Source organism: Leclercia sp. 29361, from assembly GCF_011290365.1.
GTDB classification, from domain to species: domain Bacteria; phylum Pseudomonadota; class Gammaproteobacteria; order Enterobacterales; family Enterobacteriaceae; genus Enterobacter; species Enterobacter tamurae.
The window spans coordinates 3,380,128-3,433,705 of sequence record NZ_CP049786.1 but is presented as its reverse complement, the minus strand read 5'-3'; the positions used below and the strand labels follow the sequence as shown (position 1 = coordinate 3,433,705).

General features: G+C 55.2%; 67 protein-coding genes and 1 tRNA gene (2 of these 68 running past the window's edge). 58 read left to right on the top strand and 10 right to left on the bottom strand.

Annotation, left to right across the window (positions count from 1 at the left end; genetic code table 11):
* The 20 genes from G7090_RS16470 to G7090_RS16375 all read left to right on the top strand — a co-directional run.
* A protein-coding gene (locus G7090_RS16470) for a DnaB-like helicase C-terminal domain-containing protein (protein WP_166183164.1) crosses the window boundary here: on the top strand, positions 1-800 show its 3' portion. 634 nt of this gene lie to the left of the window's left edge; the window shows 800 of its 1,434 coding nt (coding positions 635-1,434); its start codon lies beyond the left edge, outside the window; its stop codon occupies positions 798-800.
* Positions 800-1,132, top strand: a complete 333-nt coding sequence (locus G7090_RS16465) for a hypothetical protein (RefSeq protein WP_166183162.1) — start codon at positions 800-802, stop codon at positions 1,130-1,132. The genes G7090_RS16470 and G7090_RS16465 overlap by 1 nt, the downstream gene beginning before the upstream one ends.
* 313 nt (positions 1,133-1,445) lie before the next feature.
* A complete protein-coding gene (locus G7090_RS16460) occupies positions 1,446-1,952 on the top strand; it encodes a hypothetical protein (RefSeq protein ID WP_166180985.1) in 507 nt (168 codons plus the stop codon).
* Positions 1,949-2,119 (top strand): hypothetical protein, encoded by a 171-nt coding sequence (locus tag G7090_RS16455; RefSeq protein WP_166183160.1) that lies wholly within the window; start codon positions 1,949-1,951, stop codon positions 2,117-2,119. Before G7090_RS16460 ends, G7090_RS16455 begins: the two co-directional genes overlap by 4 nt.
* Positions 2,116-2,592, top strand: coding sequence for a hypothetical protein (locus tag G7090_RS16450; protein WP_166183158.1), 477 nt, complete (start codon positions 2,116-2,118; stop codon positions 2,590-2,592). Before G7090_RS16455 ends, G7090_RS16450 begins: the two co-directional genes overlap by 4 nt.
* A 4-nt stretch (positions 2,593-2,596) precedes the next feature.
* Positions 2,597-3,307, top strand: a complete 711-nt coding sequence (locus G7090_RS16445) for a hypothetical protein (protein WP_166180982.1) — start codon at positions 2,597-2,599, stop codon at positions 3,305-3,307.
* 187 nt (positions 3,308-3,494) lie between these two features.
* A complete protein-coding gene (locus tag G7090_RS16440; protein ID WP_166183156.1) occupies positions 3,495-3,950 on the top strand; it encodes a YbcN family protein in 456 nt (151 codons plus the stop codon).
* Positions 3,950-4,120, top strand: coding sequence for a NinE family protein (locus tag G7090_RS16435; RefSeq protein ID WP_032612199.1), 171 nt, complete (start codon positions 3,950-3,952; stop codon positions 4,118-4,120). Before G7090_RS16440 ends, G7090_RS16435 begins: the two co-directional genes overlap by 1 nt.
* Positions 4,113-4,721, top strand: coding sequence for a recombination protein NinG (locus G7090_RS16430; protein ID WP_166183154.1), 609 nt, complete (start codon positions 4,113-4,115; stop codon positions 4,719-4,721). Before G7090_RS16435 ends, G7090_RS16430 begins: the two co-directional genes overlap by 8 nt.
* Complete coding sequence (locus G7090_RS16425; protein ID WP_166183152.1) at positions 4,718-4,945, top strand: hypothetical protein; 228 nt, start codon at positions 4,718-4,720, stop codon at positions 4,943-4,945. The genes G7090_RS16430 and G7090_RS16425 overlap by 4 nt, the downstream gene beginning before the upstream one ends.
* Positions 4,942-5,121: a hypothetical protein gene (locus tag G7090_RS16420; RefSeq protein WP_166183150.1), complete on the top strand. Its 180-nt coding sequence runs from the start codon at positions 4,942-4,944 to the stop codon at positions 5,119-5,121. The genes G7090_RS16425 and G7090_RS16420 overlap by 4 nt, the downstream gene beginning before the upstream one ends.
* Positions 5,118-5,228, top strand: a complete 111-nt coding sequence (locus G7090_RS16415) for a hypothetical protein (RefSeq protein ID WP_166183149.1) — start codon at positions 5,118-5,120, stop codon at positions 5,226-5,228. The genes G7090_RS16420 and G7090_RS16415 overlap by 4 nt, the downstream gene beginning before the upstream one ends.
* The gene (locus G7090_RS16410) at positions 5,228-5,917 is read left to right on the top strand and encodes a bacteriophage antitermination protein Q (RefSeq protein ID WP_166183147.1); all 690 of its coding nucleotides are present in this window, start codon (positions 5,228-5,230) and stop codon (positions 5,915-5,917) included. Before G7090_RS16415 ends, G7090_RS16410 begins: the two co-directional genes overlap by 1 nt.
* A 277-nt stretch (positions 5,918-6,194) precedes the next feature.
* Positions 6,195-6,566 carry a phage holin family protein gene (locus G7090_RS16405; RefSeq protein ID WP_114387227.1) on the top strand — a complete coding sequence of 124 codons (372 nt, stop codon included), beginning with the start codon at positions 6,195-6,197 and terminating at the stop codon, positions 6,564-6,566.
* Positions 6,550-7,194: a glycoside hydrolase family 19 protein gene (locus G7090_RS16400; RefSeq protein WP_166183144.1), complete on the top strand. Its 645-nt coding sequence runs from the start codon at positions 6,550-6,552 to the stop codon at positions 7,192-7,194. The genes G7090_RS16405 and G7090_RS16400 overlap by 17 nt, the downstream gene beginning before the upstream one ends.
* Positions 7,182-7,658: an Rz lytic protein gene (locus G7090_RS16395; protein ID WP_166183142.1), complete on the top strand. Its 477-nt coding sequence runs from the start codon at positions 7,182-7,184 to the stop codon at positions 7,656-7,658. The genes G7090_RS16400 and G7090_RS16395 overlap by 13 nt, the downstream gene beginning before the upstream one ends.
* A gap of 352 nt (positions 7,659-8,010) precedes the next feature.
* Positions 8,011-8,556: a KilA-N domain-containing protein gene (locus G7090_RS16390; protein ID WP_166183139.1), complete on the top strand. Its 546-nt coding sequence runs from the start codon at positions 8,011-8,013 to the stop codon at positions 8,554-8,556.
* A gap of 112 nt (positions 8,557-8,668) precedes the next feature.
* Positions 8,669-8,911, top strand: a complete 243-nt coding sequence (locus tag G7090_RS16385; RefSeq protein ID WP_166183137.1) for a DUF2560 family protein — start codon at positions 8,669-8,671, stop codon at positions 8,909-8,911.
* A gap of 99 nt (positions 8,912-9,010) precedes the next feature.
* Positions 9,011-9,211, top strand: a complete 201-nt coding sequence (locus G7090_RS16380) for a hypothetical protein (protein ID WP_166183135.1) — start codon at positions 9,011-9,013, stop codon at positions 9,209-9,211.
* A 5-nt stretch (positions 9,212-9,216) separates the two neighbouring features.
* Positions 9,217-9,414 (top strand): hypothetical protein, encoded by a 198-nt coding sequence (locus G7090_RS16375; protein ID WP_166183133.1) that lies wholly within the window; start codon positions 9,217-9,219, stop codon positions 9,412-9,414.
* Positions 9,415-9,416: 2 nt separating this feature from the next.
* On the opposite strand, the gene G7090_RS16370 is transcribed toward G7090_RS16375, so the two are convergent.
* A complete protein-coding gene (locus G7090_RS16370; RefSeq protein ID WP_166183131.1) occupies positions 9,417-9,752 on the bottom strand; it encodes a hypothetical protein in 336 nt (111 codons plus the stop codon).
* A gap of 25 nt (positions 9,753-9,777) precedes the next feature.
* Here G7090_RS16370 and G7090_RS16365 point away from each other — a divergent pair, with 25 nt between their 5' ends.
* From G7090_RS16365 to G7090_RS16350, 4 genes are read left to right on the top strand one after another with little or no spacing between them, the layout of a single operon-like run.
* Positions 9,778-10,350, top strand: a complete 573-nt coding sequence (locus G7090_RS16365) for a terminase small subunit (RefSeq protein WP_156238572.1) — start codon at positions 9,778-9,780, stop codon at positions 10,348-10,350.
* Positions 10,337-11,809 (top strand): DNA-packaging protein, encoded by a 1,473-nt coding sequence (locus G7090_RS16360; protein ID WP_166183128.1) that lies wholly within the window; start codon positions 10,337-10,339, stop codon positions 11,807-11,809. The genes G7090_RS16365 and G7090_RS16360 overlap by 14 nt, the downstream gene beginning before the upstream one ends.
* An 11-nt stretch (positions 11,810-11,820) precedes the next feature.
* Entirely contained in the window at positions 11,821-13,269 is a 1,449-nt protein-coding gene (locus G7090_RS16355) for a DUF1073 domain-containing protein (protein WP_166183126.1), read from the top strand.
* 31 nt (positions 13,270-13,300) lie between these two features.
* Positions 13,301-14,197: a phage minor head protein gene (locus G7090_RS16350; RefSeq protein ID WP_166185401.1), complete on the top strand. Its 897-nt coding sequence runs from the start codon at positions 13,301-13,303 to the stop codon at positions 14,195-14,197.
* On the opposite strand, the gene G7090_RS16345 is transcribed toward G7090_RS16350, so the two are convergent.
* Positions 14,190-14,390 (bottom strand): hypothetical protein, encoded by a 201-nt coding sequence (locus G7090_RS16345; protein WP_166183123.1) that lies wholly within the window; start codon positions 14,388-14,390, stop codon positions 14,190-14,192. The two genes, G7090_RS16350 and G7090_RS16345, sit on opposite strands and share 8 nt — an antisense overlap.
* 77 nt (positions 14,391-14,467) lie before the next feature.
* Here G7090_RS16345 and G7090_RS16340 point away from each other — a divergent pair, with 77 nt between their 5' ends.
* The 18 genes from G7090_RS16340 (at position 14,468) to G7090_RS23670 (ending at position 29,823) form a co-directional block, all read left to right on the top strand.
* A complete protein-coding gene (locus G7090_RS16340) occupies positions 14,468-15,829 on the top strand; it encodes a DUF2213 domain-containing protein (RefSeq protein WP_166183121.1) in 1,362 nt (453 codons plus the stop codon).
* A complete protein-coding gene (locus G7090_RS16335; protein WP_085451680.1) occupies positions 15,829-16,290 on the top strand; it encodes a hypothetical protein in 462 nt (153 codons plus the stop codon). The genes G7090_RS16340 and G7090_RS16335 overlap by 1 nt, the downstream gene beginning before the upstream one ends.
* On the top strand, positions 16,287-17,342 hold the full coding sequence (locus G7090_RS16330; protein WP_166183120.1) for a major capsid protein: 1,056 nt from the start codon (positions 16,287-16,289) through the stop codon (positions 17,340-17,342). Before G7090_RS16335 ends, G7090_RS16330 begins: the two co-directional genes overlap by 4 nt.
* A 32-nt stretch (positions 17,343-17,374) precedes the next feature.
* Positions 17,375-17,638 carry a hypothetical protein gene (locus tag G7090_RS16325; RefSeq protein WP_166183119.1) on the top strand — a complete coding sequence of 88 codons (264 nt, stop codon included), beginning with the start codon at positions 17,375-17,377 and terminating at the stop codon, positions 17,636-17,638.
* 2 nt (positions 17,639-17,640) lie between these two features.
* Positions 17,641-18,021, top strand: a complete 381-nt coding sequence (locus tag G7090_RS16320; protein WP_166183118.1) for a hypothetical protein — start codon at positions 17,641-17,643, stop codon at positions 18,019-18,021.
* Positions 18,021-18,194 carry a 50S ribosomal protein L13 gene (locus G7090_RS16315; protein ID WP_166183117.1) on the top strand — a complete coding sequence of 58 codons (174 nt, stop codon included), beginning with the start codon at positions 18,021-18,023 and terminating at the stop codon, positions 18,192-18,194. Before G7090_RS16320 ends, G7090_RS16315 begins: the two co-directional genes overlap by 1 nt.
* Positions 18,194-18,550 carry a hypothetical protein gene (locus tag G7090_RS16310; protein ID WP_166183116.1) on the top strand — a complete coding sequence of 119 codons (357 nt, stop codon included), beginning with the start codon at positions 18,194-18,196 and terminating at the stop codon, positions 18,548-18,550. Before G7090_RS16315 ends, G7090_RS16310 begins: the two co-directional genes overlap by 1 nt.
* 2 nt (positions 18,551-18,552) lie before the next feature.
* Positions 18,553-18,921, top strand: a complete 369-nt coding sequence (locus G7090_RS16305) for an HK97 gp10 family phage protein (RefSeq protein WP_166183115.1) — start codon at positions 18,553-18,555, stop codon at positions 18,919-18,921.
* Positions 18,918-19,301 (top strand): hypothetical protein, encoded by a 384-nt coding sequence (locus G7090_RS16300; RefSeq protein ID WP_166183113.1) that lies wholly within the window; start codon positions 18,918-18,920, stop codon positions 19,299-19,301. The genes G7090_RS16305 and G7090_RS16300 overlap by 4 nt, the downstream gene beginning before the upstream one ends.
* Before the next feature lie 60 nt (positions 19,302-19,361).
* A complete protein-coding gene (locus G7090_RS16295; RefSeq protein ID WP_166183111.1) occupies positions 19,362-20,117 on the top strand; it encodes an Ig-like domain-containing protein in 756 nt (251 codons plus the stop codon).
* Between the two features lie 50 nt (positions 20,118-20,167).
* A complete protein-coding gene (locus G7090_RS16290; RefSeq protein ID WP_166183109.1) occupies positions 20,168-20,911 on the top strand; it encodes a DUF6246 family protein in 744 nt (247 codons plus the stop codon).
* Positions 20,912-20,983: 72 nt separating this feature from the next.
* Entirely contained in the window at positions 20,984-21,358 is a 375-nt protein-coding gene (locus tag G7090_RS16285) for a hypothetical protein (RefSeq protein WP_166183107.1), read from the top strand.
* A gap of 57 nt (positions 21,359-21,415) precedes the next feature.
* Complete coding sequence (locus G7090_RS16280; protein WP_166183105.1) at positions 21,416-23,743, top strand: tape measure protein; 2,328 nt, start codon at positions 21,416-21,418, stop codon at positions 23,741-23,743.
* A complete protein-coding gene (locus tag G7090_RS16275) occupies positions 23,743-24,240 on the top strand; it encodes a hypothetical protein (RefSeq protein ID WP_016245414.1) in 498 nt (165 codons plus the stop codon). Before G7090_RS16280 ends, G7090_RS16275 begins: the two co-directional genes overlap by 1 nt.
* On the top strand, positions 24,240-24,710 hold the full coding sequence (locus tag G7090_RS16270; RefSeq protein WP_063151416.1) for a hypothetical protein: 471 nt from the start codon (positions 24,240-24,242) through the stop codon (positions 24,708-24,710). The genes G7090_RS16275 and G7090_RS16270 overlap by 1 nt, the downstream gene beginning before the upstream one ends.
* Positions 24,673-25,089, top strand: a complete 417-nt coding sequence (locus tag G7090_RS16265; RefSeq protein ID WP_166183102.1) for an NlpC/P60 family protein — start codon at positions 24,673-24,675, stop codon at positions 25,087-25,089. The genes G7090_RS16270 and G7090_RS16265 overlap by 38 nt, the downstream gene beginning before the upstream one ends.
* On the top strand, positions 25,076-27,553 hold the full coding sequence (locus tag G7090_RS16260; protein ID WP_166183100.1) for a host specificity factor TipJ family phage tail protein: 2,478 nt from the start codon (positions 25,076-25,078) through the stop codon (positions 27,551-27,553). Before G7090_RS16265 ends, G7090_RS16260 begins: the two co-directional genes overlap by 14 nt.
* Positions 27,554-27,609: 56 nt before the next feature.
* Positions 27,610-29,823 carry a hypothetical protein gene (locus G7090_RS23670; RefSeq protein ID WP_207630078.1) on the top strand — a complete coding sequence of 738 codons (2,214 nt, stop codon included), beginning with the start codon at positions 27,610-27,612 and terminating at the stop codon, positions 29,821-29,823.
* A 62-nt stretch (positions 29,824-29,885) separates the two neighbouring features.
* On the opposite strand, the gene G7090_RS16250 is transcribed toward G7090_RS23670, so the two are convergent.
* On the bottom strand, positions 29,886-31,304 hold the full coding sequence (locus tag G7090_RS16250; protein ID WP_166183098.1) for a hypothetical protein: 1,419 nt from the start codon (positions 31,302-31,304) through the stop codon (positions 29,886-29,888).
* A 329-nt stretch (positions 31,305-31,633) separates the two neighbouring features.
* Between G7090_RS16250 and G7090_RS16245 the strand changes: the two genes are divergently transcribed.
* Positions 31,634-31,873, top strand: coding sequence for a hypothetical protein (locus tag G7090_RS16245; protein ID WP_166183095.1), 240 nt, complete (start codon positions 31,634-31,636; stop codon positions 31,871-31,873).
* Positions 31,873-32,190, top strand: a complete 318-nt coding sequence (locus tag G7090_RS16240) for a hypothetical protein (protein WP_166183092.1) — start codon at positions 31,873-31,875, stop codon at positions 32,188-32,190. Before G7090_RS16245 ends, G7090_RS16240 begins: the two co-directional genes overlap by 1 nt.
* 9 nt (positions 32,191-32,199) lie before the next feature.
* Here G7090_RS16240 and G7090_RS16235 read toward each other — a convergent pair whose 3' ends face one another.
* The 3 genes from G7090_RS16235 to G7090_RS16225 all read right to left on the bottom strand — a co-directional run bounded on the left by G7090_RS16235 (position 32,200) and on the right by G7090_RS16225 (position 34,625).
* Entirely contained in the window at positions 32,200-33,369 is a 1,170-nt protein-coding gene (locus tag G7090_RS16235) for a tyrosine-type recombinase/integrase (RefSeq protein ID WP_166183090.1), read from the bottom strand.
* A gap of 164 nt (positions 33,370-33,533) precedes the next feature.
* Positions 33,534-33,608: transfer RNA gene (locus G7090_RS16230), tRNA-Arg, on the bottom strand.
* Positions 33,609-33,683: 75 nt separating this feature from the next.
* Entirely contained in the window at positions 33,684-34,625 is a 942-nt protein-coding gene (locus G7090_RS16225) for a formate/nitrite transporter family protein (RefSeq protein WP_166183088.1), read from the bottom strand.
* A gap of 315 nt (positions 34,626-34,940) precedes the next feature.
* Between G7090_RS16225 and mlaA the strand changes: the two genes are divergently transcribed.
* Entirely contained in the window at positions 34,941-35,693 is a 753-nt protein-coding gene (gene mlaA / locus G7090_RS16220; protein ID WP_106994704.1) for a phospholipid-binding lipoprotein MlaA, read from the top strand.
* Positions 35,694-35,740: 47 nt separating this feature from the next.
* Here mlaA and fadL read toward each other — a convergent pair whose 3' ends face one another.
* On the bottom strand, positions 35,741-37,078 hold the full coding sequence (fadL, locus tag G7090_RS16215; protein ID WP_166183086.1) for a long-chain fatty acid transporter FadL: 1,338 nt from the start codon (positions 37,076-37,078) through the stop codon (positions 35,741-35,743).
* A gap of 371 nt (positions 37,079-37,449) precedes the next feature.
* Here fadL and G7090_RS16210 point away from each other — a divergent pair, with 371 nt between their 5' ends.
* From G7090_RS16210 to sixA, 4 genes are all read left to right on the top strand, one after another.
* Complete coding sequence (locus G7090_RS16210) at positions 37,450-37,734, top strand: YfcZ/YiiS family protein (protein ID WP_106994706.1); 285 nt, start codon at positions 37,450-37,452, stop codon at positions 37,732-37,734.
* 156 nt (positions 37,735-37,890) lie between these two features.
* The gene (gene fadI, locus G7090_RS16205) at positions 37,891-39,201 is read left to right on the top strand and encodes an acetyl-CoA C-acyltransferase FadI (protein WP_106994707.1); all 1,311 of its coding nucleotides are present in this window, start codon (positions 37,891-37,893) and stop codon (positions 39,199-39,201) included.
* Entirely contained in the window at positions 39,201-41,348 is a 2,148-nt protein-coding gene (fadJ, locus tag G7090_RS16200; protein WP_166183084.1) for a fatty acid oxidation complex subunit alpha FadJ, read from the top strand. Before fadI ends, fadJ begins: the two co-directional genes overlap by 1 nt.
* A gap of 210 nt (positions 41,349-41,558) precedes the next feature.
* Positions 41,559-42,044, top strand: a complete 486-nt coding sequence (gene sixA / locus G7090_RS16195) for a phosphohistidine phosphatase SixA (RefSeq protein ID WP_106994737.1) — start codon at positions 41,559-41,561, stop codon at positions 42,042-42,044.
* A 45-nt stretch (positions 42,045-42,089) separates the two neighbouring features.
* On the opposite strand, the gene smrB is transcribed toward sixA, so the two are convergent.
* Positions 42,090-42,641, bottom strand: a complete 552-nt coding sequence (gene smrB, locus G7090_RS16190; RefSeq protein WP_106994709.1) for an endonuclease SmrB — start codon at positions 42,639-42,641, stop codon at positions 42,090-42,092.
* 157 nt (positions 42,642-42,798) lie between these two features.
* Between smrB and prmB the strand changes: the two genes are divergently transcribed.
* From prmB to G7090_RS16160, 6 genes are all read left to right on the top strand, one after another.
* Positions 42,799-43,731 carry a 50S ribosomal protein L3 N(5)-glutamine methyltransferase gene (gene prmB, locus G7090_RS16185; protein ID WP_106994710.1) on the top strand — a complete coding sequence of 311 codons (933 nt, stop codon included), beginning with the start codon at positions 42,799-42,801 and terminating at the stop codon, positions 43,729-43,731.
* 76 nt (positions 43,732-43,807) lie between these two features.
* Positions 43,808-44,893: a chorismate synthase gene (aroC, locus tag G7090_RS16180; protein ID WP_106994711.1), complete on the top strand. Its 1,086-nt coding sequence runs from the start codon at positions 43,808-43,810 to the stop codon at positions 44,891-44,893.
* Between the two features lie 2 nt (positions 44,894-44,895).
* A complete protein-coding gene (mepA, locus tag G7090_RS16175) occupies positions 44,896-45,720 on the top strand; it encodes a penicillin-insensitive murein endopeptidase (RefSeq protein ID WP_106994712.1) in 825 nt (274 codons plus the stop codon).
* Positions 45,720-46,529 carry a sulfite exporter TauE/SafE family protein gene (locus G7090_RS16170; protein ID WP_166185399.1) on the top strand — a complete coding sequence of 270 codons (810 nt, stop codon included), beginning with the start codon at positions 45,720-45,722 and terminating at the stop codon, positions 46,527-46,529. The genes mepA and G7090_RS16170 overlap by 1 nt, the downstream gene beginning before the upstream one ends.
* On the top strand, positions 46,529-47,074 hold the full coding sequence (locus G7090_RS16165; protein WP_106994714.1) for an elongation factor P hydroxylase: 546 nt from the start codon (positions 46,529-46,531) through the stop codon (positions 47,072-47,074). The genes G7090_RS16170 and G7090_RS16165 overlap by 1 nt, the downstream gene beginning before the upstream one ends.
* A 13-nt stretch (positions 47,075-47,087) precedes the next feature.
* Positions 47,088-47,366: a YfcL family protein gene (locus tag G7090_RS16160; RefSeq protein WP_106994715.1), complete on the top strand. Its 279-nt coding sequence runs from the start codon at positions 47,088-47,090 to the stop codon at positions 47,364-47,366.
* Between the two features lie 35 nt (positions 47,367-47,401).
* Here G7090_RS16160 and mnmC read toward each other — a convergent pair whose 3' ends face one another.
* Positions 47,402-49,405, bottom strand: a complete 2,004-nt coding sequence (gene mnmC / locus G7090_RS16155) for a bifunctional tRNA (5-methylaminomethyl-2-thiouridine)(34)-methyltransferase MnmD/FAD-dependent 5-carboxymethylaminomethyl-2-thiouridine(34) oxidoreductase MnmC (protein ID WP_207630077.1) — start codon at positions 49,403-49,405, stop codon at positions 47,402-47,404.
* Positions 49,406-49,563: 158 nt separating this feature from the next.
* On the opposite strand from mnmC, the gene fabB reads away from it, so the two are divergent.
* Together fabB and G7090_RS16145 are read left to right on the top strand one after the other, a co-directional pair.
* Positions 49,564-50,781: a beta-ketoacyl-ACP synthase I gene (fabB, locus tag G7090_RS16150; RefSeq protein ID WP_166183080.1), complete on the top strand. Its 1,218-nt coding sequence runs from the start codon at positions 49,564-49,566 to the stop codon at positions 50,779-50,781.
* Between the two features lie 67 nt (positions 50,782-50,848).
* Positions 50,849-52,027: an MFS transporter gene (locus G7090_RS16145; RefSeq protein ID WP_166183078.1), complete on the top strand. Its 1,179-nt coding sequence runs from the start codon at positions 50,849-50,851 to the stop codon at positions 52,025-52,027.
* An 81-nt stretch (positions 52,028-52,108) separates the two neighbouring features.
* Here the strand turns inward: G7090_RS16145 and flk are convergent, their stop codons facing one another.
* On the bottom strand, positions 52,109-53,113 hold the full coding sequence (flk, locus tag G7090_RS16140; RefSeq protein WP_166183076.1) for a flagella biosynthesis regulator Flk: 1,005 nt from the start codon (positions 53,111-53,113) through the stop codon (positions 52,109-52,111).
* 113 nt (positions 53,114-53,226) lie between these two features.
* On the opposite strand from flk, the gene pdxB reads away from it, so the two are divergent.
* Positions 53,227-53,578 carry the start of a 4-phosphoerythronate dehydrogenase PdxB gene (pdxB, locus tag G7090_RS16135; protein ID WP_106994720.1) on the top strand. The gene runs 785 nt beyond the window's last position, so 352 of the gene's 1,137 nt are visible here — the first part of the coding sequence; the start codon lies at positions 53,227-53,229; its stop codon lies beyond the right edge, outside the window.

The following is a 53,578-nucleotide window of genomic DNA, read 5'->3' as shown; positions in this document are numbered from 1 at the left end:
TGTTTGTGATTGGCGCTCGCCCAAAGATGGGTAAGACGACCCTGTACAGCCAGATGGCAATTAACTGCGCTATCCGTGAGAAGAAACCTGCGCTGATGTTCAGCCTCGAGATGCCTGATGATCAGATCCTCGAGAAGCTGGTAGGGCAGAAGTCCGGCGTTAACCCGAGCATTTTCTACATGCCGGCCACCGAGGACGCTGACGATCAGTATAAGGGTGACTACGACGGAGACTTCAAAAAGGCCATGGGTACAGCTGCGCGACTGAGTGAGCTTGACCTGCTCTACATCGACGACACGCCGGGAATGACGCTGGCGCACGTTGTCGCTGAGTGCCGGAAGGTGAAGCGGCAGAAGGGTGTTGTCGGGATGGTGCTGGTTGACTATCTGACCCTGATGACCGCAGAGAAAGCCGACCGTAACGACCTGGCCTACGGGATGATCACCAAGGGGCTAAAAAACCTCGCCAAAGAGCTTGGTTGTGTCGTGGTGCTGCTGACCCAGCTTAACCGTGAGCTGGAGAAACGAACCAACAAACGCCCGTTACCAAGCGATTCACGCGACACAGGCCAGATTGAGCAGGACTGTGACTACTGGGTAGGCATCCACCGGGAGGGCGCTTTTGATGACAGCGTTCCGCCAGGCGAAACCGAGTTAATTCTGCGCCTCAACCGCCACGGCAGCACCGGCACGGTTTACTGCAATCAGGTGAATGGAGCTATCTACGACTGCGACCAGACGGCTGAACAAGCGCGCCGCCGTGAACAGGAAGCGAAACCAGCTAAGAAGGGTGGATTCTAATGAACACAGCAATGCAAATCATCATGAACTCAGATTGTCGGGAGTTCCCTGACACCCTCCTGACGCTGGAGTTATGCCGCGCCACTGCCCGGGCTGACGGTCGCAAAATTGGCGAATCCCTCCGGGCCTGCGCAAAGGTGAAAGCTCGTCAGGCGAAGAACCGCAATCTCTACAACACGCTGATCGAGATGTCCCGAAGCCAGTTCCCGGAAGTGCAGATGACCCGCATCCGTAGCTGCGTAGATCGGATGGAGAAGGCGCTGAGCCGTGAGGTCGGCAACATGACACTGACCGAGGATAACTTGCGCGAACTGCGCGGGGAGGCGGCATGAAACACTGCAGCCAATACGCGGAAATCATCCAGTACGTAACCAAACACCCAGGCTGCTACATGTCAGATATCCGTCGCGACACATCCATCCAGAAAGGGGCGATAGCTTCGGTGCTAACCAACCTGACCAGAGTTAACACTCTGCGCCGTGAGGGGTTCGAGAAACGCTACCGCTACTTCGTTGTGCGCCCGGAAGACCGGCCAGTTATCGCTCCTAAGCGGCAGCCAAAGCAAATTAAGCAGAACACAGCCAACCCACTTAACAACCTATTCAATCAGTGCCTGGCTTCGGTCAGGGGCGGGAGAGCATCAGTATGAATGAGCGCGAGCAATTAGCGAAAGATAACGGGATGACCATCGAGTTCGTGAACTGGTTTTTCGACAACAAGAAGGATGGCTGCGGAAACGTCTGGTTCATGATGATGGCAGCCATGTGGGAAGGCTGGAAGGTTCAGGAAGCCAAGTGCGCGGCGCTGGCTGCTGAAGTGCAAGCTGTGCGATGGGCTTGCGGACAGGTGTACATGAAAGGCTACAACCACGGGCACCTAAACACCGTTGATGGGCTTGATTATGCCAGTGAGACAGAGCTTGTAGAGCGGGGTGGGGAGGCGCTAGCTGATTTCACTGACCCGGATCATTGCGGAGTGGCTGCTGATGCTATCCTGGCTGAAGTGCGGGCTCAGGGTGTGGATATGTTTGCTTCAAAGTGCAAAGAAGAGTCGAAGTGTGCTCACTCTTCAGATTGCAGGGATTCGTGGTGGGTGTCCGGTGAAAATGCTGACGAGTTCGCCGCCCAACTTCGCCAAGGAGGTGCGGCATGATCTGGATCCTCTTATCGCTGAGCACTGGTTACTACAACTCAGGCAATATTTCAGGCATTGAGTTTAACACTCAAGAAAATTGCATTGAGGCTATGGAGCAGGTGAAAAAGCAGGACAAGGTGAACGCCGCGCTTATGTGCGTGAAGAAAGGGAAGGCAGCCAAATGAGCAATATCGATGTACTGTCGGCGAAGCTGAAAGCGGCGGCGCAGGACGAAATCATGTGTCGTGAAGCCTGCGACACATCAGATTTATGGCAGGACGTGGCCAGCCCTGAGAACGTGCTGGCGCTAACAGAGGCGCTGGAAGACTACAAAGCAGCATACGAAGAAGAAGCCAGAGACAAAGAGGTTCAGCGCGCAGTTATTGATGATGCGCTGTGCAAGTTGCTCCCCGGCATCCAGTACATGGACCCACCTGACGGCGGCAGCGTTACGCCACTGGAGCAGGTGCGCCGGATGGTTGCTGACTATCGTGAGCGTTTGAAGATAGCGGAAAGTCGATGCGATCACCGTAGCAAATTCTGGGACGTGTCAGGCGTACAGAGGTGCACACTTTGCGATAAAGCCATCTCCAGTGATGGAGATCAGCAGGTCGCAGAACTGGTCGCCGCTGGCATCATCACTAAGGTGGGGGAGTAGGGATATGGCTACTTTGCAGGAATTAATCGAATCTGAAATTTGTGACTTCTTTGCCGGATTCGGCAGCCCTGGAGAACCTGAAACTCCGGAAGATATGCAGTCTCAGTTGCTCGCACGAATTGCTCCACTGCTCGCCAGCATGGAGCAGGACCCGGTGTATCAAGCCTGCAAAGAGGCCGGCGTGTGGGTGGATATTGATCCTGCCAGTGTGATTTCGCTTCGAGCAAATGGGGAGCAGGTAAGGGCTCTTTACGCAGTACCGCAGTTACCGCAGCCAGAGGTGGTATCTGTGCCTGAGGGCGTGCTTAAAAGCCTCTTACCCGATGTTGAGAAGTCCGAGTTCTGGTTTGAGCATGATGGGAAAATCTTTTTTGAAGGCGTGAAGTTTAACAATGCGGTATTTGAAGCCTGCCGCGCCGCCATGCTTCAGGGTACTCACCGCGACTTATCACATCCAGTAGACCCACAGGTTGCTGAGTACGAGAAAATCATGCATCAGGCCATGCCGGATGGGTGGGTGGCTGTACCGGTTGATCCGACAGAAGAAATGCTGGATGAGTTCGACTCAATTACTGATTACGGCGCAGAAGACTCAAAGGACGCATGGAGCAGACTGATTGCAGCAGCACCGCAGCAGGAGGCGAAGCTGGCACTTGCCGAAGGCATGGCTCGGTACGGTGATGCAATGCAAAAGCTCGCAGATAATGGCGACTGAAAGTTGATAATCATTTCTCAAAACTAGTGGTATAATCACTGTGCCGCCGGAGTGAACGACCGGTGGTGCAGGCGCGTCATATTGGGGACGATATGACGACACACATCGAGTACACCAATACCCTGTCACCGATGCAGAAATGCACCGGCGATTTTCTGCATTCTGCGGTTTCCTGTGAGGGGGCCGTATGAACATCCCTCAATGCGGCATCAAGCTGCACTCCGGCAACTTCGCAGAAATCGGCAAGATGCTGCAGGAGCAACTCGCTTCCGGCCAACCTCTGCGCCTGCAGGTCAAAGAGTGGCGCGAGAAGCGTAGCCTCTCTCAAAATAGCCTCAGCCACATGTGGTACCAGGAAATCAGTGAATACCTGATTAAATCCGGCCGCACCGACACTACCCCCGAGTGGGTTAAGCGCAACCTCAAAAAGACCTACCTCGGCTGCGAAGAGGTCACCTACACCGACTTCATCACCGGCACCAAAGAAACCACCTGGGAGCCTCGCCACACGGCTCAACTCGATACGGGAGAGATGCATATCTTCCTGTGCAAAGTAGAAGCGTGGTGCGCTCAGTTTGGCCTGGTGCTGACTATCCCGAACGGCTGCGAATATCAGCAGCTGCGCGATAAGCAGGAGGCGTAATGGCTAGCCCTCTCGCTCGCATCATCACCAACGAAATCTACCGGGTCCGGACTCGCCGCAAGCGCAAGCCGGAACTCAAGCCATCCGAAATCCCAACCCTCAAGGGCTACACCGCCCGTCTTGTCGATCAGAAATGGCTGCGCCTGGCAGCAAGGAGAAATCATGCGTAAACCAGCCCGGCGTAAGTGTAAGGTCTGTAACGAATGGTTCCACCCGGCGTACAGCAATGTCGTCTGGTGCTGCCCGGCTCACGGCGCTATCTACGCATTGGAACTGAGAGCAAAGCAGAAGGTGAAAGAGGCGGCCAAGCGAATCAAGGAGCAGCGCCAGAAGGAGCAGGAAGCGCGAAGGAGCCAAGCCGAACGACGCCAGGCAGTTAAGCCACTCAGCCATTGGTTGCAGATGACTCAACGCGCCGTCAACGACTGGCGGCGCACTACGCTGCTGGCTGCCGGGTATGGCTGCATCTCATGCGGAACAAAGACCGCCTTTGCATGGCATGCCGGGCACTACCGCACTACGGCCGCCGCACCACAACTCCGCTTCAACCCGGACAATATCTGGCTGCAGTGCTCAGCTTGCAACGTTCACAAATCAGGCAATATCGAGGCCTATCGAGCAGCACTGGTTAAGCTGATCGGCGAAGAGGAAGTGCAGGCTCTGGAATCCAACAACGAAACCCACCGTTACACCCGCGAAGAACTGGACGGCATCCGCGCCGATGCCAGGGCGAAGCTTCGCGCCCTCAAACAGCAGGAGATCGCAGCATGAATAAAATCCATTACCCATGTGAAACGGCAGCGATCTTCCAGGACGTGCTGTTCGTCATGCGAGTTAACCATTACTCAGAGCTTCTGTGCGCAGCTGACAGAGCCGCAGAGTTCTATCTCAACTACTTCCCTTACGCGACGCTCGGAAACATCCGTGACGGCATCCTGTATAGCTTCGGTGGCCTGTATCTGAATGACTACGAGCTGATCCGGGAGGCAGCATGAGCACCCACAATACCCTCGCATTACTCAACTGGTACCGCTCAAAGCATGTTGCTGCGGTAAAGACACCTGCAGGCATTGTCTTTATGGGGATGCGTAACATCACGGCCGATCAGCGGAGGACGCTCCTGGCAATCCCGCAATCTGACCTCGAAGCAGCGCTGAGGATTCAGCAATGACCCGTGACCAGATAGCCCGATACCAGGCCGAAAGCGTCATGCGCGCCAAGATGCCGCCAGTAGCAAAGCACAGCCAGACCAAACAACCTCAGAAGGAAGCCGCTTAATGAACGTTCAATATTTGCAGTATGTGCGTGAGCAGTTGATCGTTGCGACTGCAGATCTGAGTGGGGCCACTAAGGGCCAGTTGGTCGCCTTTGCTGAAAACGCTATGTTCACTGCCACTCCGCGCAGCCGTTCCCGCGTGAAGGTGATTAACCCGGCTAACGGGAAACTGGTTAACCCGAGCAATCCGCCGATCCCCGGTAAGCAGTCTCGCGCCAAGGGGTCACACATCCCGCTGGTTCAGCCGGTCGAATACTCCACCGCATCGTGGCGTCGCGCGGTCCTGTCGCTGGATGAGCACCAGAAGGCGTGGCTGCTCTGGAACTACAGTGAGAACACACGCTGGGAGAACCAGTTGGCGATTACCCAATGGGCTTGGGGTGAGTTCAGGGCGCAACTGGGCGTGAAGAAGGTGGCTGGGAAAACGATGGACAGGCTGAAGGCGTTAATCTGGCTTGCGGCGCAGGACGTCAAAGAGGAGCTGGCTGGGCGTGACGTTTATGAATATCAGGCACTGGCCGAGTTGATAGGCGTGGCGAAATCCACCTTTACGGAAACATATCTGCCGCACTGGCTGGCAATGCGCAGCAGCTTTACACGGCTTGATAGCCACTCTCTTATCTCAGTAACGCGATCACGTTCACAACAAAAGGCGACAAACTTTAACTCAAGTCTTGCAAAACCGAACTGAAACGCATATATTTCATGTAAATCTGATATCGTCGCCATAGCTTTGGTTGCCGACTTAATTACACAAAAGAGCCCGAGGTTAACGCCTTGGGCTTTTTCGTATCTGGAATACCCCTGCCTGGGACCATAAGAGCTACGGCTCAAGCAACACCCTCATCTTGGCAGACCAGAACCTGCCTTTTTTATTTTCGGGCTCCGGGGATCACCCTCGACATCTCCCGTTGCTAAATAGCCCTGAGAGCCCGACCCAAATCAACGAGCACCACACCGGTGCCATCATGAAGAAATCGATTATGCAAGACAGACCGGATACCTGGGCCGTTATGCTTGCGTGGCTTGTAAACCACAAAAACGAAGCTGGCTATTCGGTTCTGGCTTTTGTCATGTCGATACTCGCTACCTCACGCGGCGCTAAATCAAAGTGGAAAGACCGGATCGCCGGCGCAACGATGTGCGGCATCCTCTGCTTCTTCGCTCAGCCCACGCTCACGGCCATATGGGCAATCTTCAACTGGAACTTTCCGCCTGAACTCTGCTGGCCTATCTCGGCTGGCGTGGGTTATGTGGGAGTGGATTCACTGTTCGCCTATGCGCGGCGTCGTCTTGGCCTGAATGAACCGGGAGAAAAAGCTAATGCTGACCCTCAGTAAATTCCAGCAAACCACTGGCGTCAGCTCTGCTCTGGCGCAGAAGTGGTTCCCGGTGGTCAACGCCGCCATGCAGAAATACGGCATCAACACCCCTCTGCGGCAGGCACACTTCCTCGCACAGGTGGGGCATGAGTCATCAGGGTTTGTGCATACCGAAGAGAGCCTGAATTATCGCTACGGTGCGTTGCTGGCTATGTTCGGCAACCGCATCAGCCAGGAAGAAGCGCTCAGGTATGGCCGGGTTGATTCGGGCCAGAATGCTCACCCTGCAGACCAGAAGATGATCGGCAGCATCATCTACGCCAACCGGAACGGGAATGGCGATAGGAATACTGGTGATGGCTATCGTTACCGCGGGCGCGGCCTGATACAGGTGACAGGGAAGGCGAACTACGCCGCACTGGTGAAGCAGCTTGGCGTTGATATCGTTCAGAACCCGGAGCTACTCACACAGCCTCAGTACGCCGCTGAATCAGCAGCTGCATGGTGGAGCAATCACGGACTTAATTCTGTCGCCGACTCTGATGATGTTACCCGCATCACCCGAATCATTAACGGCGGCACAAATGGACTGGAGGACAGGAAAGCCCGCTTGACTAAAGCTAAGGGGGTTTTATGTTCGGTTTAATCAGTTTATTCCGCTTTTTCAAAAACAACGCGCACATCCTCATCCCATGCGCATTCATCATCCTTGTTGCCATCTGCCTGTGGGGGCTAAATGCGCGCAACTACCAGCTTACTGCCACGAACGAAAGGCTTACCCAGCTTAACGACAGCAAGGATGTGCAGATTAACGATCTGAGGGCGAAGAATGACGATCTGGCGGGAAGCGTTAAAGAACTTGCAGGAGCGGTCAACAGGCAAAACGTTGTCATGTCGGAAGTGGCAGAGCAACGGGCAGAAGCCGCCCAGCAGAACAGAAAGCTACAGGGTGAGATTAAGCGTTACCTGGCAGCAGATAAGTGCGCTGTCGCTCCTGTTCCTGATGCAGCTGTTGAGCGGTTGCGCGCCGCAGCAGAAGCCGCCCGTGGAATACCGGGTGGTAAAGACGCCGGTCCTCAACCTGCCGGCAGAGCTAACGTCCCGCATTGATGTGCCGGATCTGCCCGATAACCCATCGTATGGCGACAGCGTTGCAATGAACGCGGAGCTATATGGGATCGTCGGGCAGTGCAATATCGACAGGACAGCAATACGCAAGATCCAGTCGCAGGACAAAGAACCTCATCCCTGAGGCTCTGGCACAGTCTCTCCTCTGGACTTTAAGCATAGAGAAATAACTGAGCCTCGCATTAGCGGGGCTTTTTTATGCCCGCGCATCTCACGCGCATTCCATCACGAGAGCCTTTCAGTAAGCGAGCCTGAGAACAGCCGTTATAGGTGGCGACCTCTCTCGGGCGGCTTTTCTGTGAGACAGGCTCACTTTCTAAAAGGTAAAGACGCTATGAATCACCCAAGCATTGTTATCGAAAATGTTCACGTCAGAAGTAATGAGCACGGCACCTATAACCTGAACGATATGCACCGAGCCGCAATGGCCGGTGGACTTGCGAAGAAGTGGCAGGTGCCTAGTCAGTTTATCGGTGCTGACGGAGTGCAGGCTTTTGTCGATGAAGTTTCCAAAGTGCTAAAAGACACTTTGGAGAAAAATCAGATACTTGATGTTATCCATGGTGGAGCTAATCGCGGGACGTGGGCGCATGAGTTGATCGCCCTAAAGTATGCTGCATGGCTTTCGGCATCTTTCGAGGTGAAGGTTTATCAGACTTTCCGCGATGTCGTGATGGGCAAGCTTTCCCTCTTTGCTGAGGCCAACAAGCTTGAGTTGGAGTATCAGCATAAGACCAAGCGCGTCAGTACGGCGGCTCGAATTATGAATAGTTGGGGTGTTGGTGGTGAAAAGCGCCGTATTGAATCTGAACGGATTCACATGCAGGAGCAGATTCAGTTAGTCATTCCCGGCCTGCCAAAAAAAGACGAAGCGGCGTAACCGGCTCAAAATTGAGCCCGTCTCTAAGAGAGCCACTTTCACAACGGCTTTCCATTCCAAAGCTCATCTGCGGGTGGGCTTGATAATGGGTTTCATCACAACAGGAGCACATATGGCAAGCGCCGAACTAACCCCATCACAGCAGATCCGTTTCGGTCTGTTATCGGCAGTGAACTTTGATACCGCTGCAGCAGCAGAAGCTATCAAGTTCGTGGAAGACGACCAGTTGAAGTATCAGCTGTTCATCCAGCACCTCAACCGCGTAACCAGCGAAAACGGTTTGGTTGCCCGTACCACTAAAGCCATTCAGGAAGCGAAGGAGACCCTGATCCTGTTCCCTTCGGAAGAATCGTAAAGGCATTACAGAAGCTCTTCACTGAGGGGCTTCGATAATGGATATCCCCTACAGCGGATAAATCACCTGCTATCCCCTTGAGAGGATAAAGAGGCGTTCATGACTGACACCTACAGAATCACCATCACCACCACTTCGAAAGAAACCTTCACCGGTCTGATGACTCGCAGCCAGCCTGAAATCATCAATGGCTTCGTGGCTCTTGCTACTGAAGAGGGTGAGTGGCGTTACTTCCGCCCGGACAGCGTGGAACAGTTCCTCTTTGTGCCGGTGGCGGAAGAGAAAGAGCCAGAGGAATGACCACCATGAAAACGACAGTTGGTGAATTCACTTTAACTCTTGATATGAGCGGTCATGTAGCGCGGTCCCTCGAAGTTCTTGATGAGCTGCAGCGCAGATTGAATGAGCTTAGCCCTCGCATATCAGAAGAAGAAGCGCTACGCATTCTCCTTCTCGACATGACCTTTGATTATCTGAAGGCTAAGAAATCAGAGGTGTGTTGAACCTACTCGCTTTGTATGTCTTCCCAACGGCGTCGGTAATCTTCCTTTTCATCTACACAGGAAGGACAAAGTAAACCGCCGTAATACATGTCATTCTGAATGGCGCTCTCAAGTTCATCACCTTCAAGAATATGTTGACAGTTATTATGATGCTCACCTGGATCCGTGACGCCATCACAAGCATGCGTTAAATACGGTTCAAGCACGAGCTTTTGCTTCCCGCTGAGATTTTCATAACCTTTATCAACGGCGAGTTGGGCTATTCCCGGCACCATCTGATTGGTGGCATGAAAACGGTCGTATTTGATCAATGTGCTTAACAGTGACTCAGTAGACATAAAGATTCCTCATATAAGGCAAGCCATGGCACTCACCGACAAGCAAGAAATGTTCTGTCGCGAGTACCTCATCGATTTAAACGCCACGCAAGCGGCTATTCGGGCGGGGTACAGCGCAAAGACAGCTAACCGCACTGCGTCCGAAAACCTGTCAAAACCTGACATCCAATCCAGAATTGCCGAACTGAAAGCGCAGCGCAATGATCTGGTTGGCATAAATGCGACATACGTCCTGAATCGGCTCGTTGAGATTGACCAGATGGACGTGCTCGACATCCTCAAAGATGACATGAGCCTGAGGCCGGTAAGCGAGTGGCCTTCATCATGGCGTCGTTACCTTAGCGGCTTTGATGTGGCCGAAATGTTCGAGGGTCGCGGGGAAGAGCGCGAGATGGTCGGGCTGCTTAAGAAAATTAAGTGGCCGGACAAAGTTAAAAACCTCGAGCTGCTCGGAAAGCACATTGATGTGATGGCTTTCAAAGAACAGGCGACGCATGAGCATACAGGCAAGAACGGCGGCCCGATCGAAATGGTGACGCTGACCAAAGAAGAATACAAGGCTGCACGGCAGGAGATGATGGAGGATGACGACTGCTGAGCAAAAGACATTTGCCCGCCGGGTTGAGTGTGAAGAGGACGGACTGTATTACGCGCGCTACTTCTTCAAGCAGCGAACCGGCGGCAAGATGATTATCGCTCCTCACCACAAGGTGATTCAGCAGACGTTGGACCGCGTTATCGATGGTGAGATTACGCGCCTGATCATCAACGTTCCGCCTGGGTACACGAAGACGGAACTGGCGACTATCAATATGATGGGCCGGGGGCTGGCGCTAAACTGCCGGGCCCGATTCATGCACCTGTCATATTCGCACAATCTGGCACTGCTGAACTCCTCAACTGCGCGCGGAATGATTAAGTCGCAGGCGTATCAGTCGATGTGGCCGATGTCGCTTCGCGATGACGCTGACAGCAAGGCGATGTGGTGGACTGAGCACGGTGGCGGCGTTTATGCGTCATCAGCTGCCGGGCAGGTTACCGGCTTTCGTGCCGGACACATGGAGCCAGGCTGGCAGGGCGCTCTGATTATCGATGACCCGGTTAAGCCGGATGACGCTTACTCGGAGATCGTCCGCGACGGCGTCAACAGCCGCTTTAACGAGACAATCAAATCACGACTGGCGATCGAGACGACGCCGATGATTGTCATCATGCAACGCATTCACTACCACGACCTGAGCGGTTACCTGTTGCGGGGCGGCAGCGGTGAGAAGTGGCACCACCTGAATTTACCAGTGCTGATCAACAACAGCCAGTCATACGCCGACCAGTATCCGGAAAACACCCACGCAATCCCGATTGACCACGGCCTGCCTGATGGCTGGTTATGGCCGTTTAAGCACAACGAATCGCACCGCGTATCGCTGTTCTCTCACCGGCGAACAGCCGAAGCCCAGTACATGCAGAACCCGAAACGCTTCAATGCGGAGGGCGCGCTGTGGAACGAGGAGATGATCAGCGCCGCACACGCGATGCGGATCACCCAGGAACTGGCCCGTACGATCGTGGCAATCGACCCGCAGGCGACAAACAGCGAAGAGAGTGACGAATCAGGCATTGCCGTCGCCAGTGTTTACGGTACCGGCGATGAGCGGCAATACAGCCTCGATGCGGATTACAGCGGGAAATACTCACCAAACGGCTGGGCTACCAAAGCCATTGAAGCCTATGAGCAGCACGAAGCTGATGCGATCGTCATCGAAACCAACCAGGGCGGCGATATGGCGGAGGACACGCTGCGCAATGCCGGGTTCGGCGGCCGCATCATCCGCGTGCATGCCAGTAAGGGCAAATACGCGCGTGCAGAGCCCATCTCCGCGCTGTATGCGCAGGGCCGGGTAGCTCACCGTGGCAGCCTCTACGAGATCGAGAACCAGTTCATGGAGTACGTGCCATCCACTGCGAAGAAATCACCTGACCGGCTTGATGCCGCGGTATACGCGCTCACCGAATTATCAGAACCACAATCAACCGGCATGTTGGTGCGCTCGCGCTGACGGAGGACACCGTGAACGAAAGCGAAAATAAACAACTCGCCACGAACGCCAGCATCGACCGCGAGCGGATGCGTTACGTCAACGCACTGTTCAATGGCACCAGTAATACCAAGCGTAAACGTCTGTATCAGGAATTCGGATACCCGCAGGATCTCTGCTTCGATGACTTCTACCGGGCGTACCGCCGCAATGCTATCGCCGGCGCCGCAGTGACGCGCATGGTTGACGGTTGCTGGGAGGATTACCCGGAAGTTTACGAAGGCGATCAGACGAAGGACGCCACCCGGCAGACAGCATGGGATAAGCGGGTCAACAAACTGCTTAAGCGCTGCTGGAAGCAGATTAAGGGCGCTGACAAACGTAACCTCGTGGGCCGTTACTCAGCGCTGCTCATCCAGGTTAAAGACAGTAAGCCATGGTGGGATCCTGTCGATAAGGCGATGGTCGGCAGGCTGCAGGAAAGGGCGCTCGTCCGGCTAATCCCGGTCTGGGAGGCCCAGCTCGACCCGGTCAGTTATAACGAGGACCAGAACAGCGAGGACTATGGCGCTGTCAGCATGTACTCGTTTACCGAAATTCCGGTACAGCAGCAGCGCAGCGGCCAGCCCGGGCGAATCATCAACGTTCATCCCGATCGCGTCATTATCCTGGCTGAAGGCTCGGATGACGGACGGCTTGATTCCGGCGAGTCGCTGCTGGAAGAGGGCTTCAACAAGCTGCTGGACCTCGAAAAGGTGTCTGGTGGTGCTGCTGAGGGGTTCCTGAAGAACGCCAGCCGGCAGCTCAACTTCAACTTCAGCGCCAAAACAAGCTTTGCGCAGCTGGCAAGGGCGCTGGGCGTTAGCGAGGCGCAACTCTCAGAAGGGATGGATGACCAGGTTCGCCGCCTGAATGACAGCACAGACAGCGCCGTCATCATGCAGGAGGGTGATACCAGCGTGCTTTCCGTGGCCGTTGCCGACCCGGAGCCAACCTGGCGGACTGCGCTCAATGAGTTCTGCGCCACCTTGCCGATCCCGGTGAAAGTGCTGGTGGGTATGCAGACTGGCGAACGGGCCAGCACGGAAGATGCTAAGGACTGGGCCAAAACCCGTATGAGCCGACGCAATGGCTTCCTGACAGACGTCATCACTGAGGTGGTTACCCGCTTCTGGACGCTGGGGTTTATCCCTCCTGCCAGCGGCGAAGAAGTCACCGTAGGATGGTCCGATCTGCTGGCTCCGAGTCAGGCAGAGAAGATTGCCAACATGGATAAGCTGGCTGACGTTGCCGTTAAATCGACAAACGCATTTGGCCGCTCGGCTATCACGGAAAACGAGATACGCGCGGCAGGCGAGCTACAGGCCCTGCCAGAACTTGATGACGAGGTGAAGCCAGATGGCAATAAGCCAAAGCCTGACCCACTGGCCGACCCAGAATCAGAAGCCGAAGAGTCCGGTAATACCACGGTCGAAAGTTGACCCCACGATGTCGCGTAAGCCAGTCAGCAGGATGGAGCGCAATATAGAGGACCGGTATTACGCGATTAAGTCAGCCCTGAAAGCCCTGTTCGACCAGCGCCTGACCGGGCGAGAACGAGAGGTTAACAGCCACAACTGGCACTTCCTGTGCCACGTCAACGGCGAGGATCCGAGACTCTACCGGGTCAACGCCGGAAAGTTCATCTACGACATGACCCCGCAGGAGCTGGCGGAGCTGCTGGAGGCGGTGCAGGGCATCCTTGATGACTATCTGCTGGACGGTGGTGAGAACAATCAGTGGGCGATGGATTACATCGTCGCTGAGGCGCAGCGCGGCACGCTGGAGGCCTTCAATAACCTCTCGCAACAATCGCCGTATTACTCCAGCCAGACGACACTACAGCAGCTTTTAAGCAGTCCCGGTTATCAAAACCAGATCGCCTCCGCCAGGCTGACGACATTCAGCGACTGGAAGGCGATCAGCGATGCCGCCCGGGCTGACCTGACAGGCATCATCACCGATGCGGTGGCGCGCGGGGTATCACCAAGAGAAACAGCTTCGGTCATCAGCAAAAGGCTGGACGTGAGCATGTCCAGAGCCAAGGCAATTGCCCAGACCGAGCAGGTCGGCGCGCTGCGGCAGGCTCAGTGGAACGAAACGGAGTGGGCTGCTGACCGGCTGGGGCTGAATACCGGCCTGCTGTGGCTGTCAGCGCTCAAGCCCACAACCCGCAGCTGGCACGCCAGCCGTCACGGCAGGGTGTACACCACCGAAGAGGTGCGCGACTTCTACGCCGTAAACGGGAACCGGTACAACTGCTACTGCAGCCAGATCCCGGTGCTGCTCAGTGACGACGGCAGCATCTTTAATGAAGGGTTGGCTGATAAGCTGGCGAAAGAGCGCCAGCTTTGGAAGGGGACTACTTGATTGGGGTAACCATTACCACTCTCAGTCCATTAATGGATGTTGCGCTTGATGCCGGGGTGTAATGAACAGAATCACGCATCGCTGCCTCAATAACCTCATCATCAAATGTGGTTAATTCTTTATCGCTACTGACATTGACGTCCCTGAAGGTTGGATCCCCATTAACCTGATAAGTAACCTTAAATAAAGCCATTGCAATCCTCCATAAGTGTTCGGTTTAAACAAATTACTGCCCGCTGATTAAGCGATCAAGAAACCTGAGGAATAATCGTGAAGCTATCCAGCATCCACGTTAAATCCCTCGCCATTAACGCCTCCAACATCTCAACGACCACCATCAACGGCCAGGAACACTACGTCATTCGTGGTGCGGTTCCGATCGTCGATGACATCGTGATGAATGGCGGCCTGTACCCGGCGGAGGAGATTAACAACAGCTACCAGACGATGGAAGGCAAGCTGATGCCTCTGCCGCACCCGATGGTAGATGGCAAGTATGTCAGCGCCAATGACCCGCGCGCCATCAACGCTTATCACGTTGGTGCCTGGGCGCAGAACGTCAGTAAGTCAGGCGATCAGGTCGTCATGGACGTTTACATCAACAAAGCTGTTGCTGAGACGAAACCTGATGGCAAGCGCCTGATTAACCGCCTCGACGAGATGATCGCTGGTACCAACACCGACCCGATTCACCTCTCAACCGGGCTGCTCACCAACAAAGAGAAGAAATCGGGCGAGTCGAAGGAGAAGAAGTACACCTGGATCGCCCGCAACATGCAGTTCGACCATATCGCCATCCTGCTGGATGAGCCGGGGGCCGGAACGCCGGAAGAGGGCGTTGGCATGTTCGTGAACGCTGACGGGCAGGAAGGGGAGGTCGAAACTGCCAATCTCATCGATGCGGCGAACAGTCTCAAGGACGGTCTGGTGAACAAGGTGAAGTTTTTCCTCACCCACAACTCCGACGCATCATTCGACGAAATCTACCAGATGCTGCGTGAGGCTATCCGCGCCCCGTCTGGCAGTGACGCTTATCGCTATGTGGTGACCGTCTGGCCGGACAAATTCATCTACGAAGAGGGCTCGAAACTCTTCCAGCAGAAATACCTCATCGATGACAACGCGGTAACGCTGGTCGGTGAGCCCATCGAAGTCGTGCGCAAACCCACTGAGTACGAAGTCAAAACCAACGGAGAACAAAACCCGATGAAACAGAAGATGATCGCCGCGCTCAATGCCGCAGGCGTAACAACCGAGGGGCTGACCGACGATCAAGTCTGGGATGCCTACAACCAGCAGATGCAGAAGAAAGCCGGTGGCGGCGACCCGGCTGGCGCTCAGGTGAATACTGATGCCATTACTGCAGCGGTAAACGCCGCTCTCACTCCGCTGACCGACAAAATCAGCCACCTGGAAACTCAGCTGCAGGCCAATGCGGAGAAAGACACCGCCGAGAAGCGCCAGGCGGTGAAAGCCAAGTTCCCGTTCATGACCGAAGCGGCGATCAACTCTCTGGCTCCCGAAGCGCTGAACGATATGTTCTCGCAATGCCAGACCAGCACCGGGCTGAACCCTGCATTCCAGGGTAACGGCGCACAAAGCGAAATCCTTACCATGGAGGCACCTGAATAATGGCACTCGCTCCTCGTTTCCATACCGTAATCGCGGGCCCGGCCCGCAAGAATGACCCGCAGGTCATTGAGGCGCTCTGCAAGGTAGCCATCCTGCCGGGCTCACTCGTTGAACTTGACGCTACCGGGCAGTGGATTTACCACGCAACAGCAGGCGGCACTGGCGTTCCCCTGACTATGCAGCACAACTACATCGGCGGTGGTGATATCCGTGATGCAGTGCCAGCAGGTGATACTGGCGCGGCCATCATGTGTGAAGACGATGTCGACTACCACATGCGCGTCAAGGCCGGGCAAGTGCTTCTGGAGAACGAAGGCCTGATCTCCAACGGTGACGGCACCCTGGCGAAGTCGACCACCCCGGCCACTGACCACATCCTCTTCTACTCACGCGAGAAAATCACTGTCGGCGCGGAAGCGCAGCTCGTGAAAGTTCGCAAATCAGGGAAAGCAACCGCATGAGCATGATCGTTTTCAACAAAAAGCTGGTTACCGAACATCACCAGATTAAGCAGGCGTGGAATCAGCTGCTGATGCAGCGCCAGGCCTTCAACATCAATCAGAACACTATCACCGCCCAGTATAACGGCGCGCTGGAAGTTAACCAGGCAGCGCTGATCTCCAAAGACTACTGGCGCGAAGTGGACAACATCACCACCCGTGTTTTCCGCAATGACGAAGGCAACGGTCTGCTGGATGACCTGCTTGGGCTCGGTACGCCGATCTCTATCGGCAAAACCGCCGCTCTGTACCGCGTTTCCAGCGAGGCCGGCAAGGTACATCGCACCCTGACTGGCCATGTGCCGGAAGAGCTGGATAAAGTCATCTACGACGAAGCAGGCGACCCGATCCCAATCTTCAACACCGGCTACAGCCGTGAATGGCGTGAATGGAACGGCATGCAGTCGGAAAACCTCGACGCGATGGCCGACGACCAGGAAGCGCACGTTGCGGCCATCCGTGAAGACATGGCTGACTACATGCTGACTGGGGACGCGAAGGTGAAGGTGAAGGGCTACGTCGGTGCAGGCATTACCAACCACGCCAACACCAATCAGGTGGATCTGAGCGCATCCGGTCTGAACATCGACCTGACGACCTCGACCCCAGATGAGTCGGTAGCGTTCTTCACCGGTCCGTTCGCGAAGCTCCTTGACGATAACTACGTGCAGGAGAAGGTGAAGGTGTGGGTGTCGCCTGACATCATGCGCAACCTGAGCAAACCGTATTCCTCCGCTGCCGGCTTCAAAGAAGGCACCGTGCTTGAGTACATCCTGCGCTACGGTCGCATCGAGTCTGTAAACCAGACCTTTAAGCTGACCGGCAACCACTTCATCGCGTACGTGCGCAATTCGCAGTACATCAAGACGCGCATCGCCGCGCCGGTGGGCACCTTCATGATCCCGCGACAGAATCCGTTCGACAACTACAACACTCTGGTATGGAGTGCGGTAGGTCTGCAGATCAAACGCGATTTCAATGGTCGCTCGAAAGTGTTCAACGCACAGGGTTAAGGGGCTTCGGCCCCTTTTCTTCAGGAGAGAACATGCAAAAGTTAAGAATCGAAAAACCGGGCTGCTGGGGCACGATTGATGGCGTATTCCAGCAACTGCCTGTAGGGCACGAGTTCATCGCGGCATCCGTTCCGCCAGCGTTCGCAGGCCGGGTGTCATTCGTCGGTGAAGTCGGTGAGCAGGAGCTTGAAGTGGCGACGCCGGGCGATAATCCTGCAGAGCAGGCAGAGCAGTCAGAGCAGGCAGAGCAGGCAGAGCAGGCAGAAACATCCTCTAAATCGAAGAAGGCGAAATAACCATGGCTGACCCAATCACAGCGGCAGACGTACAGGCGTTCCTCGGTGAGTTGGGTTACAGCATACCCGGGGCGCTGCTGGATCCGATCCTCTGCGTGGTAAACAAAATCATCCCGTGCCTCGATGGGGCAGGGTATGACGATTGCACCTCGAAGCTGATCCTGATGTACGCCGCCGCGCTGATGGCGACGTCCTCGGGCGCGCGCCGCATCAAATCGCAGGGGGCACCGTCCGGTGCCTCACGCTCATTTGAGTATGGCGACGACAGCATCACCTGGCTGCGCGATTCACTGGGCCGCCTCGATACCAGTGGATGCACCGGGGAATTGCCTATCAGCGCCGGTAATAGCGTCGGAATGTTCATGGTTGTCGGGGGCTGCTGATGACCTGGACATCTGTAAGCGTTCGTCTGCCTCGTTCTTTCACTCGCGTCTGGGTGCTGACCGATACCGGGCGGGAGACCACCGGCTACGTGAAATCGGACGGTGAGTGGTTCATCAACTGCCCGCGTATCCAGGCGACAGGCGCGAAGGTACTGAAGTGGAGGGAGGGCTGATGTCATCAGCTGCAAACTGGTCCTACACCGCCAAGGCCACCATCTGGCGCAAGGGTGCTGGCGGCAGGGACGAGAACGGCGATCCGATAAACGGCTACGCCTCGCCGGTAGTCATCATGGTCGATTATGAGGGCGGGCTATCAAAGCGTATCGGCAGCCTGGGCGCTGAAATCGTCGTGAAAAATACTGTCTGGACTGAGTACGCCCTGGCCGACGCCGGTGATTACCTGCTGATTGGCGAATCTACCGACGCCGATCCGGTTGCGGCCGGTGCTGACGAGGTACGCCAGGTTATCCGCTACGCCGACACGTTTGAGCGAGTGGCGGATGATTACGCCATCCTGACTGGAGTGTAGCTATGGGCATCAAAGTGCGCGGCGTTAAGCAGTCGAAAGCCGGGCTCAACCGCATTTTCAACGACGTGAAAGGGCGCAAGGTTGTCCTGGCGCTGCAGTCAGCAATGATAATCGGCAGCTCACAGGCCGCGCTTTACACGCCGATCGACACCTCAACGCTGTTGAATAGCCAGTATCGGGAGTTGATAAACAACGGCGTTCGGCTGACAGCGAGAGTGGGGTACACGGCTAACTACGCTGTTTTCGTTCACGATCCAAGTGTTCCTCAAACCTTCCGCCGCGCCACTGCGCAGAAAGAGTTCCTAACCAAAGGATTTGAAGACACCCGCAGCCAGATTGATGCCGTAATGCGCAAGGAGCTTTCATTATGACACCAGCCATGTACGAGCGCGTGCGTAATTATTTCGTTGATGCCGGGCTTACCACTGGCTTCATCGTTCAGTTGCTGGCATGGGACGATACAAAGAAATTAACCGACGCATTCATCGTGTTCAGGCCTAATGGTGGCACAGACATCCGAAATGACCTCGGTTCTGACCACTACGTACTGGTGGATGTCATCTCAGCCAAGGATAAGCGCCGCGCGGCAGCAGAGAAGGCTCAGGACATCATCAATTTTGTCGAACAGAACGACATTTCCGATGAGTGCCTTGGCCTTATTCAAAACCTAGGCAACATGCCGGCACCGATCATGACCGAAGAGGGGCGCCTGGTCTTCCGACTTCAGTTCATGTGCGTATACGGCGAATAACTCCTATCAACAACCCATCAGGCTGCCATCCGGCGGCCTTTTTTATTTGAGAGGTAACACATGCAAGGCTGTGCTAATGATTTTGGCAAGCTGATCGGGAAAGTGGCTGTGCTACGCATGGCCTTTGGCTGCCCCGACGCAGTGCCAGCGCTTTCCGAGTGGAAGCGTCTCGGCGCTATGACGACCAAGGGCATCGACTATTCGATGAACACCATCAACTCCGAGGCAGATGATGCTAAAGGGCTGGTGGAGAACCTGGTCAACAACATGGATCTGACGATCTCCGGCGAAGGGGAGTTTCGCAAGTCTGACAAAGATAACGAGATCGGCGCGTGGCGTCTGTCGAAATACATCTTTGACGAAGTTCAGGCAGGCCGTCAGCCTAACCTGTGGGTGCGTTTCGACTTCGCGGGTGAGAGCGCTGGAACCTATATCCAGGGTTACATGAACACCACTTCGTGGTCTGGTGATTTCGGAACCAACGATATTTCCACCTTCTCTGGGGAATGGAAAGTCTACGACGCAGACACCGTTGTATTCGAAGTCGCTGACTCTATCGCGGCCACCGGCGTTGAAGTCACACCTGCGACTGCATCTCTGGTCGTTGGCGCAACCCAGCAGTTGAGCGGTGCAGTTCAGCCAACCGATGCGACAAACAAGGCGATCACCTGGACGACCTCGGCACCATCTATCGCCACCGTCAGTTCAACCGGCATGGTAACGGCCGTTGCCGCTGGCACAGCGACAATCACGGCTACAACCGCAGATGGTGACTTCACCGATACCTGTGCTGTTACCGTGACTGCTGCACCGTAATCACTACAAAGGGCGGCGTGCTGCCCTTGATACTGGTTATGGAGAACGATATGACACCCTTGAAAGAGATTGGCGAGTGCCTGATTGGTGCTGGCGAGCAGGAATACTTCTTCCGGCCATCGTTCCGTAACATGACGCGGATCGGCGAGCCAGAGCATATCGTCCGCACTTTCTATGCGCTTTTCAATGATGACGTGGCGAAGATGCTTGATGCGGCCAGGGATATTCACAGTGCTATACCGGAGCATCAGCGCATGTTTTACGCTTACTACTTCGGTGATATTTCCCTGCCGAAGTGGGCTCTGGATGCAGCAGGTTCAGCTGCTTTTGTGCGCGAAGCATTGCTCTCGGCCATTAACGTCATTCAGTCCTGCTGTGACGAGGACGTTTCTGAACTGACTGGATGGCATGAGCCTTCGCGTACTGGCAGGCGCACATTCGTATGGCACCGCGGCGCGCTTCCGCCTGAGAACCTTATCTTGATAGCTCAGTCACTGATCATGCATGGCATTATCGGTCGGGCCAAGGTACGAAAACTGCAGAAGCACGAAAGCAAAGAAACGACGCCTGAGTTTCATGCGACTGAATACATCATGGCAGCGCGAAACCATTTCGGAATCAGCAGGGAAGAGGCTGAAAACCTCACAATGACCGAATTTGCGATGATGCTTAATGCAAAATACCCAGACCAGAAAGGCTTCACCAGGGAAGAGTACGACGCTGTTATGGACGATGACGATCGCCGCTGGCAGGAAATGATTGAGCGCGAAAAATCAGCAAGGAAAGCCGCCTGAGGTAATAATGGATGTACCGTAATCGCCTGACCGGGCGTAATATGGCTCGACAATAAAACTCAGGGGATAAGAGTGAAGAAAATACTTTTGGCTTTGGCTATTCCGCTGGTTCTGGCTGGCTGTAAGCCGGGTGAGGAAAAGGCAATTTCTCTGGCGCAATCTGAAGTTTCAGCCAATCTACTGGATCCTGGTAGTGCGCAATTCCGCAACGTGAAAGTTGCAAAAATGATGGATGCTGACGAGGGCCGTGTCTTTGCTATAGTTTGCGGGGAAATTAACGGCAAGAACGGTTTTGGGGCCTATGCAGGGTTTCACCCATTCTTCGTTGAGCTGAAAATGAAATCGAAAGGTATGTTCTCGAAAGGCGTCGATTACACGCTTGGCGAACATTTCCTGAGTTCGCGCGGCACGCCGCCACCGCCAGCCTACACCGAACGATGCCAATAAACGACACGAATGACTAACCCACCGAGAGGTGGGTTTTTTTATGCCCGGAGAAAAGTGATGTCTGAAAAAGCAGGCGAGATTTATTACGACATCGAGGCCGATGTTTCTGGCTTGCTGAAGGCGCAGGGAAAGGCCAATAAGTCACTCGACTCAATCGGCAACTCTGCCACCAACGCAGCCAAAAAGATGGATGAGCTGCAGACCAATATCAACCGCGTGGCCGGTGCTATTGCGGCGTCACTCGTTGTTGACTGGGGTAAGGCGTTTCTTGTTGCTGCTGACAACATGAGTCAACTCAACGCGCGCATTGAGCGTCTTACCGGTAGCGCTGCAGCGGCATCGCAGACGATGCAGAATCTGATGCGCATAAGCTCGGCAACTGGCGGCTCACTGCAGGACACGGCGAAACTGTGGGAAACCCTCAGCACGGCGTTGCGCGATACTGGGGCGACGAACGGCCAGATCATTCAGCTCACCGAGACTCTTCAGAAAATTGGGCGCATCGGCGGATCCTCATCCGAGGAAATGGCGAATGCGCTGCGCCAGTTCGGTCAGTCAATTTCCTCCGGCACTGTCAGGGCGGAGGAGTTCAACTCCATCCTTGAGCAAATGCCAGAACTAGCGCGCCAGATTGCCGCCGGGATGGGTGTAAGTATCGGAGAACTTCGCCAACTGATGCTGGACGGTAAACTGACGGCAGAAGATGCTCTCAACGCCATCCAGAAGAAAACCGGCTCAGTGAATGCTGAATTCGAGAAACTCCCGCGCACGCTTTCACAGGCCAATACCGCACTGACAAACTCATTCCTGTCGATGATTGACTCTGTTAACCAGGCAACAGGTGCAAGCTCAGGGATGGTAATGGTGATCGACTCGTTGACTGCTGCGCTCGATAGGCTGGTTGGTAAAGCGGTGTCTGCAGATGCTCAGATCTCTGATTTGAACAGTACTGCAGAGATGTTTAACCGTCGCGCGCGCACCTGGTCATGGCTTGGGCTTGATGGTTGGGCAGCCCAAAACCAGGCCCTTTCCACTCTTAGTGATCAGGCCGCAACTCTTGTTAGTGATATGCAGGCGGTAACTAAAGCATCAAACACTGCGGCCAATACCAAGCCGATCGAGATTAAGACCACCGCGACGGCCACTGGGAGCAAGTCTAAAGGAGGAGCGTCAGCAGCCCAGAAAGAGGCTGAGCAATACGCTAAAGCTCAAGAGTCTGTTAACCAAAAACTCGACGAACTGAAGCAGAAGGCCGAACTGTCAGCCGGAAGCGTTGGTGAGTTATCGCGAGCTCAGGCTGTGCTTAATGCACAGCAGTCTCTCGGTAATGATGCGACACAGGAACAGGTAATTCTGGCCGGGCAATACGCGGCTAAAGCCTGGGATAACGCCAACGCATTGCGCGCCCAGGCCAAGGCAGAAAAGGAGCGTACCGACGCTGCCAATAAGTTCAGCACCATCCAGGGTAAAACCAGCAAAACTGCCGGACTGGATAGTCAGTATCAGAAAGACATCGCGGACATCCAACAATACGCCCAACTTTACCCGCAGAAGATCGGGGAAGCTGAGGCGGCTCGCGCTGCTATCGAACAGCAATATCGGGATCAGCGTAACGCGGCGATGTGGGAAGAATGGGCGCAGCAGAACGCAGCCACACAGGCAGCAGCGGCGGCTTTCGACTCACTCGGTTCGGTTGCCAGTAATGCGCTGACGGGCATTGTCACTGGTAGCATGTCTGCCAGCGACGCAATGCGCAGTATCGGCATGACCGTGCTGAACAGTGTAATCAACACCTTCGTTCAGATGGGCGTTGAGTGGGTGAAGTCAGCCATCATGGGTCAGACGGCCACCACTGCTGCAGTTGCAGCATCGACCACTGCTCAGGCGGCAGGCATTGCCACCACGACGGCCACGTCTACCGCGGCGGCAGCGGCCACCACTGCAGCATGGACTCCGGCGGCCATTATGTCCTCAGTGGCTTCGTTTGGTGGAGCTGTTGCTATTGGCCTTGGCGCGATGGCTGGCATCCTTGCGCTGTCTGGCAAGCGCAAGAATGGCGGCCCGGTGAGTGCAGGCGGAATGTACCAGGTCGGCGAAGGTGGCATGCCGGAGATTTACCAGGCCAGTACCGGTAAGCAGTACATGATACCGGGCGACAACGGCAAGGTGATCAGCAATAAGGAGATGACTGCTGGCGGAGGTGGCGGGGTGATTTTGAATATCAACAATTACTCTTCAGCGTCGGTCGATGCACAGGCTACGCAGGGCAGTGACGGCACCTGGACCATCGATGCATTTATCGCTGACATGAATAATGGTGGCCCAGCAAGCCAGGCTATTACCAGCAATTTGAACGTTAAGCGCACGCCAAGGGGGCAGGGCTGATGCCAATTATCGACTATCCCGACTGGCTGCCGCTGGCGCAGAAGGCCAGCAAAAACATGACGCTCGATACCGGGTTCCAGACCGATCAGCCAGCGGTCGGCCCGGCTATTTTCGAGAATCAAACCGACGACCTGAAAGTGACCTGGTCGCTGACGTGGATATTCACCCTGGCGCAGGAGCGCGCTTTCCAGCAGTGGCTGCGCAGCCCAAACTATCTCAATCGTGGCCTTAACTGGTTCCGGATGAATATCAATCTGGGCGGCAGTGGCCTGCAGCTGCAGGAGCTTCACTTCACGCAGATGCCTGTGCAAACCAGTATCGACGGCGGGGTGGTGACCTGGACGGGAACGGTAATCGCTAACCACCTCTACAATGCCGACGACGAGTTCGACGACATCATTGTTGAGTTGCCGCCACCGTGGGATTCGTGGCTGGATATCGTGGTTACGGGTTACCCAGACGGACGCGATCCGGAATCACTTCCGAGGGTGCCGTAATGCCGAGCTTTAGGGAGTATAAGCAGCAGCGCCCGACGCGCGGACTGTACGACACCATCACGTTCTATCATCCATCCTTTGGCTATGTCCGCCTGGTCGATAAGCAGTTCTTCCCGAAGACGCTTGGCGGCCAGGCGTACACACCCGCCCGTTTTGAAATCGAAGAGAGCCAGCAGAGCGGTACGCCGGTAATCGACGCGACGGTGAAGCTTGGGCGGCTGTCGTCGGATATCAAAGCGCTGATGAAACAGTGGAAGGGTGCGGCCAGGCTGACTGCCATCACGGCCACGCGGCAGATCTTCGACAGCGGCGATGTGTCGGTGCCGATTAAGTCGTGGCAGCTTTACGTCAAGACGGTGGATATCGATGCTGATGCCGCATCGGTCACTCTCTCCGTCACCAACCCTCTGAACAACAATATTGGTCGCCTTTATGATCCAGTCGAGTACACGGGACTTCAGTACCTCTGATTTTGTTCGGAAGGTGATCGGCGTGCCGTGGGCTAACCGGGCCTGTTCGTTCGAGAAGGTGGATTGCTGGGGATTATGCGTGCTGTATTACCGGCATGTTCTCGGAATTGAACTGCACCAGACGCCGGACTACGAAGCCGGTGAGGATTTCTTCACCTGCTACCAGGGTGACGTCGTTTTCTGGCGCCAGCTTGATAAACCGGTAGAGGGCGGGATATTCGTCGGGTACCGCGGCACGCAACCGGCGCATGTTGGTCTGGTACTGAACCGGCAGGCGCTGCACTCGCGCGGCGAGAACGGAAGCGTACGCATGGACTCGTTGCTGGTCATTCAGCGAGCATTCACCAAAGTGGAGTTTTTTTCTTATGGCGTTGATTGAGCTTCAGCGTTTCCCGGGAACGCCAAAAGAACGCTACAGGGTGCCAAACGGCACCCTTTTTTATGACTGGCTGGCGGCCAATGACGCTACCTTTCACCGCGATCTGCTCATCGTCCGCAACGGCGTTAAGTTAGGCGACGATGAAGAACTGGCATTTGAACTGCGCGAACTGGACCGCATCCAGATATTCGACCAGCCGAAGGGTATCATTGGCGACATTCTCAGCCCGATTTTCAAAGTTGTCGGCGCGGTCTTCTCGTTCCTGGCTCCCAAACCGGCGATCGCTAATGCCGGCGGCAACACGATCGACTCGCCAAACAATAGCCTGACCGGTCAGACGAATACGGCGCGCGTCTACAAAGCAAAACCAGACATCTACGGGCAAATCCGCTCATACCCTGATTTGATCCAGGAATCGCTTTTTGAGTATGTTCGGCAGAATGAAAATGATGGTGGACTAAAGTTCGTTACAGAGTGGATGTGTGTAGGCATAGGAAAATACGGCTATGAGTCGGTACGTTACTCAGAGTCAAGCCTTGGAAGTATGCCAGGAGCCGAATACCAGTTTTTCCAGCCTGGTGAGGTAATCCCCACCATCAACGAAGGCTACGGGTTCGACGACGTCGACGGCCAGGAAGTGCCTGGCCAGAACGAATCGGACAATTTCCCGATCGAGACAGCCACCGCCAACACGGTTGTGAGCGGAACTTACTCCGGCGGGCAGATTGCAGTAAAAATCATCAAGCAGGCTGAGTTTGATTACTTCATGGGCCTCGTCCTTCCGCATGCGGTTACATTCACGATTAACGTAACCTACAGCACGCCAACCGGTAACGTCACGCAGGATGTCGATTTCTCCGGCACGCTGATATCGGCTGTCGAAACGAACGACGGCGCGGTGGTTAACCCGGTCCAGTGGTACACATTCACGATGGCGGATCTGATTGGCCCTCCTGACGTGCCGGCAACGGCGACAATCAACACGACGAAATTCATCCTCAACGATAATGAAGCGCTCGTGGTAGGACCGTTCTTCTCGCCGGTCGAGTCCTCTCAGTTGTGGCTGCACACTCAGGTGCAGCTGGGTGGGAAAAAGTCAGCTGACTGGAAGGTCACGATCTGGAAGATTGACGATGACTACAACCAGGTGCCGGGTACTCAGCAGACGTTCGCGTATCACCAGGGGACGCCGCACAAATCATCGAGCGAGGTATTTTACCGCACCGATAAGCTGACGCCGACCGGCGGTTTCGGAAAGTACGCCATTAACTTCCAGCGCACAGATAACTCGAGTGATGCCTCTATCCTGAAGGTTGAGGAGATCCACTCGGTCAACGTCAGAACCAACGTCGTGCATCCAACCGATACGCTGGTGCGCGTGAAGGTAAGGGCGACAGAGAACGCGCTGGGCAGCCGAGACCGCAAGTACAACGTACTGGTAACGCGCCATACCATCACCTATGACCTGGACACGCAGACGGTGGATTACACGCTGAGGCCGTCGCGCTCATTTGCGGATGCGGTGGCGCACACATGGCTGGTAATGGGCGCGCAGCCGGTAAGTAGCATTGACCTGTACGGCCTGTATGCAATCGCCGAAAGCCTGCCGGATGACCGGCTTGGGCAATTCGATTACACCTTTGATGACGAAAACGACTCGCTGGGCGACCGGGTGCGCGCGATCTGCAACGCCGCGTCGGTAATGGCGTACTGGGATGATGGGGTTCTGACGTTTACCCGCGATCAGAAGGTGGACTACCCGGCGGCGGTATTCAACCGGGCCAACATGAAAACGGACGAGTACAAAATCACATACGAGGCCACTTTGCCGGGAGGCTATGACGGTGTGCAGGTGTCATATGTCCATCCGACCACGAACAACAAGACCTACATCAACTACCGGGTACTGAATGGGGCAATCGTCGAGCAGGAGGCGGAGAACCCCAACAAACTGGAGATCGTCGGTTTCCGTGATGAGTTCCAGGCGCGAGAGCGCGCGCTGCGCGAAACGCGGCGCCTGATGTATTCCCGAGTCAGGATGAATGCCCGGGTGTTCGAAGACGGAATTATTCAGGCGGGCAGCGTTATTCAGATGCCAGACATCTACGACAGCAACCAGCAGCAGGGCTACATCACCGGGCGCACCGGTAACAATTTCGATACCAGCGAGCCGATCAGCTTTTCCGGCACGATGTATGTGCTGGTCACCGACAGTCTGGGCAACCCGACATTACGCTATCCGGCAACGGCGCGCAGCGACACGCCCTATGGCTTCACCGCGGCGGTGCCAGCGATACAGCTCAACATCTGGAACGGCGACACAGTGCAGCTCCCGTCGCGTTACCTGATCGCCACCGTGGAAGAACTGGACAGCCAGTTGTGGACCGTCAACAGCATCAAGCCCAACAGCGATAACACAGTATCCCTGACCGTCTCTGAGTACAGCGACAGCGTCTACCAGTAATCCCCACTCAATCCTCTCAACCCGGCCATTGCGCCGGGTTTTTTTATGGAAAATATATGGCCACTCAACCTACAAATCTGCCAGTGCCGAGTGAAACGCCGCGCGACCTGAAATTTAACGCCGGGAAAATCGACGAGTTTGTTACCTCCTTTGCGCAGCAGTATCTCGACCGGTTCGGTAATAGGCATTACACAATTGAAGGTCTGAAGCAGCTGGTTTTGCAGCAGATCTACAACCTCGGATGGAGTCTTGCTGGATCCTTCCAGGGAGGGGGAACGGTTGCTTCCGCCGGCGAGCTTTTACAAGATGAAAGCACCAACATTTGGTATCGCTGGGACGACCTTGAAACGCTGCCAAAAACGGTGCTGCCGGGTTCAACGCCAGCGTCATCCGGTGGTACTGGTGAAGGAAAGTGGCAACCGGTTGATGTAGCTGATGTTCTCCGCAAAGACTTAGCTAAACCTACGGGAGCCAGCCTGGTAGGAGTCGCTATCGGGAGAACACAAGCTGACAAGAACGCTGATGTGATTTGCGTCCTTGATAAGGAAGCGAAGGCCGACAGTACCAATGGCCTGGACGGCACAGACTCCACATCCGCATTTTTGGCGACAGCTGCTGAATGTTTATCAACTGGCAAAGCGATGAGTATTCCGAAAGCATTGAACGGTTATCGCCTCACGCAAACCATCGATTTACGCGGTGTGAACGTGCTCGATAACGACGCCACGATATACATCAACCACTCCGGTATCGGTATTATTTTCGGCGGAAACTCAAGCAACCCAAATAACCCTTCTCAGTCTTTCGGGACGGTGATTCGAGTAACCGGGACGGCAGGCCTTGCCAATCCCGACATGCGCGGCATAGGAGTAAAGGGTCAGAATATCTCCGTAGAGCGCTGTGATTATTTGCAACTGTATGCAGATGACGCACCAACTGTGAAGTTAACGGATTACTCATGCGGGTATAGCACGCTGACATTAAAGAAGGTCGATACTATCCAGCTTTATGGCATGAACGCGGGATGGATAAATGAAAATATTTTCTACCTGAACAGGACCAATAAAATCCTCTTTGTAGATGGGTCTTATCAGCATAACCATAACCACTTCCATCACGGCACCATGGAAGGTGCAGGCATCATTGATATGCCAGTGGGAAGCAGTAATTATCTGCATGGATTCCGATTCGAAAGGGTAGGCACCAATCCGTCCGAAACACTGAACATCAATTTTGGTGCTGAAACATGGAACAACATAATCGAGGCGACGTGGAAATCCACACCCGGATATGGCAATGAACCATATAACCCAAATAACCTGGTGACTGTAAACGACCTTGGCCGCGGCAATGCCGTATTCCATGCGCAGGACGAGTATGCAGACGAAGTAACGGTATTCGCTTTATCTGAAGCTACACCATTTGTTTCCTCTCTTAATGCTGGGCTGACCGGGGCGTTTTCCTTCAACACGGATCTGCATGGCGTGCGCTTCGTTCAACACCTGGTGGACGGGCGCTTTAAATGTCTTGGCAACTTTGGGCGGTTATTAATGGATGACCGTAAAATCCCGGTAAGGAACGGCGATATGTTTATGGTTTATTCTGACGTAGCGCTGTTCCGTCCGGTCATCTACCTGTATGACATGGCAGGCAAACTGATCCAGACAGAGCCATCAGACCCCAACGCGTTAACAATGCCTGGTAAGACCTGGGCTGCTGATGGGTATTACTCTCTCAGTTCAAACTCAAGGCAGATGTTTATAGGTATCGGTTCTGGAATTTCTGCGGTCAGGATGCAGATGAACTTCGGCGCGTCTACCGTGGGACAACTGTTCAAATACTTGCGGATCACCGCCAGATTCTATAAAGAATCAACCAGCGGAAACCGGAAAGCATTCGGTATTGTTCCAGTCGTAAAGAAAAGCGCAATGAGTTATTTCAATGCCTCAGACATCAACATGGCCAACATTGCTGAGGGTGTTCCATGCTATAAAAATGATATGACGGAGATGAAGGTGAATCTTCTCCGTCAGCGTTATCTGGTTAAAAGCGTGGCGGGTAATGTGATTACCGTGGCGGAAGCCTCAGTGCAATACTTTGACCAAGCCACCTCTGCATATGTTGTTTATACGTCAGGAACAGACAACCTCACAACTCAGGTAAGCGCAGTTTCAGGATTGACTATCACTCTTACTGGTGCAGTGCCGGCAGACATAGTCGCCGGCTCTCCAATCGATTTTATAGTTACCAAGACAAAGTCTCTGTCATGATTTACTGCCAGTAGAGTTATTAACTTGCTCCGTTATTAATCTGACAAGGCGCGCTGTTAGGCTCACTGAGTGGGAGTAAAGCACTCCCACTCCATTGCCTTACTCCTGGAAAATGTAAGCGCTCCATATTTTTCTGCGCATAAAAACTTCCCATCCTTTGAAAAAGTAATTTTATCCTGTTCCTTCAACAAGGAAATATTTGATCCTTCAAATATGTCAATTACTTCTAACCCATGCTTATAAGCTATAGCTGTAGCATATGAGTCACCTAATCTCACCAGGACCACAGGGACTACCGAATCGCTAACAATGCTCATGCTGCCGTGAATAGCATGGTTTTTATTTCTATCGAAAAGGATATAAGAGTTATGATGTGTTTTGATTCCACTGATGCTTTTATTTTTAATTTTGGATTGTGTTTTTTTCTCAAGCAGTTTATGCGCAATAGTATGGCTCAAAGATAATGAATTAATTTTATGCGTTGCATTTTGGATTTCGCTAGCAACGCCGCCATCCCAATATAAAACGCTTGATAGTTGCATTCTATGCGATAATTCTTTGTGGTCGTGAGTCATTACTGGGTGATATAAATTTGCTCCCCCCGACTCTTTTATTAGAGCTAATTTTTTTATTTTAGGGGCGCTATGAAAGGGGACGAAAACCTTCAGGAATTTGCCATCTTCATGATTCTGGTTATAGGTCAAGCGCACATCATTCTGCAAACTATAATCATCCTCATAACTCAAAATGCAGTTGGTAGCATACGCATTGATATATACCCCAAGGCATGAATGAGTACTGTCAGTTTCAAAGGGTGCATCCTGATGAACTTCCACAACATCCATTGATAATAATGAATTCTCAAGCCTGATAACATTTTCACTGAAATGATGCGCGGTCTGGACAGTGAAATTAGCTGAATAATCATGACAGTCATGGTTGAATTGATTGAAATGATTTAGTATTTCATTTCCAATAACCACTCCTATCTCGTAGGATAGCGCTCTTTTCGGATGGGCCTGGTGAGACTCATACAACGAATTCACTGAGTTTTCATTCAAATGAACCTTGAGCAATGTTTTAATATCTACGAACTGACACCCGATAGCCTGTGCAATATTTTTTCTCGACTTATAAACCATCGACTCCTCAAGGAATGCCCATCTGTTACAAAACCCCAATATAACTAAATTAGTTTGAGATGAAATAGTGGAATATATCTCTTCCATGACTTTTTCATTTTTTTCATTGAAGGCATACCCTTTGGCATTTCTCGCATATTCTTCATCATTAGGTATTGAATCAAAGAAAACATAGTCGTAATCTGCGAAGTTCAATGACATTTTGTCAGCAAATTGTATTCCCGGAGATGCCCCGACACACATACTTGTTACTTCGTGACCTTCAAGCGCGGCCTTTAACCCAAAACTCCACCCGTTGTTTAAAATTGAATTTGAGGTACCTAGAATCAAAATTTTCATTTAAATAATTCCGTAAATACTTTTATTAATATGAACTTGTTGATGTTTATCGGTAAAATAATAAAATTCTTTATGATTTTATTTTCATAGAGTTTAACAGAGTTAGTTGTGAAAACAATCTCGCTTATCATTACCCAAACAATAATGTTACAGAGATCACTCACAGATGGTAGGCGATTTTGTCAGGCGTCAATGTTTACATAGCGGGTACGTAACCTACCTGATGGACTACGTAAAGTTTTCTGCTGAACTGATTGATAGGCGTCACCGCATTGATCTGCACTCTCTTTAAATCTACTGTATATAAAAACAGTAAAGGAGTGCAGGTCATGCCCCGCCGTCACGACATTCACGCCGCATTTGTGGCCGCAATACAGCAAAACCCGAAAGGTTATCAGTGCCTTCACACGAACGACTTCATCCGTGAGCTGCGTGCCAGAAACTGGCATTTCAGCCAGAAAGATGCCAATGAGTGGATTGAGTTTTATCAGACCTTCTTCGTCGACAAGACGCCGGACGACAGCCAGAATCGGATATGGATGCTTTGTACGATGGGGAGGGTTCTCTGATGGCCTTCGCATCCCCAGCTAACGATTACGTAGAGAGCAGGTTGTCACCTGAGACTATCTGCGGGATCGGCATCGACAGCCGCATCCTGGAAACCTCGTCTGGCTTTGCCGTTATCGAACCGTGTACCAGGCTGGTACAGAATCAAGTTCTGCTGATTTTGTCAGGCGGCCGAACTCAGTTTGCCCGGGTCATGGGCAGGGCATTAATCACGGATGACGGTGAAGCGATAGAGGGATCTGCTGCGGAAGAGGTAGAAGTGATGGGGCGAGTGACGTACTTCATCAACAGTGCGATCGAAGACGACAGGGTGGTGTGATTGGTGGCATTACGCCACCTTTTCATCAAGCCAGTCAGCCCAGTACTGCATCATCTCACGACGGGTATCGAGATATGCGGCATGGTTGTAAACAGAGCGCGTGCCTCCGCTTACGTGGGCCAGCTGCATTTCTATAGCGTCACTGTTCCAGTGCTTCTCATTCAGCACGGTGCTGAACTGATGGCGGAATCCGTGGCCGCTTGTCTGGCCCTCATAGCCAATGTTGCGGATAAGGCCAAGGACGGAGTTTTCGCTGATAGGCTTCTTCCTGTCGGTTCTCCCGGGGAAACAAAGCTCATACTGACCGGTTACCTGTTTCAGGAAGCGGAAGAGTTCCACAACCTGATCTGACATCGGCACAACGTGCATCTTTCTACCCTTCATCACTGACGGGTCCACGCTGATTAGCCTGTTTTCAAAATCAATTCCTGTCCATGCCAGCGAGCGGAGTTCGACGGTACGCATGGCTGTATAGTGCAGCACCTGAGAAGCTATCTTTATAACAATCCACCCGCCATAGGCATTCATTGCCCGCTGGAACTCGTGTATGCGGTGCATGGGAAGGAAAGGGTAGTTCTCTTTTCTGTAACCACGCATGGCTCCTGCGAGGTCTCTTGAGGGATTGTATTTTGCCCGACCAGTGACAATTGCATAGCTGAACACCTCACCGCATCTGCGCCGCGCTTTGTCCGCGCGCTCCATCGCTCCTCTGTCCTCGAAGTTCCGGATCACCTTCAGTAAAACCATCGGCTCCACATCATCCATACGTAAATGACCGATTATCGGCAGCACGTCATCATCAAACATCCTCAGCATTTCATCTGCATAGCCTTTCGACCATACCTTTGATTTGTGGGCGTGCCACTCCCTGAAGATATCCCCGAACGAATCCGCGACAGCCTCTTTCTCTTTCTTCTTTATAGCCTGCTTCTGCTCGGCAGGGTCCACCCCGTTAAGCAGCTTCATTTTTGCTTCAGACTGTTTTGCCCTGGCTTCGGTGAGAGTGATCTCCGGGTAAGGGCCGATTACCAGCGTCTTCTCTTTCCCGTCGAACCGGTACCGCATTCGCCAGACCTTTTTGCCCGACGGTGGGACGAACAAAAACAGGCCGCCGGAGTCAGCAAGGCGAAAAGACTTGTCGGTAGGTTTGGCGGCGTCGATCTGCTTAACGGTAAGCATGCGGGCATAAATCCGTGGTCATTTTACAGTGTGCCCACAATATGCCCGCAAAATATTGTGGTAGTCAATTCCGGTTCGTTCTGGTCGGTTGTGTATGGATTGTTTGTATGGTGGGGGTTTTGGTCGATTTCGTTCGTGAGGGTGGAGGCTGGTTCTGGTCGAAGTGGTGTCCCCTGCAGGAATCGAACCTGCAACTAGCCCTTAGGAGGGGCTCGTTATATCCATTTAACTAAGGGGACAAAGCGGCACGAGTATAACGCCATTTATACAAGGCGTTAAGCTCGCCACCGCCTGACTGCTTAAAGTGTCGCCATTCAGGCCGAATTTTTATTCTCTTCCGCTTCCTCCTGCCGGGCCTGCTCTTTGGCTTTGATCTCGGCTTTGCGCTTATTCGACATATCGTTACGGATTTGCGCATGGCTCAGCAGGGCAAAAATAAAGGTGCCGCCGCAGATATTGCCTGCCAGGGTAGGGATCGCGAAGGGCCAGAAGAACTCGCTCCAGTGGATGGTGCCGTTAAAGACCAGATATAAAATCTCCACCGTGCCCACCACGATATGGGTGGTATCGGCCAGGGCGATAAGCCAGGTCATCAGAATAATAACCACGATTTTGGCCGATCCGGCAGAAGGGAACATCCACACCATGGTGGCGACGATCCAGCCGGAGATGATGGCGTTAGAGAACATTTCGAGAGGGCTATTTTCCATCACCCCGGTGCCGATTTTCACAAACGCGTCGCGGGTGGCCTCGTCAAATATCGGCATATATTCAAACGCCCATGCCGCCACGCCGGTACCGATAATATTACCGAATAACACCACGCTCCACAGGCGCATCAGCAGGCCGAAATTGCCCCATGTCGGGCTCTGCATCACCGGCAGTACCGCGGTGACGGTATTCTCGGTAAACAGCTGTTGGCGCGCCATAATCACGATAATAAAGCCAAAGGTATAGCCGAGGTTTTCCAGTACCATCCCGCCGGGGATGCCTTCAAACTGAACGTGAAAAATCCCTTTGGCCAGAAAAGAGGCGCTCATTGATAACCCGGCGGCGATAGCCGACCACAGCAGAGCCATGGCATCGCGTTCCAGCTCTTTTTCACCGTCCTGGCGAATATGTTCGTGGATGGCCATGGCGCGGGAGGGGAGGTGGTCCTCATCGACCTCAATCTTCTTTCCCCGGCGGTTCTCCTCGCTTTCAACTTCCAGCTCTTCAGTGTGTTTGTCTAATTTCTCTTCTTTGAGTTCGTCCATTGTGGTGCTCCTGATGTGACTGATACCCATAAGCGTAGCGGTTTTTATCTCATCGCCCGTGGGTATGCTCTTAAATTCCTGTTATGGCAATAAACGCGATACATCCCCGGCTAAGGCCGTATAAAATTGCCAGCCTAACGAAAACGTAAAGCCAGGCTATTCTGAGATCATAAAGAAGGTGCTTTATTGCCCCGATTTGTGGTCGTAGACATCAGTAAGCGTGCTGATACAATCACTTGCACATTTACAGACGGAGCGCGAAAGCGCCAGTACGGATGGCTTTTGGTGATAGCCATACTTAACAGGGAGAAAGATATGAAACTTCGGCTGTCGGTGGTTGCGCTGGGCACCACGTTGCTGATGGGCTGCGCCAGTTCTGGCGAGCAACAGGGGCGCTCCGATCCTTTGGAAGGATTCAACCGCTCCATGTATAACTTCAACTACAACGTGCTGGATCCCTATGTGGTGCGTCCGGTTGCGGTGGCATGGCGTGACTATGTTCCACAACCTGCCCGTAACGGGCTGAGCAACTTCACCAGCAACCTTGAAGAGCCTGCGGTGATGGCGAACTACTTCCTGCAGGGCAATCCCTATCAGGGGATGGTCCACTTCACCCGCTTCTTCCTGAATACCCTGTTAGGGATGGGTGGCTTTATTGATGTTGCCGGAATGGCGAATCCGAAGCTGCAACGCGAGCAGCCCCACCGTTTCGGTAGTACCCTGGGTCATTACAATGTAGGTTACGGCCCGTATGTCCATTTACCGTTCTACGGCAGCTTCACCCTGCGTGAAGACGGTGGTGATGCGGTGGATACCCTTTATCCGGTGCTGTCATGGCTAACCTGGCCGCTGTCGGTAGGTAAATGGACGTTGGAAGGGGTGGAGACGCGCGCACAGCTGCTGGATTCCGACGGCCTGCTGCGTCAGTCCTCCGATCCGTACCTCATGGTGCGTGAAGCTTACTTCCAGAACCATGACTTTATTGCTAACGGCGGCAAGCTGAAACCGGAAGATAACCCGAACGCGAAAGCGATCGAGAATGAACTCTCCGAGATTGATGCGGAATAAAAAAGAAAAGGTGAGCACGAGGCTCACCTTTTTTTATCGCTACCTAATTAGAACGCGTAGTTAAAGTTGGTCCCGAACAGCCACGCCTTACCTTCGGAAGTGAAGTTATACGCCGCTGCGCCTTCGCCCTCGGTGAAGCTCACTTTCTGACCATGCATGTAAGATGCGCCAACGTCGATAGAGGCATCATCGTTAAAGGCGTAGGACATACCGGCGCTCAGCCACAGACGGTCCTGATCCGGAATAGAGATAGAACGCTTGTTGGCCGGAACCGGGCTGTCATCAAAGGCGATACCGGTGCGGAAGGTCCAGTTCTTGTCGTAGTAGTAGGTGGTACCCAGCGCAATACGGTACGCGTCCTTAAAGCTTTCTTCTTTATAGAACAGGGTTTGATCGTTGCTGCCGGTGGCCTTCAGCTCCTGGAACTGGCTCCAGCTGGTGTAGGTCAGGCTGTAGTGGACAGCCCACTGTGGCGCCACCAAGTTATACCCGGAGACTTCCCACATTTCTGGCAGATGCAGCGACAGAGAACCACTCTCGGTGCGACCACCAGTGCCTGACGGAAGACCCATACTGCCCAGGATGCTGTTCAGAGCCGGGTTGATGGAGCTCTTATAATCGCCCTCGAAGTCGATTTTCACTTCTGAACGGTAGGTCAGACCCCAGCGGTTATTTTTATCCAGCTCGTACAGGATACCGGCGTTCCAGCCGAAGCCCCATTCGTCGCCTTTCAGGTAGGCAATCTGATCGTCAGGTTCGTTGATACCATTCAGGTAGGACGGCGGTACACGGCCGGTCAGCTGACGTGACAGCAATGGACCCAGCGAACCGGCATAACGCTCAATTTTGGCTCTCGCGTAAACGGCATCAAAGCCCACGCCAAAGCTCCAGTTGTTGTCGAGACGATAAGCCCCGCTCAGGTTCAGGTTGAGGGTTTCCAGATCGGTTTTACCGCCATAGATACCTGCCCCGTAGCTATCGTTAAATTCGGTTGCCAGACCGTAGTTGGAGGTAACAGACGCACCCCAACCAAACTGGTCGTTGATTGGCATAACAAAGTGCACGTTAGGCACCCATGCAGTAGGCGCGATGTTGTCCTGGTTTGCACTTTGTCCTGTTAAGGCGGAGTTACCCGTGACGTTCACATCAGGATCGATATAAACGGCACCGATAGAGAAAGTCGGGCGATCGAACATGGTGATCAGCGCCGGGTTACGGCTCGCGTTCCCTGCGTCATCAGCGATGGCACCTTCCCCGGAATAGGCGCGGCCCAGCCCTGAGGAGGAGAACTCGTTAAGCTGAAAGCCCGCTGACCAGGCGGAGGTGGAGACGATTGCCACTGCGATTGCGAGCGCAGTTTTTTTGAACAGGGTTTTCTGGCTCATGACCATAACCTCATTGAGTTATTTTTATTCAATATTTGTTACACACCGTAACAGGAGCGCGAAGTGTAGGGTCTGTGGTAACACTTAGAAATCAGACCAGTGGCGAGAGTATAGGTCTGACCAGATAGAATGTTGCAAGTGTGTTTATTAATATTTACTGATATGTTTTTCGAAACGGGATCTGGTTGGCAAAATTGTGACCAGTTCGCTTACTCCGAACGGGTGATTTTTGTTTTAGATCATTTTTACGTGTGATATTGCTCACTTACCCGCGTTTACGCCATTAACGACTGGAGCCCCTCCCGGGCGGGGCGTAAAATATCAGCATTGTGTCTATTTCGCGCCGTGCGCGACTACAGAGGAAATCTACTATGAGTAAATGCAGTGCTGATGAAACCCCGGTTTGCTGCTGTATGGATGTGGGTACCATCGTGGATAACACGGATTGCACCGCCTCTTACAGCCGTGTCTTCGCCAGCCGTGCTGAAGCCGAAGAGACGCTGGCAGCCCTCACCGCGAAAGCACGCGGCGTGGAGTCTGAACCGTGCGACATCTCTTCCACCTTCACCGAAGTGGACGGCGGGGTGCGCCTGGACATCGACTTCGTGTTCAGCTGCGAAGCTGAGTCCCTGATTTTCCAGCTCGGTCTGCGTTAATTTCCCTTCAACGCCTCTATTCATGGGGGCGTTTCGTTTGTGCTCTGTGGCTTCGCTCGCAATTTTTCTTCTCCCCGATTGGCTAATGTAAAAATTTGGTTAAGACTGTTATCAGGTCAGACCACTTTGCGTATTTGTTAGTCACAGGGGAGCGTTATGAGTCAGGCATTACCGCTAATCACCCGTCAGGGGGATCGCATTGCCATTGTCAGTGGATTACGCACGCCATTTGCCCGTCAGGCGACGGCTTTTCATGGCATACCTGCAGTCGATCTGGGAAAAATGGTCGTAGGGGAGTTACTGGCTCGCAGCGAAATACCGCCCGAGGTGATTGAACAGCTGGTCTTTGGCCAGGTGGTGCAAATGCCGGAAGCGCCCAATATCGCCCGTGAAATCGTGCTGGGTACCGGAATGAATGTCCATACCGATGCCTACAGCGTCAGCCGTGCCTGCGCCACCAGCTTTCAGGCGGTGGCGAACGTCGCGGAAAGCCTGATAACAGGTACCATTCGCGCCGGGATCGCCGGCGGGGCCGACTCCTCATCCGTATTACCCATAGGCGTCAGCAAAAAACTGGCCCGCGTGCTGGTGGACGTCAACAAAGCCCGCACCACCGGGCAGCGCTTATCGCTTTTCTCGCGCCTGCGCTTGCGCGATCTGCTCCCTGTGCCGCCTGCCGTCGCCGAGTACTCCACCGGCCTGCGGATGGGCGACACCGCCGAACAGATGGCGAAGACCTACGGCATCACCCGCGAACAGCAGGATGCGCTGGCACACCGCTCACATCAGCGCGCCGCTCAGGCCTGGGCCGAAGGCAAGCTGGCGGGAGAGGTGATGACCGCCTACACCCCGCCATACCGCGAGCCGCTCAGTGAAGACAACAATATCCGCGGCACCTCAACGCTGGCGGATTACGCAAAACTGCGCCCGGCTTTCGATCGCAAGCACGGCACCGTGACCGCTGCCAACAGTACGCCGTTAACCGACGGCGCGGCGGCGGTGATCCTGATGACCGAATCCCGCGCTAAAGAGCTGGGCCTGACTCCGCTCGGTTATCTGCGCAGCTATGCCTTTACCGCCATTGATGTCTGGCAGGACATGCTCCTGGGGCCAGCCTGGTCCACGCCGTTGGCGCTGGAGCGTGCCGGGCTGACGATGGCCGACCTGACGCTTATCGACATGCATGAAGCCTTTGCCGCCCAGACCCTGGCCAACCTGCAACTGCTGGCCAGCGAACGCTTTGCCCGGGATGTGTTAGGCCGGGCCCACGCGACGGGCGAAGTCGATGAGAGCAAATTTAACGTGCTGGGCGGCTCTATTGCCTACGGTCACCCCTTTGCGGCGACCGGGGCGAGGATGATCACCCAGACGCTGCATGAGTTACGCCGTCGCGGCGGTGGGTTTGGCCTGGTAACCGCCTGCGCGGCGGGTGGCCTGGGTGCCGCAATGGTTCTGGAGGCGGAATAATGGAGATGACAACAGCGTTTACCCTGCATGTGCGACTGGACAACGTGGCGGTAGTCACCATCGATGCACCAGGCGAAAAGATGAATACCCTGAAAGCCGAATTTGGCGGTCAGGTGCGCGCTATCCTCAAGCAGGTGCGTGAAAACAAAACGCTTCGCGGGCTGGTATTTATCTCGGCCAAGCCGGACAACTTTATTGCCGGGGCCGATATCAACATGATTGCCCGCGCGAGCAGCGCCCAGGAAGCGGAAGATCTGGCCCGTCAGGGGCAGCAGATCATGGCTGAAATTCATGCCCTGCCGATCCCGGTGATTGCGGCGATCCACGGCGCCTGCCTCGGCGGCGGTCTGGAGCTGGCGCTGGCCTGTCACGGGCGGATCTGTACCGACGACGGCAAAACGGTGCTGGGCCTGCCGGAAGTGCAGCTCGGCTTGCTGCCCGGCTCGGGCGGCACCCAGCGTCTGCCGCGGCTGGTGGGTGTCAGCACGGCGCTGGAGATGATCCTCACCGGCAAACAGCTGCGTCCGCGTCAGGCCCTGAAGGTCGGGCTGGTGGATGAGGTTGTTCCGCCGTCGATTTTGCTTGAATCCGCGGTTGCGCTGGCCCTGAAAGACAAACCGGCCGGGCGTCGCTTGCCGGTACGCGAGCGCGTGCTGGCAGGTCCGCTGGGCCGGACGCTGCTGTTCAGAATGGTGGCGAACAAAACCGAACAAAAAACCCAGGGAAATTACCCGGCGGCAAAACGCATTCTCGAGGTTATCCATATTGGTCTGACCCAGGGCAGCAGCAGCGGCTATGCCGCAGAAGCTAAAGCCTTTGGTGAGCTGGCGATGACCCCGCAGTCGCAGGCGCTGCGCAGCATTTTCTTTGCCAGCACCGAGGTAAAAAAAGATCCCGGTAGCGAGGCGGAGCCTGCACCGCTTGAGGCCATCGGCGTGCTGGGTGGCGGGCTGATGGGAGGCGGTATCGCCTTCGTGACCGCCAGCAAGGGCAAATTACCGGTGCGGATCAAAGACATCAATCCGAAAGGGATCAACCACGCCCTGCAGTACAGCTGGCAGCTGCTTGATAAGAAGGTCAAACGCCGCCATATCAAAGCCAGTGAGCGCGATCGCCAGCTGGCGCTGATCTCCGGTACCACGGATTACAGCGGATTCCGCCATCGCGATGTGGTGATTGAGGCGGTATTTGAAGATCTGGCCCTGAAACAGCAGATGGTGGCCGAGGTCGAAGCGCATTGCGCGCCGCATACTATCTTTGCTTCTAACACCTCATCGCTGCCAATTGGCGATATTGCGGCCCAGGCCGCGCGTCCTGAACAGGTGATCGGGCTGCATTTCTTTAGCCCGGTTGAAAAAATGCCGCTGGTGGAAGTGATTCCTCACGCCGACACCAGCCCGCAGACCGTCGCTACTATTGTAAAGCTGGCGAAAATGCAGGGTAAAACGCCGATTGTAGTGGCGGATAAAGCCGGGTTCTACGTTAACCGTATTCTGGCCCCTTACATCAACGAAGCCATGCGCCTGCTGATCGAAGGGGAAAAGGTTGATCACATTGATAATGCGCTGGTGAAGTTTGGTTTCCCCGTTGGGCCAATCCAACTTTTGGATGAGGTGGGAATCGATACCGGCACTAAAATTATACCTGTGCTGGAAAGTGCTTACGGGGAACGATTTAGCGCCCCTGCAAACATTGTTTCTGCAATTTTGAATGACGATCGCAAAGGCAGAAAAAATGGACGTGGTTTCTATCTTTACGATCCAAAAGGGCGTAAAAGCAAGAAGCAGGTAGACCCGGCGATTTATGGGCTTATTAAGCCCACCGGCGAGGGCAAATTATCTGCGACACAGTGCGCAGAACGCTGCGTGATGATGATGCTCAACGAGGCGGCGCGCTGCTTTGATGAGCGGGTGATTAAAAACGCTCGCGACGGCGATATTGGCGCGGTGTTTGGCATTGGTTTTCCACCTTTCCTGGGTGGCCCGTTCCGCTATATGGATAGCATTGGCGCGGGTGAAGTTGTTGCGATTTTACAACGACTGGCTGTGCAATATGGGCCGCGGTTTACACCGTGTGACACATTATTGCAGATGGCGGATCAGGGGCTGCGATTTTGGCCAGCAAAGGAAACTGACCCGGTAAATTAAGGTCAAATAAGAGTAAATCCGCCGTTGAAGGGTCTGGTCCTGTCTAATTTATAAACTGACATTGACTATACTTACGCCGTTGAGGTAAAAAACAGCGTTTCATTCAACGGATGGATCAGGCACAATGCCCGGCCATCGGGTTTTCTACCTCGTGATGTGTTCACGCGGGGTGTTAACACCGGTGATCCTGGTCAACAAAAGCGGTGCAATATGCAAGTTTTTATCATGCGTCACGGTGACGCGGCACTCGATGCTGCCAGTGACTCTGTTCGTCCTCTGACGCCTTGCGGCTGTGACGAGTCCCGTCAAATGGCAACCTGGCTGAAAGGGCAAAAAGTGGATATTGAACGTGTCCTCGTCAGCCCGTTCCTGCGTGCTGAACAGACACTGGACGTGGTGGGGGAGTGTATGAACCTGCCTGCCGGCGTCGATATCCTGCAAGAGCTTACCCCTTGTGGCGATGTAGGTCTGGTCAGTGCCTATCTTCAGGCCCTGAGCAGTGAAGGCGTTACCTCTGCGCTGGTGATTTCCCATCTGCCGTTAGTCGGCTACCTGGTCTCTGAACTCTGCCCGGGCGAAACGCCGCCGATGTTCAGTACCTCTGCCATTGCCAATGTCACCCTCGATGAAACGGGTGTCGGCGTGTTCAACTGGCAGATGAGCCCCTGCAATCTGAAGATGGCGAAAGCTATCTGACGTAAACCACATCCAGGCGGGTAGCCTCAGCCACCCGCCTGCCTGTCAGGGCAGCTCAGGCGGTTGCCACTCTTCAACTTCAATCAGCACCAGCAAGGCGGCATCTCCGCCGTACTCTTTGGGTGCCTGATGAAAAGCCATCACGTGCGGATGCTGGGCAAGCCACAGCGGCGTTTGCTGCTTCAGAATATGCTTCCCATGACCGTGCATCACGCAGGCGCAAAACAGATGTTCCCGGCGACAGGCGGCAATCAACGCTCCCAGCTCCTGCTTGGCCTGCATCTGGGTCAACCCGTGCAGATCGAGAAACAGCTCCGGCGAATAATCCCCGCGACGTAATTTTTTCAGCTCGAAATGGCTCACATCCGCGCGCACATATTTTACCGCGCCCTCGGTGTTCAGCAGCGGCTGGAACTCATCGGAAAAATAGTGGCTGGCGTCGGCCTGCTCCTGGATTAACCGTTTTACCGGTACTTCACTCACTTTTTTGCGTATCGGAGGGTGGACGATGGTGTCCTGCTTGATTTTACGCGTGCCGGTCATCAGCTGACGAAACAGCGTTTGATCCTCCTCGCTCAGCGATGTTTTCTTTTTCATGGGTCCGTCTCATCTCTTATTTCCGACAGTGTACCTGACTCGCCGCACGGCAAAACGCATTTTTTACCCGCAAGGCGTTAGCGACAATGCTGATTTATCGCCGTCTTCGTGGCACACTAGCCGCCGAAAATTTAGCGAGCATGCCCTGGAGAACATAGTGGATAAAATTTTTGTCGATGAAGCGGTGAATGAGCTGCAAACCATTCAGGACATGTTGCGTTGGGCGGTCAGCCGTTTCAGCGCGGCCAATATCTGGTACGGTCACGGCACCGATAACCCGTGGGACGAGGCGGTGCAGCTGGTGCTGCCATCCCTCTATCTGCCGCTGGATATTCCGGAAGATATGCGCTCTGCGCGCCTGACCTCCAGCGAGAAACACCGCATCGTTGAGCGCGTGATCCGCCGCGTCAACGAACGTATCCCGGTCGCCTACCTGACCAATAAAGCCTGGTTCTGCGGACATGAGTTCTTTGTCGATGAACGCGTGCTGGTGCCGCGCTCGCCGATCGGTGAACTGATCAACAACCAGTTTGCCGGTCTGATTGACCATCAGCCGGAGCACATTCTGGATATGTGTACCGGCAGCGCCTGCATCGCCATTGCCTGCGCCTACGCCTTCCCGGATGCGGAAGTGGACGCGGTGGACATCTCCTCTGATGCGCTGGCGGTAGCGGAACACAATATTGAAGAGCACGGCCTGATCCATCACGTAACGCCGATCCGTTCCGATCTGTTCCGCGATTTGCCAAAAGTGCAGTACGACCTGATCGTCACCAACCCGCCATACGTTGACGCAGAAGATATGTCCGACCTGCCGAACGAATATCGCCACGAACCTGAACTGGGTCTGGCGTCCGGCTCTGACGGCCTGAAGCTGACCCGCCGCATTCTTGCCTGCGCGCCGGATTATCTGACCGACGACGGCATTCTGATTTGTGAAGTGGGTAACAGCATGGTACATCTGATGGAGCAATATCCGGATGTGCCGTTCACCTGGCTCGAGTTCGACAACGGTGGCGACGGCGTCTTCATGCTGACCAAAGCGCAGCTTCTCGCCGCGCGCGAACACTTCAGCATCTATAAAGATTAATCCAACGGGCTTCGGCCCGTTTCACATTGCGCAAACACAGAAAGCTCAAACACAGAACAACGAAAACGGAGCCGTGATGGCAGGAAACAGTATTGGACAATTATTCCGCGTGACCACCTTTGGTGAGTCGCATGGTCTGGCGCTGGGTTGCATCGTTGATGGCGTACCGCCAGGCATCGAACTGACTGAGGCCGATTTACAACACGATCTCGACCGCCGCCGCCCCGGGACATCGCGCTACACCACCCAGCGCCGCGAGCCGGATCAAGTCAAAATCCTGTCAGGCGTCTTCGAAGGACGCACCACCGGCACCAGCATTGGCCTGCTGATTGAGAATACCGATCAGCGTTCGCAGGACTACGGCGCCATCAAGGACGTGTTCCGTCCGGGCCATGCCGATTACACCTACGAGCAAAAATACGGTTTCCGCGACTATCGCGGCGGCGGTCGTTCTTCCGCCCGTGAAACCGCCATGCGGGTTGCCGCAGGCGCTATCGCTAAAAAATATCTGGCGCAGAAATTTGGCATCGTGATCCGCGGCTGTCTGACCCAGATGGGCGATATCCCGCTGGCGATCGAAGACTGGGATCAGGTCGAACAGAACCCATTCTTCTGCGCGGATGCCTCAAAGCTGGAGGCGCTGGATGAACTGATGCGCGGCCTGAAGAAAGAGGGCGACTCCATCGGTGCTAAAGTCACGGTGGTGGCTGACGGCGTACCGCCGGGCTGGGGTGAGCCGGTCTTTGACCGCCTCGATGCCGATATCGCCCATGCGATGATGAGCATCAACGCGGTGAAAGGGGTAGAGATTGGCGACGGTTTTGACGTTGTGGCCCTGCGCGGCAGCGAGAACCGGGATGAGATTACGAAAGAGGGCTTCCAGAGCAACCACGCGGGCGGCGTGCTCGGCGGGATCAGCAGCGGGCAGCAGATTGTTACCCATATCGCGCTGAAACCGACCTCCAGCATTACCGTACCGGGGCGCACCCTGAACCGCGCGGGCGAAGAAGTCGAGATGATCACCAAAGGGCGTCACGATCCGTGCGTCGGGATCCGCGCTGTGCCGATCGCAGAAGCGATGCTGGCGATCGTGCTGATGGATCACTTCCTGCGCCAGCGCGCGCAGAATGCGGATGTGACGACTCCTCTTCCACGCTGGTAACCATGAAAAAAACCGCAATTGCTCTGCTGGCGCTGCTCGCCAGCGGGGCCTCGCTGGCGGCAACGCCGTGGCAGAAAATCACTCACCCGGTTGCCGGGAGCGCCCAGTCGATTGGCGCCTTTTCCAATGGCTGTATCGTCGGTGCCCAGGCGCTGCCGCTGCAGTCCGATACCTGGCAGGTGATGCGCACCGATCAGCGCCGCTACTTTGGCCACCCGGATCTGGTGCTGTTTATTCAGCGACTGGGCAATCAGGTGCATAACCTGGGGCTGGGCACGATGCTGATTGGCGATATGGGCATGCCTGCGGGCGGACGCTTCAACAGCGGCCACGCCAGCCATCAGACCGGGCTGGATGTCGACATCTTCCTCCAGCTGCCAAAAACGCGCTGGTCATCCTCCCAGCTACTGAAGCCGCAGGCGCTCGATCTGGTCGCCAGCGACGGTAAGCGTGTGGTGCCGTCGCGCTGGTCGCAGGACGTTTCCAGCATGATCAAGCTGGCGGCGGAAGATAACGAGGTGACGCGCATCTTCGTCAACCCGGCCATCAAGCAGCAGCTCTGTGAAGATGCCGGAACCGACCGCGACTGGCTGCGCAAAGTGCGGCCGTGGTTCCAGCACCGGGCACATATGCACGTCCGCCTGCGTTGCCCGGCAAACAGCCTTGAGTGTGAAGATCAGCCGTTACCGCCGCCAGGCGATGGCTGCGGCGCGGAATTACAAAGCTGGTTTGAGCCAGCGAAACCTGGACCCACCAAGCCTGTGAAGAAGACACCGCCGCCGTTGCCGCCTTCCTGCCAGGCGCTACTGGATGAGCATGCCCTGTGATGGACCAATTTACCGAGTTGTTTATGGTGTCGCCGCTGCTGCTGCTGGCACTGTTTTTTATCGCCATGCTGGCCGGATTTATTGATGCCCTGGCCGGCGGCGGCGGGTTACTGACCGTTCCGGCGCTGCTGGCGGCGGGGATGAGCCCGGCCCAGGCGTTGGCGACCAACAAGCTGCAGGCCTGCGGTGGGTCGCTCTCCGCGTCGATCTATTTTATCCGCCGTAAGGTGGTGAGCCTCGCCGATCAGAAGCTCAATATTCTGATGACCTTTATCGGGTCGACCTCCGGGGCGCTGCTGGTTCAGCATGTGCAGTCCGACATCTTGCGCCAGATTTTGCCGATCCTCGTCATCTGTATTGGTCTCTACTTTTTGCTGATGCCAAAGCTCGGGGAAGAGGATCGCCAGCGCCGCCTGCACGGTCTGCCGTTTGCCCTGATCGCGGGTGGCTGCGTCGGCTTCTATGATGGCTTTTTTGGCCCGGGTGCCGGGTCGTTTTATGCCCTGGCCTTTGTGACCCTGGCCGGGTTTAACCTCGCCAAATCCACCGCTCACGCCAAGGTGCTGAACGCCACTTCTAACCTCGGCGGCCTGCTGCTCTTTATCATCGGCGGGAAGGTGATCTGGGCAACCGGCTTTGTGATGATGGCCGGACAGTTTATGGGCGCACGGGTAGGATCGCGCCTGGTATTAAGCAAAGGGCAACAGCTCATCCGTCCGATGATTGTCATTGTCTCGGCCGTCATGAGTGCCAAACTTCTTTATGACAGCCACGGACAGGAGATCCTCCACTGGTTGGGGATGAACTAATGAACAGTACGCATAAATATGAACAGCTGATCGAGATATTCGACGGCTGTTTTGCTGATGATTTTAATACCCGTCTGATTAAAGGCGACGACGAACCGATCTATCTTCCTGCAGATGCTGAGCTTCCGTATAACCGGATCGTCTTTGCACACGGCTTTTATGCCAGCGGTTTGCATGAAATATCGCACTGGTGTATTGCCGGGAAAGCGCGTCGCGAGCTGGTGGACTTTGGCTACTGGTACTGCCCGGACGGACGTGACGCGGCGACCCAGGGACAGTTTGAAGATGTGGAAGTGAAACCCCAGGCGCTGGAATGGTTGTTCTGCGTGGCGGCAGGGTTCCCGTTCAACGTCAGCTGTGACAACCTCGAAGGCGACTTCGAGCCAGATCGTATTGTCTTCCAGCGCCGCGTTCACGCGCAGGTGATGGACTATCTTGAGAACGGCATCCCGGAACGTCCGGCGCGCTTGATCAAGGCTTTACAGAATTATTACCACACGCCGGAGATCACGGCGGAATGCTTCCCGTGGCCGGAAGATCTTTAATAGAGGAAAGAAGATGATCGCAGAATTTGAATCACGCATTCTGGCGTTAATTGATGACATGGTTGAGCACGCCAGTGATGATGAGCTGTTTGCCAGCGGTTATCTGCGTGGGCACCTGACGCTGGCCGTTGCCGAGCTGGAAGCCGGAGACGACCATTCACCACAGGCGGTGCACGCCGAAGTATCCCGTAGCCTGGAAAAAGCCATTCTGGCCGGCGAACTCTCTCCGCGCGACCAGTCGTTAGTGCTGGGGATGTGGGAAACCTTGTTTCAGAAAGCCAGCCTGAACTAATCGGGAATCGCCCGGTGGCGCTACGCTTACCGGGCCTACGCTTTAACCATCTTCCCCTTCAACAACTTCCTCACCCATAACCGGTTCGGATTCAGCGCCGCCAGCGTATGCGCATCTAGCGGGATCGGCTCGTGACTCATTTGCGCGGCAAGAACTTCTGCCGTCAGCGGCGCCGTACAGAGCCCGCGTGAACCCAGCCCGCCCAGCATAAACAGATTGCGGAATTCAGGAGCACTCACCGCCTGGTCTTTGTTGTTCACTAAATCCTGATACGCCGCCAGGGTGGCGTCATAGTCCGGCACCGCCCCGGTCATCGGGAGATGATCCCGGGTGGCGCAGCGAATACCGTTCCGCGCTTCTCCTGCGCTGACATTCACCTCACGCGCCCATGTCGCCTGGGGGAAACAGTCGATCAGCCGCTGACGGTTATGCTGCTGATCTTCGTCGCTGTACTGCGGCTCGGTCTGCCCACGGTGATAGCTGGCACCGATACAGTGCTGGCCATTGGTCGGGTTTTGCGGGGTCAGATACCCGTCGTAGCAGAGCACCTGACGCAGCTGGCTCAGCTGCGGGGCCGCCGGGATATGGCTGACCTGTCCGCCCACCGGATAAACCGGCAGCGGTGCGGTCTGGCTGAACTGGTTGATGCCATGCCCGTTTGCGAGCACCACGCTGCCGTGCTGCGCCTGCTCACCGCTGGCAAAGTGTAATTTCCACTGCGTATCGGTCTGCTCCAGAGACATAACCTGGCGGCCATAGTGCACCTGCAGGCCGAGGGTCTGCGCCAGAGTGATGACTGCGGCAGTAAGTTGCGCCGGGCACAGCCAGCCGCCGAGCGGATACTGGATCCCGCCGCAGTCGGTCGGCACCCCGGTGCTCTCTGCCACCTGTTGGGCGTCGACCGTCACGGCGATCTGCTCGGGCAGGCCCATAAGGAGCATCTGGTTAATTTTTTGCTGACTCTTCTCATCCCAGCCAAGCTGGGTGACGCCGCACCAGGCATGATCAAACGCCACCGGCAGGGCATCGTACAGACGACGGGCAAAGGTAAATGCCGTCGGGAAAAACTGGCTCAGCGCCGTATCCTGGGCACTCAGCAGAGGGTAGAGCGCCCCCTGACGATTACCGGAGGCCCCCGTTGCCGGGGCATCGTCGGCGCAGTAGAGCGTCACCTGCCAGCCACGGCGTAACAGCGCCAGCGACAGCAGGGCGCTGGCAATCCCACCGCCCACCACGGCGGTTTCCCGCCCGTCGCTGGCGGTGCGGGCAAACCACGGCGTGCGGGCAGGGGAGGGGCGATCCTGCTCCATTATCCCGACGAGCATTTGGCGCTTACGGCCAAAGCCTTTGGTTTTTTGCATGGTGAAGCCGGCTTCCTGCAGGCCACGACGCACAAATCCGGCGCAGGTAAAGGTGGCGAGCGTTGCCCCGGGGCGGGCCAGGCGGGCCATCGCGGCAAACAGCTGCGGGCTCCACATATCCGGGTTTTTGGCCGGCGCAAAGCCGTCGAGGAACCAGGCGTCAACCTGCTGGTTAAGGGAGTCATCGAGCCGATCAGTGAGGTCGTTGATATCGCCGAGCCAGATATCGAGCGTGACGCGCCCGCCGTCCAGCAGCAGACGATGGCAGCCCGCGATGGGCAGCGGCCACTGGGCCTGGAGCTGCTCAGCCCAGGGCGCTAATTCCGGCCAGTGCTGATGGGCCAGACGCAGATCGGCGGCGGCCAGCGGGAATTTCTCAAAACTGATGAAATGTAATCTTTGCAGCGTAGCCTCAGGGTGGGCCGCACGGAAGCGATCGAAGGCCTGCCAGAGGGTAAGAAAGTTCAGACCGGTGCCAAAACCGCTCTCCGCCACCACGAACAGATCGCGGGGATGTACCGGAAAACGGGCGTTCAGCTGATTTCCATCGAGGAAAACATAACGTGTCTCTTCCAGTCCGTTATCATTAGAGAAGTAGACATCATCAAAATCTCGGGAAACAGGTGTACCCTCAGCGTTGAATTCGAGGTTGGCAGGTTGTATGGCGTTTTGTTTCACGTAAGTTACTCGTCTGACAGGCTGTGCCGCGATCTTAACGATGTGCGTCTGTTGGTGCAAATTTCCGCAGAAATTGGCTGATCGGACTTGTTCGGCGTACAAGTGTACGCTATTGTGCGACTCGAAACTTAAAATAGTGCGACTTACAGAGGTATTGAATGAAACGTGCAGTGATTACTGGCTTGGGCATCGTTTCCAGCATCGGTAATAACCAGCAGGAAGTCCTGGCATCTCTGCGAGAAGGACGCTCCGGGATCACCTTCTCTGAAGAGTTTAAAGATTCTGGCATGCGCAGCCATGTCTGGGGTAATGTCAAACTTGACACCACGGGCATGATCGATCGCAAAGTGGTCCGTTTCATGAACGATGCCTCTATCTACGCCTACCTCTCCATGCAGGAAGCGATTGCTGATGCAGGTCTGAGCGAAGAGGTTTACCAGAACAACCCACGTGTGGGTCTGATCGCTGGCTCCGGCGGCTCGTCAAAAGCGCAGGTGTTCGGTGCTGACGCCATGCGTAGCCCGCGCGGCCTGAAAGCGGTGGGTCCTTACGTGGTGACCAAAGCGATGGGCTCAGCGGTATCCGCGTGCCTCGCAACGCCATTCAAAATTCACGGCGTAAACTACTCCATCAGCTCCGCCTGTGCGACTTCCGCTCACTGTATCGGTAACGCGGTAGAGCAGATCCAGTTGGGCAAACAGGACATCGTGTTTGCTGGCGGCGGCGAAGAGCTGGGCTGGGAAATGGCCTGTGAATTCGACGCAATGGGCGCACTGTCCACCAAATACAACGAAACGCCAGAAAAAGCGTCTCGTACCTATGATGCGAGCCGTGACGGCTTCGTTATCGCAGGCGGCGGCGGTATGGTGGTGGTTGAAGAGCTGGAACACGCTCTGGCCCGTGGCGCGCACATCTATGCTGAGATCGTGGGCTACGGCGCAACCTCCGACGGCGCAGACATGGTTGCACCATCCGGTGAAGGCGCAGTGCGCTGCATGAAGATGGCGATGCACGGTCTGGATACCCCAATCGACTACCTGAACTCCCACGGTACTTCTACTCCGGTAGGCGACGTGAAAGAGCTGGGTGCAATCCGCGAAGTGTTTGGCGACAACAGCCCGGCCATCTCCGCGACCAAAGCCATGACCGGTCACTCTCTGGGTGCGGCTGGCGTGCAGGAAGCGATCTACTCCCTGCTGATGCTGGAACACGGCTTTATCGCCCCAAGTATCAACGTGGAAGAGCTGGACGAGCAGGCTGCTGGCCTGAACATCGTCACCGCGCCAACCGAGCGTGAGCTGAACACTGTGATGTCTAACAGCTTCGGTTTCGGCGGCACCAACGCCACGCTGGTCATGCGTAAGCTGAAAGCATAAGCGTTTGAATGTATAGTAGAAGGGAGCCTGAGGGCTCCCTTTTTTATGCCTGAAATCGGAGTTATGCATGACGGCCGTTACCTCAGAAAAAAACGCCTCCTCCGGGAATACCTCCCTGTTCCGCATCGCCTTTGCGGTATTCCTGACCTATATGACCGTTGGCCTGCCGTTGCCGGTGATCCCGCTGTTTGTTCACCAGGAGCTGGGCTATGGCAATACCATGGTCGGCATCGCCGTGGGTATTCAGTTTTTAGCTACAGTGTTAACCCGCGGCTACGCCGGACGTCTGGCGGATCAACATGGCGCAAAACGCTCGGCGCTGCAGGGCATGTTTGCCTGCGGACTGGCGGGCGGTGCATGGCTACTGGCCGCGCTACTGCCGGTGGATGCTGCGTATAAATTCGCGCTGCTGGTGGTGGGGCGCTTAATTCTCGGCTTTGGTGAAAGTCAGCTCCTGACCGGCACTTTGACCTGGGGAATGGGGCTGGTCGGGCCCGCACGTTCCGGCAAAGTGATGTCGTGGAACGGGATGGCCATCTACGGTGCGCTGGCGGCGGGTGCTCCGCTGGGCCTGTTAATTAACAGTCAATTTGGCTTTGCGGCGTTAGCTGGTACCACGATGGTATTACCGCTGCTGGCATGGGCGTTTAACGGCACGGTGCGCAACGTTCCGGCTCATAAAGGCGAACGTCCCTCCCTGTGGAGCGTAGTGGGGCAAATCTGGCAGCCGGGGCTGGGGCTTGCGCTGCAGGGCGTAGGTTTTGCGGTGATTGGGACCTTCGTCTCGCTGTACTTTATGAGCCGTGGCTGGGCGATGGCCGGGTTTACCCTCACCGCTTTTGGCGGCGCGTTTGTCCTGATGCGGGTGCTGTTCGGCTGGATGCCGGATCGTTATGGCGGCGTGAAGGTGGCAGTAGCGTCGCTGGTAGTTGAAACCCTTGGCCTTGTGCTGCTCTGGCAGGCGCCCACCGAGCCGGTCGCCCTGCTGGGCGCAGCCCTCACAGGCTGCGGCTGTTCGCTGATCTTCCCGGCACTCGGTGTCGAGGTGGTTAAACGTGTCGCTCCACAGGTACGCGGTACGGCGCTGGGCGGTTATGCCGCGTTTCAGGATATCTCATACGGGGTCACCGGGCCGCTGGCAGGGCTATTAGCCACCTCGTTTGGCTATCCGTCGGTGTTCCTCGCGGGAGCGGTTTCTGCGGTGGTGGGGATTGTCGTCACTTTAGTGGCGTTTCGCAGGGCTTAGCTTCTTGCCCGGTGGCGCTACGCTTACCGGGCCTACAAGAACCGTAGGCCGGGTAAGGCGAAGCCGCCACCCGGCAAAACATCACGCCACCAGCCAGAAAATCGCCAGCGCAATGATTAACGCAATTAACATCAGCCCGGGGCGGGCAGACAGGGTTTTGAACGTCTCCACGACCGGCGCAAACAGCGGGCTGTAGATTGGCTGAATGTTTCGCGCCTCCGGCACACCCGCTTCTCGCTCGCTACGGCGAATAAAGATCTGATTCAACAGATCCTGCACCTGGGCGGTGGTCAGCACCGTCTGCGGCGTAGCCTGCCAGTTCTGGCGGGCGTAATCCTGAATGCTGTCCCACTCTCGGGTTTCCAGCGGCTGTTTCAGCGCCGCCTGCAGGCTGTGCAGCGTTGGCGCGGTCTGGGTGCTCAGGGTCTGGCGGGCCTGCAGCCAGGTGGCAAGATGGGTAAACTGTCTGGCCGGAATTAACTCTCCCGCCTTCACGCCCGACAGCTCCAGCATCGACTGCCAGATCAGTTTGGTCGGCTCGCCCGTGGCGGCGGCGAGTTTGGTCACCATCTGCTTAAGCGTATTGTGTTCGGCGGGCAGCAGTGGGCGTTCAGTGGCCTGACGCTGTTGTGGCTGTGGAATAGCGAGCTGGTTATTTTGCAGCAGCGTCAGCACCGTCTTCAGCTGGTCGGGCGTCAGCTGGCTCAGCGCCGTCTGGCCATACTGCTGGCGAATAAAATCGCTGACCGCCTGGCGGTTATTTCCCTGGCTTAACAGCTCTGTCAGCTGCGAGACCATCTGCCGGGTGGTGTGGTTCTGCTGCGCGGTGTTCAGGCGCTGGTTCAGGTTTTGCTCAGCCGCAGGGAAGTGGCGCGACAGCATGGGCGCATCACTCTTCAGGTCCAGATCGTGTTTGACCCCGGCCCACACCTCCGCATTTTGCTGCGACGTCAGGGCAATCAGCCGGGTGATCAGGCGTTCCAGTACGGTGCGCTGCTGTGTGGAGAGGGGCTGTTCGCCTGCGACATGAGACGGACGCGGGCCGTCACCCGGAGGTTGCGGCGGCGTACCTGAAATGGGCTGCATCGTCAAAAAATCCTTAAAGTCGTTACTCAGCGTAAACCAGGTTACGTATATGCCTGGCGGCCAGATTATGGCACACTTGACCGGTTAACTTCCTCTCAAACAGGTACTCAGACGTGAAAATCCTCGTTGATGAAAATATGCCTTACGCCCGCGAGCTGTTCAGCCGCCTGGGTGAGGTTAAGGCCGTTCCCGGACGCCCGATCCCGCTCGCTGAGCTGGATGATGCCGACGCGCTGATGGTGCGCTCAGTGACCAAAGTGAATGAGGCGCTGCTGTCTGGCAAAGGGGTGAAGTTTGTCGGTACGGCGACTGCGGGAACCGATCATGTGGATGACGCGTGGCTGAAGCAGGCGGGGATCGGTTTTTCCGCCGCGCCGGGCTGTAACGCTATCGCGGTCGTGGAGTATGTTTTCTCGTCCCTGCTGATGCTGGCCGAGCGTGACGGGTTTACCCTCGCCGATCGCA

What these genes read in the sequence shown, in the direction of transcription:
- G7090_RS16465 (WP_166183162.1), top strand. Translation starts at nt 800, where the DNA reads ATGAACACAGCAATGCAAATCATCATGAACTCAGATTGTCGGGAGTTC.
- G7090_RS16460 (WP_166180985.1), top strand. Translation starts at nt 1,446, where the DNA reads ATGAATGAGCGCGAGCAATTAGCGAAAGATAACGGGATGACCATCGAG.
- G7090_RS16455 (WP_166183160.1), top strand. Translation starts at nt 1,949, where the DNA reads ATGATCTGGATCCTCTTATCGCTGAGCACTGGTTACTACAACTCAGGC.
- G7090_RS16450 (WP_166183158.1), top strand. Translation starts at nt 2,116, where the DNA reads ATGAGCAATATCGATGTACTGTCGGCGAAGCTGAAAGCGGCGGCGCAG.
- G7090_RS16445 (WP_166180982.1), top strand. Translation starts at nt 2,597, where the DNA reads ATGGCTACTTTGCAGGAATTAATCGAATCTGAAATTTGTGACTTCTTT.
- G7090_RS16440 (WP_166183156.1), top strand. Translation starts at nt 3,495, where the DNA reads ATGAACATCCCTCAATGCGGCATCAAGCTGCACTCCGGCAACTTCGCA.
- G7090_RS16435 (WP_032612199.1), top strand. Translation starts at nt 3,950, where the DNA reads ATGGCTAGCCCTCTCGCTCGCATCATCACCAACGAAATCTACCGGGTC.
- G7090_RS16430 (WP_166183154.1), top strand. Translation starts at nt 4,113, where the DNA reads ATGCGTAAACCAGCCCGGCGTAAGTGTAAGGTCTGTAACGAATGGTTC.
- G7090_RS16425 (WP_166183152.1), top strand. Translation starts at nt 4,718, where the DNA reads ATGAATAAAATCCATTACCCATGTGAAACGGCAGCGATCTTCCAGGAC.
- G7090_RS16420 (WP_166183150.1), top strand. Translation starts at nt 4,942, where the DNA reads ATGAGCACCCACAATACCCTCGCATTACTCAACTGGTACCGCTCAAAG.
- G7090_RS16415 (WP_166183149.1), top strand. Translation starts at nt 5,118, where the DNA reads ATGACCCGTGACCAGATAGCCCGATACCAGGCCGAAAGCGTCATGCGC.
- G7090_RS16410 (WP_166183147.1), top strand. Translation starts at nt 5,228, where the DNA reads ATGAACGTTCAATATTTGCAGTATGTGCGTGAGCAGTTGATCGTTGCG.
- G7090_RS16405 (WP_114387227.1), top strand. Translation starts at nt 6,195, where the DNA reads ATGAAGAAATCGATTATGCAAGACAGACCGGATACCTGGGCCGTTATG.
- G7090_RS16400 (WP_166183144.1), top strand. Translation starts at nt 6,550, where the DNA reads ATGCTGACCCTCAGTAAATTCCAGCAAACCACTGGCGTCAGCTCTGCT.
- G7090_RS16395 (WP_166183142.1), top strand. Translation starts at nt 7,182, where the DNA reads ATGTTCGGTTTAATCAGTTTATTCCGCTTTTTCAAAAACAACGCGCAC.
- G7090_RS16390 (WP_166183139.1), top strand. Translation starts at nt 8,011, where the DNA reads ATGAATCACCCAAGCATTGTTATCGAAAATGTTCACGTCAGAAGTAAT.
- G7090_RS16385 (WP_166183137.1), top strand. Translation starts at nt 8,669, where the DNA reads ATGGCAAGCGCCGAACTAACCCCATCACAGCAGATCCGTTTCGGTCTG.
- G7090_RS16380 (WP_166183135.1), top strand. Translation starts at nt 9,011, where the DNA reads ATGACTGACACCTACAGAATCACCATCACCACCACTTCGAAAGAAACC.
- G7090_RS16375 (WP_166183133.1), top strand. Translation starts at nt 9,217, where the DNA reads ATGAAAACGACAGTTGGTGAATTCACTTTAACTCTTGATATGAGCGGT.
- G7090_RS16370 (WP_166183131.1), bottom strand. Translation starts at nt 9,752, where the DNA reads ATGTCTACTGAGTCACTGTTAAGCACATTGATCAAATACGACCGTTTT.
- G7090_RS16365 (WP_156238572.1), top strand. Translation starts at nt 9,778, where the DNA reads ATGGCACTCACCGACAAGCAAGAAATGTTCTGTCGCGAGTACCTCATC.
- G7090_RS16360 (WP_166183128.1), top strand. Translation starts at nt 10,337, where the DNA reads ATGACGACTGCTGAGCAAAAGACATTTGCCCGCCGGGTTGAGTGTGAA.
- G7090_RS16350 (WP_166185401.1), top strand. Translation starts at nt 13,301, where the DNA reads ATGGAGCGCAATATAGAGGACCGGTATTACGCGATTAAGTCAGCCCTG.
- G7090_RS16345 (WP_166183123.1), bottom strand. Translation starts at nt 14,390, where the DNA reads ATGGCTTTATTTAAGGTTACTTATCAGGTTAATGGGGATCCAACCTTC.
- G7090_RS16335 (WP_085451680.1), top strand. Translation starts at nt 15,829, where the DNA reads ATGGCACTCGCTCCTCGTTTCCATACCGTAATCGCGGGCCCGGCCCGC.
- G7090_RS16330 (WP_166183120.1), top strand. Translation starts at nt 16,287, where the DNA reads ATGAGCATGATCGTTTTCAACAAAAAGCTGGTTACCGAACATCACCAG.
- G7090_RS16325 (WP_166183119.1), top strand. Translation starts at nt 17,375, where the DNA reads ATGCAAAAGTTAAGAATCGAAAAACCGGGCTGCTGGGGCACGATTGAT.
- G7090_RS16320 (WP_166183118.1), top strand. Translation starts at nt 17,641, where the DNA reads ATGGCTGACCCAATCACAGCGGCAGACGTACAGGCGTTCCTCGGTGAG.
- G7090_RS16315 (WP_166183117.1), top strand. Translation starts at nt 18,021, where the DNA reads ATGACCTGGACATCTGTAAGCGTTCGTCTGCCTCGTTCTTTCACTCGC.
- G7090_RS16310 (WP_166183116.1), top strand. Translation starts at nt 18,194, where the DNA reads ATGTCATCAGCTGCAAACTGGTCCTACACCGCCAAGGCCACCATCTGG.
- G7090_RS16305 (WP_166183115.1), top strand. Translation starts at nt 18,553, where the DNA reads ATGGGCATCAAAGTGCGCGGCGTTAAGCAGTCGAAAGCCGGGCTCAAC.
- G7090_RS16300 (WP_166183113.1), top strand. Translation starts at nt 18,918, where the DNA reads ATGACACCAGCCATGTACGAGCGCGTGCGTAATTATTTCGTTGATGCC.
- G7090_RS16295 (WP_166183111.1), top strand. Translation starts at nt 19,362, where the DNA reads ATGCAAGGCTGTGCTAATGATTTTGGCAAGCTGATCGGGAAAGTGGCT.
- G7090_RS16290 (WP_166183109.1), top strand. Translation starts at nt 20,168, where the DNA reads ATGACACCCTTGAAAGAGATTGGCGAGTGCCTGATTGGTGCTGGCGAG.
- G7090_RS16280 (WP_166183105.1), top strand. Translation starts at nt 21,416, where the DNA reads ATGTCTGAAAAAGCAGGCGAGATTTATTACGACATCGAGGCCGATGTT.
- G7090_RS16275 (WP_016245414.1), top strand. Translation starts at nt 23,743, where the DNA reads ATGCCAATTATCGACTATCCCGACTGGCTGCCGCTGGCGCAGAAGGCC.
- G7090_RS16270 (WP_063151416.1), top strand. Translation starts at nt 24,240, where the DNA reads ATGCCGAGCTTTAGGGAGTATAAGCAGCAGCGCCCGACGCGCGGACTG.
- G7090_RS16265 (WP_166183102.1), top strand. Translation starts at nt 24,673, where the DNA reads ATGATCCAGTCGAGTACACGGGACTTCAGTACCTCTGATTTTGTTCGG.
- G7090_RS16260 (WP_166183100.1), top strand. Translation starts at nt 25,076, where the DNA reads ATGGCGTTGATTGAGCTTCAGCGTTTCCCGGGAACGCCAAAAGAACGC.
- G7090_RS23670 (WP_207630078.1), top strand. Translation starts at nt 27,610, where the DNA reads ATGGCCACTCAACCTACAAATCTGCCAGTGCCGAGTGAAACGCCGCGC.
- G7090_RS16250 (WP_166183098.1), bottom strand. Translation starts at nt 31,304, where the DNA reads ATGAAAATTTTGATTCTAGGTACCTCAAATTCAATTTTAAACAACGGG.
- G7090_RS16245 (WP_166183095.1), top strand. Translation starts at nt 31,634, where the DNA reads ATGCCCCGCCGTCACGACATTCACGCCGCATTTGTGGCCGCAATACAG.
- G7090_RS16240 (WP_166183092.1), top strand. Translation starts at nt 31,873, where the DNA reads ATGGCCTTCGCATCCCCAGCTAACGATTACGTAGAGAGCAGGTTGTCA.
- G7090_RS16235 (WP_166183090.1), bottom strand. Translation starts at nt 33,369, where the DNA reads ATGCTTACCGTTAAGCAGATCGACGCCGCCAAACCTACCGACAAGTCT.
- G7090_RS16225 (WP_166183088.1), bottom strand. Translation starts at nt 34,625, where the DNA reads ATGGACGAACTCAAAGAAGAGAAATTAGACAAACACACTGAAGAGCTG.
- mlaA (WP_106994704.1), top strand. Translation starts at nt 34,941, where the DNA reads ATGAAACTTCGGCTGTCGGTGGTTGCGCTGGGCACCACGTTGCTGATG.
- fadL (WP_166183086.1), bottom strand. Translation starts at nt 37,078, where the DNA reads ATGAGCCAGAAAACCCTGTTCAAAAAAACTGCGCTCGCAATCGCAGTG.
- G7090_RS16210 (WP_106994706.1), top strand. Translation starts at nt 37,450, where the DNA reads ATGAGTAAATGCAGTGCTGATGAAACCCCGGTTTGCTGCTGTATGGAT.
- fadI (WP_106994707.1), top strand. Translation starts at nt 37,891, where the DNA reads ATGAGTCAGGCATTACCGCTAATCACCCGTCAGGGGGATCGCATTGCC.
- fadJ (WP_166183084.1), top strand. Translation starts at nt 39,201, where the DNA reads ATGGAGATGACAACAGCGTTTACCCTGCATGTGCGACTGGACAACGTG.
- sixA (WP_106994737.1), top strand. Translation starts at nt 41,559, where the DNA reads ATGCAAGTTTTTATCATGCGTCACGGTGACGCGGCACTCGATGCTGCC.
- smrB (WP_106994709.1), bottom strand. Translation starts at nt 42,641, where the DNA reads ATGAAAAAGAAAACATCGCTGAGCGAGGAGGATCAAACGCTGTTTCGT.
- aroC (WP_106994711.1), top strand. Translation starts at nt 43,808, where the DNA reads ATGGCAGGAAACAGTATTGGACAATTATTCCGCGTGACCACCTTTGGT.
- mepA (WP_106994712.1), top strand. Translation starts at nt 44,896, where the DNA reads ATGAAAAAAACCGCAATTGCTCTGCTGGCGCTGCTCGCCAGCGGGGCC.
- G7090_RS16170 (WP_166185399.1), top strand. Translation starts at nt 45,720, where the DNA reads ATGGACCAATTTACCGAGTTGTTTATGGTGTCGCCGCTGCTGCTGCTG.
- G7090_RS16165 (WP_106994714.1), top strand. Translation starts at nt 46,529, where the DNA reads ATGAACAGTACGCATAAATATGAACAGCTGATCGAGATATTCGACGGC.
- G7090_RS16160 (WP_106994715.1), top strand. Translation starts at nt 47,088, where the DNA reads ATGATCGCAGAATTTGAATCACGCATTCTGGCGTTAATTGATGACATG.
- fabB (WP_166183080.1), top strand. Translation starts at nt 49,564, where the DNA reads ATGAAACGTGCAGTGATTACTGGCTTGGGCATCGTTTCCAGCATCGGT.
- G7090_RS16145 (WP_166183078.1), top strand. Translation starts at nt 50,849, where the DNA reads ATGACGGCCGTTACCTCAGAAAAAAACGCCTCCTCCGGGAATACCTCC.
- flk (WP_166183076.1), bottom strand. Translation starts at nt 53,113, where the DNA reads ATGCAGCCCATTTCAGGTACGCCGCCGCAACCTCCGGGTGACGGCCCG.